Source organism: Arthrobacter ginsengisoli (assembly GCF_031456935.1).
Lineage (GTDB): Bacteria > Actinomycetota > Actinomycetes > Actinomycetales > Micrococcaceae > Arthrobacter > Arthrobacter ginsengisoli.
In genome coordinates, this window is record NZ_JAVDVQ010000004.1 from 226,663 (window position 1) to 282,359 (window position 55,697).

Annotated in this window: 57 protein-coding genes (2 of these 57 only partly in view); 35 read left to right on the forward strand and 22 right to left on the reverse strand. The window is 67.6% G+C overall.

What is annotated here, in order from left to right:
- The 6 genes from J2X01_RS06910 to J2X01_RS06935 all read left to right on the forward strand — a co-directional run.
- Positions 1-349, forward strand: the 3' portion of a protein-coding gene (locus J2X01_RS06910) for an MFS transporter (protein ID WP_310052210.1). Its footprint begins 968 nt before the window's first position; only the last 349 of its 1,317 coding nucleotides appear in the window; its start codon lies off the left edge, out of view; the stop codon is at positions 347-349.
- A gap of 192 nt (positions 350-541) precedes the next feature.
- Complete coding sequence (locus J2X01_RS06915) at positions 542-1,150, forward strand: TetR/AcrR family transcriptional regulator (RefSeq protein WP_374724943.1); 609 nt, start codon at positions 542-544, stop codon at positions 1,148-1,150.
- Positions 1,151-1,451: 301 nt separating this feature from the next.
- Positions 1,452-2,663, forward strand: coding sequence for an NAD(P)-dependent malic enzyme (locus J2X01_RS06920; RefSeq protein ID WP_310052215.1), 1,212 nt, complete (start codon positions 1,452-1,454; stop codon positions 2,661-2,663).
- Positions 2,664-2,815: 152 nt separating this feature from the next.
- A complete protein-coding gene (locus tag J2X01_RS06925; RefSeq protein WP_310052217.1) occupies positions 2,816-3,316 on the forward strand; it encodes a DUF456 domain-containing protein in 501 nt (166 codons plus the stop codon).
- A gap of 38 nt (positions 3,317-3,354) precedes the next feature.
- Entirely contained in the window at positions 3,355-4,344 is a 990-nt protein-coding gene (locus tag J2X01_RS06930) for a hypothetical protein (protein ID WP_310052219.1), read from the forward strand.
- A 72-nt stretch (positions 4,345-4,416) separates the two neighbouring features.
- The gene (locus tag J2X01_RS06935) at positions 4,417-4,773 is read left to right on the forward strand and encodes a nuclear transport factor 2 family protein (RefSeq protein ID WP_310052221.1); all 357 of its coding nucleotides are present in this window, start codon (positions 4,417-4,419) and stop codon (positions 4,771-4,773) included.
- Positions 4,774-4,813: 40 nt separating this feature from the next.
- Here the strand turns inward: J2X01_RS06935 and J2X01_RS06940 are convergent, their stop codons facing one another.
- Positions 4,814-5,464, reverse strand: coding sequence for a LysE family translocator (locus J2X01_RS06940; protein ID WP_310052223.1), 651 nt, complete (start codon positions 5,462-5,464; stop codon positions 4,814-4,816).
- Positions 5,465-5,567: 103 nt separating this feature from the next.
- Here J2X01_RS06940 and J2X01_RS06945 point away from each other — a divergent pair, with 103 nt between their 5' ends.
- Complete coding sequence (locus J2X01_RS06945) at positions 5,568-6,023, forward strand: Lrp/AsnC family transcriptional regulator (RefSeq protein ID WP_310052225.1); 456 nt, start codon at positions 5,568-5,570, stop codon at positions 6,021-6,023.
- Between the two features lie 19 nt (positions 6,024-6,042).
- On the opposite strand, the gene J2X01_RS06950 is transcribed toward J2X01_RS06945, so the two are convergent.
- Positions 6,043-6,501, reverse strand: coding sequence for an Lrp/AsnC family transcriptional regulator (locus tag J2X01_RS06950; protein ID WP_310052361.1), 459 nt, complete (start codon positions 6,499-6,501; stop codon positions 6,043-6,045).
- 377 nt (positions 6,502-6,878) lie between these two features.
- Here J2X01_RS06950 and gluQRS point away from each other — a divergent pair, with 377 nt between their 5' ends.
- Genes gluQRS through J2X01_RS06965 form a run of 3 tightly spaced genes read left to right on the forward strand, consistent with a single transcriptional unit; the run spans position 6,879 to position 9,471 of the window.
- A complete protein-coding gene (gene gluQRS, locus J2X01_RS06955) occupies positions 6,879-7,760 on the forward strand; it encodes a tRNA glutamyl-Q(34) synthetase GluQRS (protein ID WP_310052227.1) in 882 nt (293 codons plus the stop codon).
- Positions 7,761-7,795: 35 nt separating this feature from the next.
- Complete coding sequence (locus J2X01_RS06960; protein WP_310052229.1) at positions 7,796-8,464, forward strand: HD domain-containing protein; 669 nt, start codon at positions 7,796-7,798, stop codon at positions 8,462-8,464.
- A 59-nt stretch (positions 8,465-8,523) separates the two neighbouring features.
- Positions 8,524-9,471, forward strand: a complete 948-nt coding sequence (locus tag J2X01_RS06965; protein ID WP_310052231.1) for an NADP-dependent oxidoreductase — start codon at positions 8,524-8,526, stop codon at positions 9,469-9,471.
- On the opposite strand, the gene J2X01_RS06970 is transcribed toward J2X01_RS06965, so the two are convergent.
- Positions 9,458-10,075, reverse strand: coding sequence for a transmembrane-type terpene cyclase (locus tag J2X01_RS06970; protein WP_310052233.1), 618 nt, complete (start codon positions 10,073-10,075; stop codon positions 9,458-9,460). The two genes, J2X01_RS06965 and J2X01_RS06970, sit on opposite strands and share 14 nt — an antisense overlap.
- Before the next feature lie 15 nt (positions 10,076-10,090).
- Positions 10,091-11,407, reverse strand: a complete 1,317-nt coding sequence (locus tag J2X01_RS06975; protein ID WP_310052235.1) for an ATP-binding protein — start codon at positions 11,405-11,407, stop codon at positions 10,091-10,093.
- Between the two features lie 191 nt (positions 11,408-11,598).
- Here J2X01_RS06975 and J2X01_RS06980 point away from each other — a divergent pair, with 191 nt between their 5' ends.
- Positions 11,599-11,934: an ArsR/SmtB family transcription factor gene (locus tag J2X01_RS06980; protein WP_310052237.1), complete on the forward strand. Its 336-nt coding sequence runs from the start codon at positions 11,599-11,601 to the stop codon at positions 11,932-11,934.
- Complete coding sequence (locus tag J2X01_RS06985; protein ID WP_310052239.1) at positions 11,931-13,028, forward strand: cation diffusion facilitator family transporter; 1,098 nt, start codon at positions 11,931-11,933, stop codon at positions 13,026-13,028. Before J2X01_RS06980 ends, J2X01_RS06985 begins: the two co-directional genes overlap by 4 nt.
- Here J2X01_RS06985 and J2X01_RS06990 read toward each other — a convergent pair.
- A complete protein-coding gene (locus J2X01_RS06990) occupies positions 13,025-13,981 on the reverse strand; it encodes an L-lactate dehydrogenase (protein ID WP_310052241.1) in 957 nt (318 codons plus the stop codon). The two genes, J2X01_RS06985 and J2X01_RS06990, sit on opposite strands and share 4 nt — an antisense overlap.
- A gap of 30 nt (positions 13,982-14,011) precedes the next feature.
- Positions 14,012-14,629, reverse strand: coding sequence for a uracil-DNA glycosylase family protein (locus tag J2X01_RS06995; protein ID WP_310052243.1), 618 nt, complete (start codon positions 14,627-14,629; stop codon positions 14,012-14,014).
- Positions 14,630-15,112: 483 nt separating this feature from the next.
- Here J2X01_RS06995 and J2X01_RS07000 point away from each other — a divergent pair, with 483 nt between their 5' ends.
- Positions 15,113-17,245, forward strand: a complete 2,133-nt coding sequence (locus J2X01_RS07000) for a glycoside hydrolase family 3 C-terminal domain-containing protein (RefSeq protein WP_310052245.1) — start codon at positions 15,113-15,115, stop codon at positions 17,243-17,245.
- A 24-nt stretch (positions 17,246-17,269) separates the two neighbouring features.
- On the opposite strand, the gene J2X01_RS07005 is transcribed toward J2X01_RS07000, so the two are convergent.
- A complete protein-coding gene (locus J2X01_RS07005) occupies positions 17,270-18,688 on the reverse strand; it encodes an HNH endonuclease (RefSeq protein WP_374724947.1) in 1,419 nt (472 codons plus the stop codon).
- A gap of 340 nt (positions 18,689-19,028) precedes the next feature.
- Between J2X01_RS07005 and J2X01_RS07010 the strand changes: the two genes are divergently transcribed.
- On the forward strand, positions 19,029-19,538 hold the full coding sequence (locus tag J2X01_RS07010; protein ID WP_310052249.1) for a hypothetical protein: 510 nt from the start codon (positions 19,029-19,031) through the stop codon (positions 19,536-19,538).
- A 10-nt stretch (positions 19,539-19,548) separates the two neighbouring features.
- On the opposite strand, the gene J2X01_RS07015 is transcribed toward J2X01_RS07010, so the two are convergent.
- Positions 19,549-21,039 (reverse strand): amidohydrolase, encoded by a 1,491-nt coding sequence (locus J2X01_RS07015; RefSeq protein ID WP_310052251.1) that lies wholly within the window; start codon positions 21,037-21,039, stop codon positions 19,549-19,551.
- A 358-nt stretch (positions 21,040-21,397) separates the two neighbouring features.
- Between J2X01_RS07015 and J2X01_RS07020 the strand changes: the two genes are divergently transcribed.
- The 9 genes from J2X01_RS07020 to J2X01_RS07060 all read left to right on the forward strand — a co-directional run bounded on the left by J2X01_RS07020 (position 21,398) and on the right by J2X01_RS07060 (position 29,209).
- Entirely contained in the window at positions 21,398-21,769 is a 372-nt protein-coding gene (locus J2X01_RS07020) for a hypothetical protein (protein ID WP_310052253.1), read from the forward strand.
- The gene (locus J2X01_RS07025; protein ID WP_310052256.1) at positions 21,766-22,821 is read left to right on the forward strand and encodes a zinc-dependent alcohol dehydrogenase family protein; all 1,056 of its coding nucleotides are present in this window, start codon (positions 21,766-21,768) and stop codon (positions 22,819-22,821) included. The genes J2X01_RS07020 and J2X01_RS07025 overlap by 4 nt, the downstream gene beginning before the upstream one ends.
- Positions 22,818-23,264, forward strand: coding sequence for a flavodoxin family protein (locus tag J2X01_RS07030; RefSeq protein WP_310052258.1), 447 nt, complete (start codon positions 22,818-22,820; stop codon positions 23,262-23,264). The genes J2X01_RS07025 and J2X01_RS07030 overlap by 4 nt, the downstream gene beginning before the upstream one ends.
- Before the next feature lie 35 nt (positions 23,265-23,299).
- On the forward strand, positions 23,300-25,051 hold the full coding sequence (locus tag J2X01_RS07035; RefSeq protein ID WP_310052260.1) for a DUF4389 domain-containing protein: 1,752 nt from the start codon (positions 23,300-23,302) through the stop codon (positions 25,049-25,051).
- Between the two features lie 263 nt (positions 25,052-25,314).
- A complete protein-coding gene (locus J2X01_RS07040) occupies positions 25,315-26,151 on the forward strand; it encodes a DUF4397 domain-containing protein (protein WP_310052263.1) in 837 nt (278 codons plus the stop codon).
- A gap of 79 nt (positions 26,152-26,230) precedes the next feature.
- A complete protein-coding gene (locus J2X01_RS07045) occupies positions 26,231-26,923 on the forward strand; it encodes a class F sortase (RefSeq protein ID WP_310052265.1) in 693 nt (230 codons plus the stop codon).
- Positions 26,920-27,549: an RNA polymerase sigma factor gene (locus tag J2X01_RS07050; RefSeq protein ID WP_310052268.1), complete on the forward strand. Its 630-nt coding sequence runs from the start codon at positions 26,920-26,922 to the stop codon at positions 27,547-27,549. Before J2X01_RS07045 ends, J2X01_RS07050 begins: the two co-directional genes overlap by 4 nt.
- Positions 27,536-28,348, forward strand: a complete 813-nt coding sequence (locus tag J2X01_RS07055) for an anti-sigma factor domain-containing protein (RefSeq protein WP_310052270.1) — start codon at positions 27,536-27,538, stop codon at positions 28,346-28,348. The genes J2X01_RS07050 and J2X01_RS07055 overlap by 14 nt, the downstream gene beginning before the upstream one ends.
- Positions 28,349-28,429: 81 nt before the next feature.
- Positions 28,430-29,209, forward strand: a complete 780-nt coding sequence (locus tag J2X01_RS07060) for an SDR family NAD(P)-dependent oxidoreductase (protein WP_310052273.1) — start codon at positions 28,430-28,432, stop codon at positions 29,207-29,209.
- A gap of 31 nt (positions 29,210-29,240) precedes the next feature.
- On the opposite strand, the gene J2X01_RS07065 is transcribed toward J2X01_RS07060, so the two are convergent.
- The 7 genes from J2X01_RS07065 to J2X01_RS07095 all read right to left on the reverse strand — a co-directional run bounded on the left by J2X01_RS07065 (position 29,241) and on the right by J2X01_RS07095 (position 35,481).
- A complete protein-coding gene (locus J2X01_RS07065; RefSeq protein WP_310052363.1) occupies positions 29,241-30,359 on the reverse strand; it encodes a sulfite oxidase in 1,119 nt (372 codons plus the stop codon).
- A 170-nt stretch (positions 30,360-30,529) separates the two neighbouring features.
- Complete coding sequence (locus J2X01_RS07070; protein ID WP_310052275.1) at positions 30,530-31,222, reverse strand: hypothetical protein; 693 nt, start codon at positions 31,220-31,222, stop codon at positions 30,530-30,532.
- A 70-nt stretch (positions 31,223-31,292) separates the two neighbouring features.
- Complete coding sequence (locus J2X01_RS07075) at positions 31,293-31,874, reverse strand: TetR/AcrR family transcriptional regulator (protein ID WP_310052277.1); 582 nt, start codon at positions 31,872-31,874, stop codon at positions 31,293-31,295.
- Positions 31,867-32,649, reverse strand: a complete 783-nt coding sequence (locus J2X01_RS07080) for an alpha/beta fold hydrolase (protein WP_310052278.1) — start codon at positions 32,647-32,649, stop codon at positions 31,867-31,869. The genes J2X01_RS07075 and J2X01_RS07080 overlap by 8 nt, the downstream gene beginning before the upstream one ends.
- Positions 32,650-32,883: 234 nt before the next feature.
- A complete protein-coding gene (locus J2X01_RS07085; RefSeq protein WP_310052280.1) occupies positions 32,884-33,738 on the reverse strand; it encodes an SDR family oxidoreductase in 855 nt (284 codons plus the stop codon).
- A gap of 4 nt (positions 33,739-33,742) precedes the next feature.
- On the reverse strand, positions 33,743-34,747 hold the full coding sequence (locus J2X01_RS07090; protein WP_310052282.1) for an aldo/keto reductase family protein: 1,005 nt from the start codon (positions 34,745-34,747) through the stop codon (positions 33,743-33,745).
- Between the two features lie 41 nt (positions 34,748-34,788).
- On the reverse strand, positions 34,789-35,481 hold the full coding sequence (locus tag J2X01_RS07095) for a hypothetical protein (RefSeq protein ID WP_310052286.1): 693 nt from the start codon (positions 35,479-35,481) through the stop codon (positions 34,789-34,791).
- A 221-nt stretch (positions 35,482-35,702) separates the two neighbouring features.
- Between J2X01_RS07095 and J2X01_RS07100 the strand changes: the two genes are divergently transcribed.
- Complete coding sequence (locus J2X01_RS07100; protein ID WP_310052288.1) at positions 35,703-36,143, forward strand: YchJ family protein; 441 nt, start codon at positions 35,703-35,705, stop codon at positions 36,141-36,143.
- A 27-nt stretch (positions 36,144-36,170) separates the two neighbouring features.
- Here the strand turns inward: J2X01_RS07100 and J2X01_RS07105 are convergent, their stop codons facing one another.
- The 3 genes from J2X01_RS07105 to J2X01_RS07115 form a co-directional block, all read right to left on the reverse strand.
- Positions 36,171-38,183, reverse strand: coding sequence for an acyl-CoA dehydrogenase family protein (locus J2X01_RS07105; RefSeq protein ID WP_310052290.1), 2,013 nt, complete (start codon positions 38,181-38,183; stop codon positions 36,171-36,173).
- Between the two features lie 64 nt (positions 38,184-38,247).
- Positions 38,248-38,586 carry a hypothetical protein gene (locus J2X01_RS07110; RefSeq protein WP_310052293.1) on the reverse strand — a complete coding sequence of 113 codons (339 nt, stop codon included), beginning with the start codon at positions 38,584-38,586 and terminating at the stop codon, positions 38,248-38,250.
- Positions 38,587-38,805: 219 nt separating this feature from the next.
- Entirely contained in the window at positions 38,806-39,216 is a 411-nt protein-coding gene (locus tag J2X01_RS07115; protein WP_310052297.1) for a PepSY domain-containing protein, read from the reverse strand.
- Positions 39,217-39,369: 153 nt separating this feature from the next.
- On the opposite strand from J2X01_RS07115, the gene J2X01_RS07120 reads away from it, so the two are divergent.
- From J2X01_RS07120 to J2X01_RS07160, 9 genes are all read left to right on the forward strand, one after another.
- Positions 39,370-40,818 (forward strand): DUF3375 family protein, encoded by a 1,449-nt coding sequence (locus J2X01_RS07120; RefSeq protein ID WP_310052299.1) that lies wholly within the window; start codon positions 39,370-39,372, stop codon positions 40,816-40,818.
- A 2-nt stretch (positions 40,819-40,820) separates the two neighbouring features.
- Complete coding sequence (locus tag J2X01_RS07125; RefSeq protein WP_310052301.1) at positions 40,821-41,621, forward strand: DUF4194 domain-containing protein; 801 nt, start codon at positions 40,821-40,823, stop codon at positions 41,619-41,621.
- Complete coding sequence (locus J2X01_RS07130; RefSeq protein ID WP_310052303.1) at positions 41,618-45,100, forward strand: ATP-binding protein; 3,483 nt, start codon at positions 41,618-41,620, stop codon at positions 45,098-45,100. The genes J2X01_RS07125 and J2X01_RS07130 overlap by 4 nt, the downstream gene beginning before the upstream one ends.
- Before the next feature lie 194 nt (positions 45,101-45,294).
- On the forward strand, positions 45,295-46,383 hold the full coding sequence (locus J2X01_RS07135; protein ID WP_310052305.1) for an iron-siderophore ABC transporter substrate-binding protein: 1,089 nt from the start codon (positions 45,295-45,297) through the stop codon (positions 46,381-46,383).
- 64 nt (positions 46,384-46,447) lie between these two features.
- Positions 46,448-47,458, forward strand: a complete 1,011-nt coding sequence (locus tag J2X01_RS07140) for a FecCD family ABC transporter permease (protein WP_310052365.1) — start codon at positions 46,448-46,450, stop codon at positions 47,456-47,458.
- A gap of 35 nt (positions 47,459-47,493) precedes the next feature.
- Complete coding sequence (locus J2X01_RS07145; RefSeq protein ID WP_310052367.1) at positions 47,494-48,576, forward strand: FecCD family ABC transporter permease; 1,083 nt, start codon at positions 47,494-47,496, stop codon at positions 48,574-48,576.
- 1 nt (position 48,577) lies between these two features.
- Positions 48,578-49,414 carry an ABC transporter ATP-binding protein gene (locus J2X01_RS07150; protein ID WP_310052307.1) on the forward strand — a complete coding sequence of 279 codons (837 nt, stop codon included), beginning with the start codon at positions 48,578-48,580 and terminating at the stop codon, positions 49,412-49,414.
- A 5-nt stretch (positions 49,415-49,419) separates the two neighbouring features.
- Entirely contained in the window at positions 49,420-50,487 is a 1,068-nt protein-coding gene (locus tag J2X01_RS07155; RefSeq protein WP_310052369.1) for a siderophore-interacting protein, read from the forward strand.
- Between the two features lie 187 nt (positions 50,488-50,674).
- The gene (locus J2X01_RS07160) at positions 50,675-51,511 is read left to right on the forward strand and encodes an SGNH/GDSL hydrolase family protein (protein WP_310052309.1); all 837 of its coding nucleotides are present in this window, start codon (positions 50,675-50,677) and stop codon (positions 51,509-51,511) included.
- A gap of 31 nt (positions 51,512-51,542) precedes the next feature.
- Here J2X01_RS07160 and J2X01_RS07165 read toward each other — a convergent pair whose 3' ends face one another.
- The gene (locus J2X01_RS07165) at positions 51,543-51,830 is read right to left on the reverse strand and encodes a YciI family protein (RefSeq protein ID WP_310052312.1); all 288 of its coding nucleotides are present in this window, start codon (positions 51,828-51,830) and stop codon (positions 51,543-51,545) included.
- 101 nt (positions 51,831-51,931) lie between these two features.
- Between J2X01_RS07165 and J2X01_RS07170 the strand changes: the two genes are divergently transcribed.
- On the forward strand, positions 51,932-52,420 hold the full coding sequence (locus tag J2X01_RS07170; protein WP_310052315.1) for a MarR family winged helix-turn-helix transcriptional regulator: 489 nt from the start codon (positions 51,932-51,934) through the stop codon (positions 52,418-52,420).
- A 51-nt stretch (positions 52,421-52,471) separates the two neighbouring features.
- Positions 52,472-53,233, forward strand: coding sequence for an SGNH/GDSL hydrolase family protein (locus J2X01_RS07175; protein ID WP_310052320.1), 762 nt, complete (start codon positions 52,472-52,474; stop codon positions 53,231-53,233).
- On the opposite strand, the gene J2X01_RS07180 is transcribed toward J2X01_RS07175, so the two are convergent.
- From J2X01_RS07180 to J2X01_RS07190, 3 genes are all read right to left on the reverse strand, one after another.
- Positions 53,230-53,991, reverse strand: coding sequence for an FAD:protein FMN transferase (locus J2X01_RS07180; protein WP_310052324.1), 762 nt, complete (start codon positions 53,989-53,991; stop codon positions 53,230-53,232). The two genes, J2X01_RS07175 and J2X01_RS07180, sit on opposite strands and share 4 nt — an antisense overlap.
- 64 nt (positions 53,992-54,055) lie before the next feature.
- Positions 54,056-54,580 (reverse strand): FMN-binding protein, encoded by a 525-nt coding sequence (locus tag J2X01_RS07185; RefSeq protein WP_310052329.1) that lies wholly within the window; start codon positions 54,578-54,580, stop codon positions 54,056-54,058.
- Positions 54,577-55,697: the 3' portion of a ferredoxin reductase family protein gene (locus J2X01_RS07190; protein ID WP_310052334.1), read on the reverse strand. 316 nt of this gene lie beyond the right edge of the window; 1,121 of the gene's 1,437 nt are visible here — the last part of the coding sequence; its start codon lies off the right edge, out of view — the gene reads right to left on this strand; the stop codon is at positions 54,577-54,579. Before J2X01_RS07190 ends, J2X01_RS07185 begins: the two co-directional genes overlap by 4 nt.

Sequence of the window (55,697 nt, forward strand, 5' to 3'; positions counted from 1 at the left end):
GCCGCTCGTGATCATCTCCTCGGTCATCATCGCGGTGGCCTCGTTGATCCTGGCCTTCGCGCCGAACTGGCCCGGGGCACTTCTTGGGGCATCGGTGCTGGGGATCGGCTTTGGCTGCTACCTTGCGGTGGACTTCGCCCTGCTCACCCAGGTGCTCCCGACGGCACTGAGCCGCGGAAAGGACCTGGGCGTCCTCAACATCGCCAATTCCCTCCCCCAGGTGCTCGCGCCGCTCATCGCGTTCCCCTTCGTGACGATGTGGGGAGGCTACGTTTCGCTGTACGTGGCGGCCGCCGTGATTGGGCTGCTGGGTGCTGTATTCGTGGTCAAGATCAAGAGCGTCGATTAGCCCCGGACCCGCCGCGGCAGGTCCGCGTGCCGGGCATCTCCAGCACGGCCCCCGACGAGCCTGCGGCCCGGGAGCGTGGCGTATAGTGGACGGGAATTGCCGCGGCGGCGCTGTGGGGGATCCCTCCGGGCTGCCGAGAAAACCGACCCCGGAACGCTGCTGATGCCTGAATTTCACTCAGAACTTCCACCGATGGCCCCTCCCCCCACCCTGCCCCGGCAACGGCTCCGCTACACCCGGATCCTCGACGTCGCCGCCGGGTTCGCCCGCAAGGGCCTTGACTCCGTGGTCCTCTCCGAAGTCGCCGCCCGGGCTGACGTTCCGCTGGGCACCCTGTACCGTTACTTTCCATCCCCCACCCAGCTGATGCTTGCCCTCTACCGCAAGCAGCTCGCGGAGCTGCATGCAGCCACCTCCCCGGCCGCGCCCAAGGTCGGTGCGGGGCGCTCCGGGCGGGCCGCTGCGGCAAACGCCAGGGGTGACGTCACTGCCAACGCCCTCGTCGGAGTCGTGATGGAAATCTTTCACATGCGCCTCATGCAGCCTGCCGTGGAGCAGTGCCTGAACAGGGCTGTCTACACCAAGGACACGGACACCACCAGGCTGCTCCGCGACATCGATTCCACGGCCGAAAAGGCCGTCACCGCCGTGAGCGCCGACGCCGCCACTTCCCGCGTGCTGCTGCTGACAGTCACTGGACTGGTCCAGTCCGTCCGCTGCCGCCGACTTTCCCTCTTCGAGGCCGAGGAAGACCTCAAAAAAGCCTGCTTCCTGCTGACATCCGGCCGTCAGACGGCGTAACTGGTCTAGACCAATCTCATTTTTTACTGGCCGGTAACGGGCCTTTTTCGTGACTCGGCTCACCAAAACAGCTGGATAAACGTTTCACCTTCGCATTGAATGTGTCGTTCGCCACATCGCGGCCAGCCAGCTTTGTTTACTATTGCAGAACCGGGGCGGCCCCAGCCGCCCGCTACACCCGGAGCTTCACTGCAGCCCACCAACCTCGGGTCGCTGCCGACGTTCCCCAGACCATCTTGAGCATCCCTGTGCTTGAGCTTCCATGTGCCGTACGCCCACGGTGAGCCCCAGGAGACACGAAGTGTCCATTGAAACGATCAACCCCAACGACGCGACGTCCCCCGCAGAGCCCGTAGCCGTGCTCAGCGACGAGGAAATTTTCGCAGCCCACCAGGGCGGCAAGCTGTCTATTTCCAGCACCGTGCCGCTCGCCAGCAAGCGCGACCTTTCCATCGCCTACACGCCCGGCGTTGCCCAGGTCAGCCGCGCCATCGCCGCTGACCCGGAACTCGCCAAGACTCTCACTTGGGCGCAGCGACTCGTCGTCGTGGTCAGCGACGGCACCGCCGTCCTCGGCCTCGGCGACATCGGCGCCAGCGCCTCGCTGCCCGTGATGGAAGGCAAGTCAGCCCTGTTCAAGGCTTTCGGCGAGCTCGACTCCATCCCGTTGGTGCTCAACACCACCGACGTCGACGAGATCGTGGAGACGCTCGTCCGCCTGCGGCCGAGCTTCGGCGCCGTCAACCTCGAGGACGTCTCGGCGCCGCGCTGCTTCGAACTCGAGGACAAGCTCATCGAGGCCCTCGACTGCCCCGTGATGCACGATGATCAGCACGGCACCGCAGTTGTCGTCCTGGCAGCCCTGACCGGCGCGGCCAAGGTGACCGGACGCGAACTCGAGAAGCTCCGCGTCGTCGTCTCCGGCGCCGGCGCCGCCGGGATCGCCGTCGCGCAGATGCTGCTCGCCGCCGGTATCACCGACGTTGTGCTGCTGGACTCCCGCGGTGTCATCCACAGCGAACGTGCGGACATCGCCGCCGATCCTGCCAGCAAGAAGGCCCAGCTGGCCCGGAGCGGAAACCTGCGCGGCGTCTCCGGCGGACCCGCCGAAGCCCTGCTGGACGCCGACGTGTTCATTGGCGTTTCCTCCTCCAAGCTTGCCGAGGATCACCTCAAGCTGATGAGCCAGGACTCGATCGTATTCGCACTGTCCAACCCGGACCCCGAGGTCCTGCCGGAGGTCGCACGCCAGTACGCGGCCGTCGTGGCCACCGGCCGCAGCGACTTCCCGAACCAGATCAACAACGTCCTCGCGTTCCCCGGCATTTTCCGCGGTGCCCTCGACGCAGGCGCCCGCCGGATCACTCCGGCCATGAAGCTGGCTGCGGCACGTGCCATCGCGGCACTGGCCGAAGATGACCTCTCCGCCGATTACATCGTCCCGAGCCCGCTGGACCCGCGCGTGGCACCGGCAGTTGCTGCCGCTGTTGCCGCGGCGGTTGAAGCCGAGTAACCACAACAGAACAGACGACGACGGCGGTGCCTCCCTGGGGAGGCGCCGCCGTCGTCGTTTTCCCGTGGGCCGGTGCTCCTGCGGCCGGTGCCCCCGGTGGAGCGCCCGGAACCAGCGGCCGGGGCGCCATAGCGGCGCCATAGACTGGGGCTATGAACGCCGAGACAGTTGTGACGATCCTGTGCGGCCTCGCCATCCTGGTGGGTGTGGCCGGTACCGTCATCCCGGTGGTTCCCGGCAGCATCCTGATCGGCCTGGGCCTGCTGGCGTGGGCGATTTGGGGTGGGGCCGGAACAACCGGCTGGGTGGTGTTCGGGGTCGGCCTGGCCTTTGTCCTGGCGGGGATGGCCGCCAGCGCGGTCCTGACCGGCCGTAAACTCAAACAGCACAGCATTCCGGGCCGCTCGGTGATGGCCGGACTGGTCTTCGGTGTCGTGGGAATGTTCATCATCCCGGTGGTGGGCCTCTTCATTGGCTTCGCCGCCGGCCTGCTGCTGAGCGAACTGCACCGCACCCGCGTCTTCGGTAGCGCCGTGGCGTCGAGTTGGGCCGCGCTGAAGGCCACCGGGCTGGGAATGATCGTGGAGTTCGGACTCGCGTGCCTCGCCGGCAGCACCTGGGTGATCGGCCTGTGGATTTCGGCAGCGGCCTAGTCTGCCCCAGGCCTCCTGCGGCCAACTAGCATGGAGGCATGAGCGCCGGACCAGCAGACTCCACACCCCGCCCGGTGGTGTATCGGGACCACCGCGATCTCACGCCGTTCCGTGCGCCCGTCATCCGGACGCCGGTCCGAGGCCTCGCTGACGGCGTGAGCGGTGCGGTGGCCGGAGTCCTGGCGGGGCGGACCCGCGGCACCCTGCCGGTGGAGGGCGGCCCTCCCCGGCTCGGCAAGGTGGGCGGCAGGATGCCCGGCAAGGCCGCGAAGGCAGTGCACGCCGCCATCTTCGGCAGCTCCGACCCGGACCGGCTGATCGCCCTGGCGCACGCCTACCCCGGCTGGTCCGGGCTGTGTTACCTGGTGGCCGGGTTGCTGAGCTACGCCCACGGAGGCCACCTGCGCGCTTCTGAACTGCTCCAGCGCGGGATGCAGATCAGGAACGACGACGACGCGAACCTGTATGCCTCCGCGTACCTCACGCGCGTCGTCACCCGGGTGTCCGTGGCCGAACGGGTCGAGGTTCCGGTCCTCTTCAGCGAGGAGGGCGTGTTCCTGGCGCTGTCCCACTCGCTGCGCGAGACCGGCCAGGGGGAAGCTGCGCTCGCGGCGCTGACCGGACTACCGCCGTCGTTGCCGATGGCGCTGGCGCGCTGCTCGTTGGCCTCCACGCTGGGGCGGCACGAGGACGTCGTCGCTGACACGGAAGGGCTGCTCAACGCGGACGACCTCTCGGCTGCGCTCCTTCTGGTACGGGCACGATCGCTGCGCAAGCTCGGCGACACTGCGGCTGCCCGGGCCGCCCTGCAGGAGGTCCTGCGCCGACGCAAGACCGACTTCACGCTCCGCAGCGATGCCCTGACGGACCGGGCCCTGCTGCTGCTGGACAACGGGCGGAAGGCGCTAAACCGGCGGGACTGGCAGCACCGCCAGCGCGCCGAACTCGAGACGGTCAGGGCCATCCGCAAGGACGCCGAGCTGCATGAGATCTGGGACCGCGAATACGGCCGCGCCGACGGCGACTGAACCACCTCAAAGTCTTTTGTCCAGGTTCCGTGACCCTTGCGGGCTCACGGAAGCAGGGAGTACAAACGAGGCATGAGGGATGCCGCAGCTCGCTGGATGCAGCACTACATCACAGCCTGGACGTCGAACGAACCGGAAGATATCAGGGCGCTGTTCACAGAAGACGCCGTGTACGCCACCCGCCCGGACGATCCCGAGCCGTGGACCGGGCGCGAGGAGATTGTCGAGCGCTGGATCGCCGGGCGTGATAAGCCGGGGGACTGGACTTTCGAATGGACACTTCTGGGGGTCGACGGCGGGAGGGCCTTCGTGCAGGGCCGCACCGACTACCGCGGCGACAGCCGCAGCTACGACAACCTCTGGATTATCCAGCTGACGGGCGACGGCCGTGCCACAGCGTTCACCGAGTGGTACATGCCGCGCAAGTGACCGGGAGCCCCGGCCAGGCAGCGACACCGCCGCTCAAACCTCAGCCTCGCGACAGGGCCTGGCTCAGGACAGGCATAAGCTGCTCTGACAGCAGCACGGCGCCCAGCGCCACCATGATGATGCCGCTGGTGAGCGTGACCCTGCGCGCCGCGCCGGGCCGGGAGGAGAGCAGCCTGCGTGCCAGCAAGGCAACGCAGCTGTAGACCACCGCGACCAGCAGAACAAACGTCAGGCCCAAAAGGCCGGACTGTACCGGCACCGGCAGCGACGCCTCCGGGCTGACAAACTGCGGCACGAGGGCCACGTAGAACAGCAGGCCCTTCGGGTTGATGCCGCTGGTTCCCATGCCCTGCATGAACGTCCGGAACTGGTTCGTTGGCGCCCGCCCTTGCGTGCTGGCGAAACTCGCGCCGCGCCAGGAACGGATTGTGGATAGCCCGAGCCAGAGCAGGTAAGCCGCGCCGGCCACCGTCAGCCAGCCCAGCACGCCCGGAATCCCGGTAAGCAGGGCCGCCAGGCCCGCGACCAGGAGCAGGGTGTGCAGCACGTAGCCGCCGCAGAGCCCTGCGACGGCGGGGACGAAGCTGCGTTGTTTCAAGCCCGCGGTGATGGAATATGCCCAGTCCACCCCCGGAGTGCAGGCAAGGGCGCCGGCGACCACCAGAAAGGCGAGAAATAGCTGGGGGTTCATCGTGGTCTCCTAAGGCGTGCGTATAGGAAAAGTCTAGGAAAATTGCTGCCAGAAGTGTTCCCTCTTTTCGCGGAGAAATGGCCGTGGAAGGTAAGATTATTGCGTGATTGACCACTTGGACAGAAGTATTTTGCGCTACCTTAAAGAGGATGGCCGGATGACGGCCACGGCGCTCGCCGCCAAGGTGGGGCTGACCGTGGCGCCCTGCCACCGGCGGCTCCGTGACCTCGAGGCATCCGGTGTCATCCGCGGCTATCGGGCGGACATCGATCCGGCTGCCGTGGGGCTTGGCTTTGAGGCGATTGTCTTTGTGACGCTGCGGCAGATAGACCGGGCGACGATGGAGATCTTCGAGAACCGCGTCGCTGACAACCCGAACATCGTGGAGGCCCAGCGGCTGTTCGGGTCCCCCGACTACCTGCTGAAGGTCATTGCCGAGGACCTCCCCGCGTACCAGCGCTTCTACGATGCTGAACTGACCTCGCTGCCGGGCGTTGAACGGCTTAAGTCAACCCTGGTGATGAAGAACCTGAAAACCAACACCGGACCGCCCGTTTAGGTCCAGATCCTGATAGGCCTCAGGCGCCCAGCAGCCCCGTCGTCCGGTAAGGGATGACCTCTCGGAGGAACATGCTCGTGGAGGTCCGCACAATTCCCGGGCAGAGCCGGATTTCCTCGGAGACGCGGTACAGGTCATCCGGGCTCTTCGCCACCACCCGGATGAGCAGGTCGGTCTCGCCGGCCGGGGCGTGGCATTCGAGCACCTCGGGAATGTTCCGCAGCGCGGCAATCGCCTCATTCAGATGGCTTTGATCCAGTTCCGCACTGACCGACGCCGCCACGCCCCGGCCCAGCGCCGAGGGGAGCACCCTGCTGCTGTTGGGGCGCAGCGCGCCAGACGCCGTCATCCGCTCCAGGCGCGACTGCACGGTGCCGCGCGCCAGGGCCAATTTCTGGGCCAGCACCATGATCGGCAGGCGGGGATCCTCATCGAGGGCGAGTAGGATTCGCCGGTCCGTGGCGTCGAGTTCCTGCAAAGTGACCACTTCCTGTAGGTAGCTGCGCTCGGGCTTGATCAGTTTGACCAGTTCAGGCCGGGGTTGTTGCACCAACTGTAGGACTTCTGTTGAAATAGTGACAACAAAGGGATGCAGGCCACCGCCGGAATCCCCGAGGCTACAAGCACCCCGGCACACCACCCGGACCTTGGATGAGGTTTCCCGCAAGGCGCCCGCCCGCTGATTGACTCTTGTTCACACCATCGTCATTCCGCACAACGCCGCAGTTCGCAGTGCCACGGCCCGGAGCAACGCCCGGGTCCGGCACGGCAAGAGCCCCTGAGCCACCGACGTCGGATTTTCCGAAGTCATCGGTAGCTGAGGGGCTCTTGTGTTTGTCCGCATAGGCTGGTGCCATGACGTCTGCCGGCCGCTTCGCCCCCAGCCCCTCCGGTGAGCTGCATGTGGGCAACCTCCGGACGGCCATCCTCGCCTGGCTCTTCGCCCGCTCTACCGGCCGGCGGTTCCTCATGCGGGTGGAGGACCTGGACCGGGCCCGGGCCGGCGCCGAGGCGCAGCAGCTGCGGGATCTGGCGGCGATCGGCGTGAGCTGGGACGGCGGCGTCGTGCGCCAGACGGACCGCGGGCCGCTCTACGCGGAGACGATCGCCCGGCTGGAAGCCGCCGGCCGGACCTACCCTTGCTTCTGCACCCGCCGCGAAATCCAGGAAGCCCCGTCAGCCCCGCACGCCCCGCAGGGTGCCTACCCGGGAACCTGCCGAAACCTCTCCGCGGCCGAGCGCAACGCCAAAGGTGCCGACCGGCCTGCCGCCATCCGGCTCCGTGCCGACGTCACGGAAGCGACCGTGCACGATGTGTTGCACGGCAGCTACGCCGGGGTGGTGGATGACTTTGTGCTCCGGCGCAATGATGGGGTGACTGCCTACAACCTGGCGGTGGTGGTCGATGACGCGGCCCAGGGGATAGACCAGGTGGTCCGAGGTGATGATCTGCTGCCCTCCACACCGCGCCAAGCCTATCTGTCCGGACTGCTAAATATGCCTGTTCCGGAATATGCGCACGTTCCGCTCGTTGTGAATGCCGACGGCGCCCGACTGGCCAAGCGGGACGGTGCCGTCACCCTGACGGACCTCGCCCAGGCCGGTAGGCCGGCCGAGGAAGTGCGGGACACTTTGCTGGCCTCCCTCGGGCTGCCGTCCGGGCCGCTGGGGCACGCCCTCGCGGCATTCCGGCCGGCGATGCTGCCGCGGGAGCCCTGGGTGTGGCCGGGCGCTTAGCCGCAGGGGATGTGCCGGACGCGTAGGCTGGAACCATGTCAGAACCAGCACTTCCCCGATTCACCGTCGAGACCGCCAGGGTCCTTGCCGAAGTGGCCCACAACCGCCAGAAGGACAAGCTCAAGAAGCCCTACCGCGAGCACGTGCTCGCCGTCGGGGACGCCCTGGCGGACTTCGACGATGACATCCGGATTGCCGGGTACCTGCACGACATCGCGGAGGATACTCCGATGACCCGGCAGGCGCTGCTGGACATGGGAGTCTCGGAGCGGGCAGCGGACATCATCGAGCGGGTCACGAAACGCCTGCACGAGAACCCGGACGACTACCAGGCCGGCATCCGCTACATCGCCGAGGACCACGACGCCACCCTGGTGAAGATCGCCGACAACGCGCACAATTCCCTGCCGGAGCGAGTCAAGGCGCTGGCCGAAAAGTGGCCGGACAAGCCGCCGGTCACCCGCTACGACGAGGCGCGCCCGGTGCTCTACGCCGCCGTGCCGGTCGAGGAAACCCGGAAAATCCTGGCCCGGATCAACCCGTGGCTGCTTGAGGAACTCGATGATCTGTTGGACGAGGCGGACGATACCGACTACGAGAACCTCTCCTACGAGGACGCACCGGCGGCCCCGCCGGCAAACGCGGAACCGCTGGTCGAGCCCGACGGGATCCCCGCGGCCGGGACCGACGCCCGCGGGGACTGACCGTGCGGGCCTTCGTGCTCACCCGTTACGGCGGGGCCGATGCCATGGAGCTCCGGAATATGCCCGACCCCCAGCCCAGGCACGGCGACGTCCGGATCAGGGTTGGCTCGGCAGGCCTGAACCCGGTGGACTGCAGGATCCGCGACGGTGACCTGCGGCCCATCAGCCGGCTCCGGCTGCCGATCGTCGCCGGCTGCGAACTCGCCGGAACAGTCGACGCGGTCGGGCCCGGGCCGAGCCGCTTCGCCGTGGGGGACCGGGTCTACACGCGGGTGGACAAGCGCAGGCTGGGCGCCTTCGCCGAACTGGCATGCGTGCAGCAGGAGCTGGTGGCCCATATGCCGGCATCGCTCGATTTCGCAGCAGCCGCAGGACTGCCGCTGGCCGGGCTGACCGCGCTGCAGGCCCTGCGCGATGAACTCGCCGTCGGACCGGGCACCCGGCTGTTCATCTCCGGCGGTGCGGGAGGCGTGGGAACGCTGGCGGTCCAGCTGGCCAAAGATTTTGGCGCCGAGGTCACCACAACCGCATCGCCCCGCGGTGCGGCCTTGGTGCAACGGCTCGGCGCCGATTGCGTGATCGACTACACGCAGGAGGACTTCTCGGTGGTCTTGCGGAACTTCGACGCTGTCCTGGATCTGGTCGGGGGCGCGATGCTGAAGGATTCCTTCAGCATCCTCAGGCCCGGAGGTCGCGTGGTCTCCATCGCAGGTGTTCCGGAACCGCGTACTGCGCAGGAGGACCTGGGTGCGCCGCCGTGGATCACGGCCGCGTTCGGCCTGATGAGCTTCGCCATCCGCCGGCGCGCCCGCAAGGCTCAAGCCAGCTACCGGTACCTGTTCATGCACCCCAGCGGCGATGACCTGCGGGTCCTGGCTGCCCTCGTCGACGGCGGCCGGTTGCAGCCGGTCGTGGACAGCACCTACTCGTTTGCGATGATTGCCGAGGCCTTCGCCGCACTGGAGCAGGGCCACGCTAAAGGCAAAATCGTGGTCACGTTCCCCTAGCAACCGGGGACCGTGCCCGCCACAGCAGACCGATGTAGGCGAGGTCGAAGGCACTGCAGAGGATTCCGACGCCCAGGACAAGCGGCGAGCCACCGTACCAGCCGAACACGATGGTGGGAGCCAGGGTCCCGATCCACTTCGCCACGGCGATCAGCAGGCTCTGGCCGCGGGATCCCCGGCGGGCAACAAACATGGCGATGAACAGCCCGGACATCAGCAGGTTCTGCAGGAAAGCCGCGTAGCGCGGGGCATCCTCCCAGCCGAACTCGAGGATGAACAGCAGCTGAAGCGCGAAGGACGTGACGCCCAGCAGGATTGCCCAGCCGATGAAGAGCTTCTGCGTCGCCCAGGACGGCAGTTCGGAGCGGCCATACTTGAGGAAGGTGTACACAATCACGACGTCGGCGAGTCCCCACACAATGTTGAAGATCCCTTGGGTGGACATTCCGGTCGCGACGGAGCGCGCGGCGTAGACGGTCTCCCAGGCGAAGTTCAGCCCGAGCGCGGCGGCGGGGACCGCGTAGCTTCTGTCCCTGAATCCGATCCGGATGGCATCAGCGTAGACCACGGTCCAGGCAACGCCGCTCACGATCGTCAGGAACAAGACGGTGCCCTGCGCCTAGACGCGGCCAAGGGCGTCGATGTCCTCGAGGAACTGCTGGTGGACCTCCTCGCTGACCGTGGTCCGGGTGTCCGCGATCGCGTCGAGGTAGTCCTGCGTCGCGGGGCCTTTTCGGACCGCGTCGCGGAGGGAGGCGCTGCCGCTGGAAGCCAGCCCGCCGTCGTCGTACACTGCCTTCTCCAGCGCCCGCTGGGAGGCGCTCCGGGCAGCGTATTCGATGTCGGCGGGGGAGAAGCCCTCAGTCCGTTCCACCAGCAGCTCCACGTCCACGTCGTCCACTACCGTGGCGGGAATGAAGCGCTGCCACATGGCCTCGCGGGCCTGTCGGTCGGGCAGGCCGATCGGGATGACGTAGTCGAAGCGTCCGTGGCGCAGGAACGCGGTGTCCAGGGCGCGGATGAAGTTGGTGGCGCACACCAGCAGCCGGCCGGGCTGCTCGCGGAAGGCCGGGATGATCTTGAGGAGCTCGTTGGTGACGCCCTGCAGGGGCGACGGCGGCTCACCGGACCGCTGGGAGGCGATCTCCTCCACCTCGTCGATGAAGACAACAGCGTGCTCCAGCTCGGCGATCTCCAGGAACGTCTCGCGCAGCGCACCGGCAAGGCCCTTGGGGTCGGAGGCGAGACGGGAAGGAAAGACCTCCACGAAAGGCCACTCGAGGCGGGAGGCGATGGCCTTCGCGAACGTGGTCTTGCCGGTGCCGGGAGGGCCGAAGAGAACGACGGCGCGCGGCGGCACCACCCCGTACTCGTCGGCGAGGTCGGCCTCGGCCAGCGGAAGGACGAGACGGCGTTCCAGCAGCTCCTTCTCGTTCCGCATGCCCGCGACGTTTTCCCAGAGGTCCCGGGCCAGGATCCGGCCGCCGAGCTGGCTGAGGGGTTCGAGTTCCTGGCGCTGCACCGGGATCTTCCGCTCGAAATAGCGCAGGTTCTTTTTCAGCACAAAACCGCGGCCCAGGAACGCCTCCACCCGGGTCTCGGATTCCGGCATGAGCGCGGAGAGCTTGTTCAGCCCGTGCGGGGCCATCCGGTTCTCGACGGCGGCCAGCAGCGACGTGCCGATCCCGCGGCCGCGGAACTCGGGGAGGGTGGCCAGGAAAACGATCCAGCCCTGGTCGTGGGCGGCGCGGCCGACCGCGGCGCCCACGACCTGATCGCCCTGCACCGCGACGACGGCGTGGTCCTTTTCGCAGGAGGCCAGCACCTCGGAGAGCGCGTAGACCGGCTCGACGTTGGTGGCCTTGAGGGACTCCCAGAGGTGCAGGATGCCGTCGAGATCGGCGGAATGGAAATCCCTGATTCGCCAGTTGGTCATGAGGTGTCTCCCGGGTGGTTCGTCGCTGAGCCAGTGTGATTCTGTCCGTTGAGCATATGCGAACCGCCTCCGGGAGAGGTTGCGGGGACGTTGCGTTACGGCGTCGCCACTGCCGGTCAGGACCGCTTCGAGGTGAGAGTTCGGTAGCGAGGCTATTGGCCGGTGCGGGACAACTATGGCAGTATCTGCGTATGAATGCAGATATGCAGGTTGAGGTCGACAGTCCTCATGTTGAACTCGCCGTCGAGGTGTTTTCCATGCTGGCCGACTCCACGCGTGTCCGGTTGATCCTTGCCTTGGGGGAGGGGGAGTTGCCGGTCAACGCCCTGGCTGAGCGCGTGGGGAAACCGGCTTCAACCGTCTCGCAGCATCTGGCCAAGATGCGGCTGGGTGGCATGGTCGCCACGCGGCAGGAAGGCACCAAAGTCTTCTACCGGCTGCAGAATGACCACGCCCGCCAACTGGTAATGGATGCCATCCACCAGGCCGAGCACGCGCTCGGCACTGCCCCGCGGCACGGCGCATGAACCGCCCGTCGGATGCCGTGGACGAACACAGCCACGGCGAACGCCAGGAGCACAACCACGACGACGGCCGGGTCCATGCGGATGACCATGACCATGGCCATGGCCATGGCCCGGACGGCCACCCTCACCCCCACACGCACGCCACCGGCCTGAAGGGCTGGCTTCAGTCGGTCTTCGTCCCGCACTCACACGACGCCGCGGACTCGACCGATGAGGCGCTCGAATCCAGCTTCCAGGGCATCCGTGCGGTCAAGGTCTCCCTGCTCGGCCTCGGCGTCACCTCACTCTTCCAGTTGGTGATCGTGCTGATCAGCGGCTCCGTGGCGCTGCTGGCCGACACCGTGCACAACTTCTCCGACGCGCTGACCGCGGTCCCGCTCTGGATCGCGTTCCTGCTGGGCCGCCGCAGGGCCACCCGGACGTACACCTACGGTTTCGGCCGGGCCGAGGATCTCGCCGGGCTGTTCATCGTGGCGATGATCGCCCTCTCCGCCGTGGTGGCCGCGGTCGAATCGATCCGCCGCTTCTTCGAGCCCCAGCCCGTACACAACCTCGGCTGGGTGCTCGCCGCCGGGCTGGTGGGCTTCGCCGGCAACGAACTCGTCGCGATCTACCGGATCCGGGTCGGCCGGCGGATCGGTTCCGCGGCCCTGGTGGCCGACGGTGTCCATGCCCGGACGGACGGCTTCACCTCGCTGGCGGTCGTCGCCGGCGTCATCGGCATCTGGCTCGGTTTCCCGCTCGCGGACCCGATTGTAGGCCTGCTGATTTCCGCCGCCATCATTGTCCTCCTGTGGGGCACCGTGCGCGACGTCGGACGTCGGCTGATGGACGGTGTCGACCCTGGGCTGACCCAACGGGTCGAGGCCGTCGTCGCGGAACACTCCCGTTCCGGCGGCACCGCCCGGCTGCGCTGGTCCGGCCACCGGCTGCACGTCGAGATCACGGTGCCGATCCCGACGGACGCGCACCTGGTTGAGCTCGCCTCGGTGACGGCCAATCTGGAACGCGGGGTCCGGCGGGTCCTCCCGCACGTCGGGTCGGTGACGACTGTGCCCGACTTCGGCGCGGCAGAGTCGCCGCAGACCGCCTAAATCCCCAGCGTCGCGAGACTCTGCTGCAGCGCTTCCGCCGAATGATGCAGCGAGGCGAGTTCGCCGTCGTCCATGGGCGTATCCAGGACCGCGCGGACCCCGCCGTGCCCCACGACGCTGGGCAGCGACAGCGCCACCCCGGTGATTCCGTACTGGCCGTCCAACACGGTGGAGACGGGAAGGACGGCGTTTTCCGCGCGGAGCAGGGCCTCCACGATGCGTGCACCCGAAAGCCCGATCGCGTAGTTCGTCGCGCCTTTCCCGGCGATCACCTTGTAGGCGGCCTGTGTCACTTCCCGCGCGGTTTCGGCGAGGTAGTCGGAGGTGAAGACCCGGTCGCCGTCGACCGTCCAGTTGCGGATCGGGACCGGGCCGATCGTGGCGCCGGACCAGACGGGGAACTCGGTGTCGCCGTGCTCGCCCACCATGCTGGCGTGCACGCTGGTGAGGGAGACGCCGGCCTTCCGCGCCAGCAGCCAGCGCAACCGGGACGTATCGAGCACCGTGCCGGAGGAGAAGATGCGCGAGGACGGCAGGCCGGAGATTTTCTGCGCCGCGACGGTCAGCACGTCGCAGGGGTTGGTCACCAGGACGTAGACGGCGTCCGGGGAGTGCGTGAGGAGCTGCGGCATGAGCTGGTCGAGGATGCGGACGTTGGTGCCAGCCAGGTCAAGCCGGGTCTGGCCCGGCGCCTGTTTGGCGCCGGCGGTGATGACGACGACGTCGGACCCTTCCGTCGCGGCGATGTCCCCGCCGCCGGTGACGGTCGCTGCAGCTGCGGCGAACTGGGTGCCGTGGGCCAGGTCCAGCACTTCGGCTTCTGCCTTCGTTGCATTGACGTCGAAGAGGGCGACGTTGCTGGCCGAGCCGCGGATCAGGGCGGCGTAGGCCAGGGAGGTGCCCACGCTGCCGGCGCCGACAACTGCGAGTTTTGAACCGGGACTCGTCGACATGGCCTTCATCTTCCCGCGCAGGCTGCTTTCTTAGAGGTGCTGGATACCAGCCCGTTGCATGGCGTCGCGGTAGACCTCGACGTTCTTGTTCAGGAGTTCCTCCTGCTTGACAGCCGAGACGGCGAAGGCGCGGCCGCCCAACGCCGTGGCCTTGTAGATCTTGACTCCGCGGTTCTTCAGCGATGAGTGGTAGGTCTTCTCGAAGAGTGTCAGGAAGGCGTGGGCGTCGGCGCCGTGGGCGATGACGGCGGAAACGCGCCTGTTGATCTTGAGGAACTGGCGGAAGGGCCGCAGGCCGTCCGTCTTCTCCTGGACGTTCAGCGCCGAAGGCAGTTCGGGATCGCGGACCCAAGGGTAGGCGTTCCACGGCATGACATAGCGGGGGTCGAGCTCGACGGCCTCGTAGATGGAGGTGGCGCGGCGGGCGGCCTCGTCATCGTTGAAGTGGGAGACGAAGCCCGATTCGGTGCCCTTTCCCGGGGCGATATGGAGGCTGACGATCCGGCACTCGTCCTCGTCATGGACGGGATCGATGTAGGGGACGACCGACCCCGGTTTCTTTTCCATCAGTTCGTCGCAAAGCTGCGTTACGGCGGCGATGTTCGGTTCCTGCAGCAGGGTCTTCTTTTCGTCCCAGTCAATCGTCACGATTTCTCCCTCAGCGCTCGGCGTCCAGAAACAGGCGTCTTGTTCCACTCTACGCTTTTGAGCGCTGGGGCGTTTTTTGTGGGTCGGGGTGAGTTCCGTGCCGGCTCGGGACGCCAGGCAATACGACCCCTAGTCACGGGCTGACAGCCGGGCGTACGCTTAAAACGCCTGCAGGTGACCATCTGGTTTGGCCGGGTCGTTCAGGACATGAAAATGTCCGAGCCATCTCATAGCGAGATCGCGAAGGTACCTGCAGGCTTTGCATGCCTGTCGAGGCCCGCCGTGCTTGAGCGGCTGCCGTATTCCGATGAATTCGCTGAGTGCCGGGCTATGACCCGCTGCAACCCCTCTTGGACGAGCCGCTGCGTTGTCCTATGTGCTGGTCCATACATCCGAGGGCATGATGGGGAGAATCCGCAGGTCCCAATCCGTTGCGGCATGCCCAACGCCCCGCCGGGGGCCGATCCCGAAAGCAGGCAGAGCGTGAATTCACAAGCGATGGAATGGGCCCGTGAAGTGGAAGCGCAGCTGACGGATGAGGAGCGCTTTTCGCTGCTGATCAGTGTCATGGGCACCAATGAGGTCGTCACGGACAAGGATCCACGCATCCCGGACGGCGTCCCGATGGGCGCCGGCTACACCCCCGGGATCCCGCGGCTGGGGATCCCGGCGTTGCTGATGAGCGATGCAAGCCTGGGCGTCACCAACCCGGGCTACCGGGAAGGCGACACGGCCACGGCGCTCCCGGCATCGATCGCCCTTGGGGCCAGCTTCAACCCCGAACTCGCCCGTAGATCCGGGCAGCTGGTGGGCAGGGAAGCCCGGAGCAAGGGGTTCAACGTTCAGCTCGCCGGCGGAGTCAACCTGCACCGGGACCCGCGCAACGGCCGGAACTTTGAGTACCTCTCCGAGGACCCCTGGCTCACCGGGGTCCTCGGCGCGGAGTCGGTCAAGGGAATCCAGGGCGAGCAGGTGATCTCGACGGTCAAGCACTTTTCGCTGAATTGCAATGAAACGAACCGGCACTGGCTGGACGCCGTCATCGACCCCGCCGCGCACCGGGAAGCCGACCTGCTCGCGTTCGAGATCGCCATCGAACGGGCCGGGCCCGGCGCCGTCATGACCGGCTACAACAAGGTCAACGGCACCTACGCGGGCGGCAACGAGGCGCTGCTTCAGGGCATCCTGAAAGGCGCCTGGGGCTTCCCCGGCTGGGTGATGTCCGACTGGGGCGCCACGCCGAGCTGGGACTTCGCGCTGCGCGGCCAGGACCAGGAATCCGGGGTGCAGATCGATGTGCTGATGTGGGGACACGAGGCCTTCACCGCCCCGCTGCGCGAGGCCTACGCGGCGGGGGATTTCCCCAAGAATCGGTTGTCCGACATGGTGCAGCGCATCCTCTACGCCATGTTCGACGTCGGCGTCGACAGCTGGGAGGGAACGCCCGACGTCGACCTGGCCGCCCATGCGGACATCGCGCTGGAAACGGCGCGGCAGGGAATTGTCCTGCTCAAGAACGACGGCGTGCTGCCGCTGGAGGCGACGTCTCCCGCGGACGTGGTCCTCAAGATCGCGGTCATCGGGGGACATGCCCAACTCGGAGTCCCGATCGGCGCCGGATCGAGCGCCGTTGTTCCGGCCGGCGGCTACGCAGAGGTCCATTCCATCGGCGGACCGGGCATCATGGGCGCCGGGCGGAACCTCTTCCTCCTGCCCTCCTCGCCGCTGGCGGAACTGAAGAAGCTGCTGCCTGACACCGCGATCGAGTACGACCCCGGGATGAGTCCGGCCGAGGCGGCGCTGCTGGCACGCCGTTCGGACGTCGCCGTGGTTTTCGGCATCCGGGTTGAGGGCGAGGGTTTTGACAACCCGGACCTGTCCCTTCCGTGGGGTCAGGATGCCGTGATTGAGGCCGTCGCGGACGCCAACCCGAACACAATCGTCGTCCTTGAGACGGGCAATCCCGTGGCGATGCCGTGGCTTCGGAAGGTCAGGGCCGTTGTTGCGGCCTGGTACCCCGGCCAGTGCGGCGGCCGGGCAATCGCCGAAATCCTCGCTGGCGTCACGAACCCCTCTGGGAAACTCCCGCTGACCTTCCCGACCGGCCTGGACCAGACGCCGCGGCCGGAGCTTTCCGGCCTCGGCACGCCGTGGGGAACGCCGACGACCGTCAACTACAACGAAGGGTCCGAGGTCGGCTACCGCTGGTTCGCGAAGACCGGACAGGAACCCCTGTTCCCGTTCGGACACGGGCTGAGCTACACCAGCTTCGATTATGCGGATCTGGCGGTGCACGATCGGGGCGGGCTGCGGGTCGAGTTCACCGTCACTAATGCGGGACCGCGCCGCGGTGCCGACGTGCCCCAGCTCTACCTCCTCGAGGATCCCGCGGGCACGCGGACGCGCCTGCTCGGCTTCGAGCGCGTGAACCTGGAACCGGGCGGATCCCGGACCGTCTCGCTGGACGTTGATCCGCGGCTGCTGGCGTCCTATGACACCGGTCGCGGGCAATGGCATACCCCGGGCGGCAGCTACCGGCTGGCGCTGGGGCACTCGGCCGGCAACTACACCTTGGAGGCTGACGTGTCCCTCGCCGAGGCGTGGTTCGGGCGGTAGCCGCTCGGCAAACTCGGCAGTGTTTCAGGCAGCGGCGGCCGCTGCGTCCGCGGCTCCCCTGGATCTGGTGCGCCTTAATACCTTGGCGACGTGCCGGAGTTCGCGTCGCTGCCGGGAGGGGATCTTGGCGTGTCGCTCAGGTGGCACTTCGGCAGGCTTCGTGCCCGGTAGTGGGGGAGCTTTTGATTGGTAGGTGTGGCCGGTGGGGGTGGTGATGTGGAGTGTGTGTCGGGGGCCGGGGCGGGGTTGGGCGTTCCAGCCGGGGGTTTCTTTGGTGTGGTTGCAGGCTTCGCAGAGGCCGGCGCCGTTGTTTTGGTCCGTGGTGCCGCCGTGGTGCCAGGGGATGATGTGGTCCAGGTGCCGGATCGGGGCGTCGCAGTAGGGGGTGCGGCAGGTGTCGTCGCGGAGGTGCACGAATCGCCGGAGGCCGGGCGGGAAGAGCCGGGCGCGGGAGTCCATCGCGGTGAGCTCTCCGCTGCCGGGGGCGGTGTAGAGCCGGCGGAGCCAGACGTTCAGGGCCTGGTCCTGGCCCTCGTCCGGGTCTGCCTGGTTCGGGTTCTGGTCGGGGACGAGGAGTGCGCGGGCGTGGCCGGCGGGGATGATGCCGTAGCCGGGGAGGCGGGCGGGTTCGCTGTCGCCCTGGAAGAGGGTGCGGTCGGTCATGATGAGCTGGATTTCGATCCCGGTGATCCCGCCGGGGGTGCCGGTGGTGCGTTCGACCAGGGTGTCGGCCATGAGCTGGCCGCGGGTGCGGGGGTCCCCGGTGGCCCGGAGGGCGTCGGCGTGCCGGGTCAGGGCGGTGTGCACGGCGACGCCGGCGGCGACGGGCAGCAGGGCGGTGAGGTAGCACATGGTGTCCGGGGCCGGGCGGAGGCTGACGTGCCGTTCGGTGGCGGCGTGCCCGGCGCGTTGGGTGACGGAGCGGGGGTCGCGGCGGTAGGCGGCGGCCCGGGCCGCGGCAATGATCTTCCGGTCCCCGGTTCCGTCGAAGGTTCCGGTGTCGGGGGCGAGGTCGGCGTCCACGGCACAGCGGTCCGCCGCGGACAGGCACGCGGTTTCGCGCACGAGCAGGGTGGCGCGCCATTCGTTGAGCTGGCCGGTGTCCAGGGCGGCGAGGGTGTGCGGCATTTCGGTGACGAGGGCTTTGGCCAGGCCCAGGAGCCGTCCGCCGCGGGCGGGGGATTCCCGCCTTGCGAGGGCGAGCTGCGCGGCGACGCCGGCGCCCAGCTCCGCGGCCGGCATCCCGGTCTCGGCTTGTTCGCGGCGCTGGAGCAGGTCGAAGTCGACCGCGAGCCGGGCCTGGCGGGCCGACAGGGCAGACTTCCGGTCTTCCAGGGCCCGGATTTCAGCAATCAGAGACGCACCCTCGGCGCAGGGCCGGACCGCGGCCCGGGAGCGGGCCACGCCGGGGACCGCCCCCCTGCCAGCTGCTGCCGGAGCCATCCCGGGCCCCTGATTGCCGTCCACAGACCCATTGAACCTCGGGGCCCCGACATTTAGGGCGCCCGTGGGTCCAGTGGCGGCGGCGGCCTTCAGCTCCTCGACTTCGGCGGGCTGGCCGGTCAGCCCGGCACCCTCGGCGCAGGGCCGGACCGCGGCCCGGGGGCGGGCCACGCCGGGGACCGCCACCCTGCCTGCTGCTGCCGGAGCCATCCCGGGCCCCTGATTGCCGTCCATGGAAACAGGCTATCGGGCACCTGCGACAATAAAACTCCGCTGATCCGGCGCAGCCATCCGCGCGAATTTGCCCGACCGGGTGCCCCGCCAACGAACCAAGGAACCCATGCCGATCAACAGACAGTCACTGAAACAGGACGGATTCACCGGTTTTCGGCCGCTCGGGGACCTGGACATCAACCGGATCCCGCAGAAAGCCGGGGTCTTCGCGGTGCTGCGGCCGGAGGGTTTCCGGCCGCAGTTCCTCGCCAGAAGCACGGCCGGCATCTTCAAGAAAAAGGACCCCAGCCTGAAGGCGGAAGCCCTCGACGCCGAATGGGTGGACGGCGCGGACGTGCTCTACCTGGGCAAGGCCGGCCCCGGCAGTAAAGGCAACCGCGGTCTGCGCCGTCAGATCCAGGAATTCGTCGACTTCGGCCACGGCAAGCCGCCCGGCCACTGGGACGGCCGGCTCATCTGGCAGCTCGCCGCGGCGGGGTCGCTGATCATCGCGTGGAAAGAGCTGCCCGTCGAACAGCTCACCGGGGCGGAGGCGGGGTATCACGCCGCGTTCGTGGAGGAGTATGGCCGGCTGCCCTACGCCAACCTGGTCCAGACGCGGGTCAAGGGAAGTTAGCTACCGCCGGTCAGATGCCGCCTCGGAAAGTAAACCGCCCTGCCACGAGCGTCGCGGCCACCGGCATCGCCGCAAAGACGCCGTCGGAGACCGCCAACGGGTCGCCGTCGAGCACCGCGAGATCCGCCGGATCCCCCACCCGGATCCTGTGCCGCCCGCGCGTTGACGCGGTCAGGGCCTCCTGCCGGGTGAGTGCCTGCTCCGGGTGCCAGGGCTCCCTCCCGTCCTGCCGGGCACGGGTGGTTGCGGCCGACATGGCGGTCCAGGGTTCCAGCGGCGCCACCGGCGCATCGGAGCCAAACGCCAGCGTCGCCCCGGCAGCCAGCAAGGACCGCAGCGGGAACGCCCGGTCCGTGCGTCCGGACCAGTTGGTGTCGGCGGCATCGCGGTCATCCAGGACGTGGGCGGGCTGCACGCTCGCCGTCAGGCCCAGCTCGCCGAAGCGGGCGAAGTCCTGGCCGCGGACCAACTGGGCATGCTCAATCCGCCCGGCAATCCCGGCCGCCGCGAAGGCATTCAGGGCCACCTCGTTGGCGCCGTCGCCGATCGCGTGCACCGCCGGAACGAATCCGGATTCCCGGGCCCGGACCAGCAACTCCAGCAGTTCCGCCTCACTCACGGTCAGCAGGCCGCGGCCGCCGTGCGGATACGGATCCACGCAGTACGCCGTGCGGGTGTTCAGGGAACCGTCAATCAGCACCTTGAGTGGTCCGACCCGCAGCAGCCCCGCGCCGCCGTCGAGCTGCTGCCCCGTCCGCATCCCCTCTGCAGTGGCCCGCGCCAGGTCCTGCGGATAGACACTGGCGTCCACCCGGAAGGAATCGAACCCGCCCGCCACGCGGCGCAGCCACACGCCCGGGTTGCAGGTCATTTCGAAGTCGACAATCCCCACAATCCCGCGTGCCGCTGCCGCCTGGCCGGACTCCCGCACCCAAGCATCGACCACGGCCTCCGGCAGCTTGCCCAACTCACGGGTCAGTTCAAAGGCCGGCTCCTCGCGTAGCAGCCCGGAGGCGTCCACCGCCACCGCGTAACGTCGCGCTGCCGCGCTGTTGAGCCAGACGCAGTGCAGGTCATGGCTGAGCAGGGCCGTCGGCATGCCCCGCGTGGCGCCGTCGAGCAGCTCCAGGCTGGGAATATCCGCCCAGGCGGCGTCCCGGAATCCGACACCCACCGTCGTCAGCACGCCGTCGTTGTGGCCGGACAGTGAGGCGCCTACGACGTCGGCCGCCTCACGCGCTGAGGCGGCGCCGGAGAGATCGATGCGGTTGGCGGCGAGGGCCCACTGGGTCATGTGGACATGCTCATCCCACAACCCCGGGATGACGCAGCGGCCGTCCAGGTCAACGACCCGGGAACCGGTGTTGCCGGGAGTCCCGGCGGGCGTGATCCGCGAAACGACGCCATTGGTCACGTGGAGGTCATACAGCGCCGTTCCGCCGGGGGTCCGCGCTGAGGCGAGCACCAGGTGGTTCGCGGCATCGGCAGGAGTCGCAGGCATAGGTGACAGGCTATGCGGCGGAGCGGGATGCGCCAATCCGGAACGGCACCGAACGCCAGCACTGAGCTGCCTTAGCCGCCCGATTCCGGCCGCCCGCCGGACAAGGGACTTTCGCCCCTTGCCCCCGGAAACCCGCCGCTCCCATGCTGGATCTGGGGCGGTTCCTGCACGGCCATTGGGGGATGAACCGCTTGCTTGTCAGTTGTACGGTCTCGCTCAAACCTTGGGGAAGGAAAAGGCATTCTGCAGGTTCCCGCGTCGGCGGGAACCGGCAGGAGACCGCAGCCAAAATGACTGTCATTCGCGATTTTTTCACTTCTGAGGCCGCACGCGGGCAGCACATGAGTTCTGGTGCCCCGTGACCCACAGGCATTATGGAAACCGATCCAGCTCCTACTACGCTCACCCCTCCCATGGGGATCCCCGCATCAATGTGATCATCCGGATCGACGCCATTGAGGAGTCGGCCAGAGTTGTGGTGCGGGGCGTCGTTACGCCCGCAAACATCCGTGCCCTCTACGTGGTCTGCCGCCGCGTGGCGGCCAAACTTCCCGACTATGAACTCGTTGTGGACCTCGCCCACGCCCGCGTGACCGCCGATGCCATCGAAGAACTCCACGAGCATGCCCGCCGCTCGGTCCTGTCATCCGGCATCGACGCCTCCGTCACCCCGTGCCGGCTGCGCATCGTGGATCCGCCCGCCATCCTCAGAATCAAGGAGCACGCATGAAAGCCCTCGTCTACGGCGGTCCCGGAGAAAAGTCCTGGACGGACGTCCCTGATCCCAAGATCCAGAATCCCAGCGACGTGATCGTCAAAGTGGATACCACCACAATCTGCGGCACGGACCTCCATATCCTCAAGGGGGATGTACCCGCCGTGACCAAGGGCCGGATTCTGGGCCATGAAGGCGTCGGGACCATCACCGAAACCGGCGCCTCCGTCACCAGCCTGAAAGTGGGGGACCGGGTCATCATCTCCTGCATCAAGTCCTGCGGCCACTGTGCCAACTGCAAGACTGGGCTCTACTCGCACTGTATGGGCGAGGAGGGGGCATCCGGGATCGGTTGGGTGTTCGGGCACCTGATCGACGGCACCCAGGCCGAGTACGTCCGCGTCCCCTACGCCGAAAATTCCCTCCACCTGCTCCCTGAGGGCGTCACCGACGAGCAAGCCGTTATGCTCTCCGACATTCTCCCCACCGGCTTCGAAATCGGTGTGCAGTACGGCCGGGTCAAGCCTGGCGACACGGTCGCCGTCATCGGCGCCGGTCCCGTCGGCCTCGCCGCGATTGCCACCGCTGGACTCTACGGAGCCGCAACCATCATCGCCGTCGATCTTGACGCGAACCGGCTGGACAAGTCCCGGGAGTTCGGCGCCACCGACGTCGTCCTCTCCGGCGATGCCGACTGGAAGGAACAGGTGCTGGCACTGACCGACGGGCAGGGCGTGGACGTGGCAATCGAGGCGGTTGGCATTCCGGCGACCTTCAGCATGTGCACGGACATCGTGCGTCCCGGCGGCAACGTTGCCAACGTCGGCGTGCACGGGAAGTCCGTGGAGCTGCACGTGGAGAACCTCTGGATCCAGAACATCAACATCAGCATGGGCCTGGTCAATGCCAACACCACTCCGATGCTGCTCAAACTCGTGGCCCAGAAGAAGGTGCCGGCGGAGAAGTTCGCCACCCACCACTTCGGCTTCGATCAGTTCCTGGAGGCTTACGACACCTTCGCCCGGGCCGCGGAAACGAAGGCGCTCAAGGTCGTGATCTCCGCATGAGGGCCCTGGTTGTCTACGATTCGGCGTACGGCAACACCAGATCGGTAGCAGAGGCGATCTCTGCCTCGCTCGACGGGCTGCAGGCAAGTTCCGTCCCGGTCGGGGACTTCAAGCCCGAGGCGCTCGCCGCGGGGGACCTGCTTGTCGTCGGTAGTCCGATCAACGGATGGCGCCCGACGCCGAAGATCACCGCGCTGCTTTCGGCGTTGGGAAATGGACACCTCAACGGTGTGAAGGCCGCGGCGTTCGACACCCGCGTTCGGATGTTCATCCACGGCGACGCTGCCAAAAAGATCACCCATGCCCTGAAGGCCGGCGGGGCAGACATCATCGCCGAACCCATGCCCTTCTACGTGAAGGGCAACGAGGGGCCCCTCCGGGACGGAGAAATCGAGAAGGCGGAGGTCTGGGCGCAAACCCTACTCACCTCACTTTCGAGCTGAGTCAGCTGATCTGAGTCATTGAAAGGATGGCGGCCATGCGAGCAGGCCGGATTGTCATGCTGGTGCTGGGTACGCTCAGCGCACTCCTCGGACTGGGGCTGCTGGCGGGCGCCGGGGCCGCGGGCTTCGCCAACTATCTGCAACGAGACAACGGGTACTTCACCACCCCATCCGAACGTTACTTCACGAACTCCTACGCCCTGACGACACCCCGCCTCGACATCATGACCGAGGGCGGCGTGCCGGACACCGCTCCGGTCGGCGTGGTCGGAAGTGTCATGCTGGGCGGTTCGGCGGTTGCCGGCAAGGAAATCTTCATCGGGGTGGGACCGCGGAACGACGTGGCGGCCTACCTGGAGGGTGTCAGCCATTCGGAGATCACCGAAGTCCGCTTCAACCCGTTCAGGGTGGAGTACCGGGATGTGGCTGGAGTCAACGTCCCCGCGAGGCCTGCAGACCAGGGCTTCTGGGCCGCCTCGGCCACCGGCCCCGGCGAGCAGCAGCTCGAATGGGACCTGCGGTCCGGCAGCTGGGCTGTGGTGATCATGAACGCCGATGCCAGTGCTCCGGTGGCCGTGGATATGAAGGCCGGAGCCCGCTCCAACCTGTTGTGGCCCGTCTTCATTGGGCTGCTGGTCGGCGGAATCGTCCTCCTGCTCATTGGTATTCCCCTGATTGTGCTTGGAGCCGTAGGGCTGGGGCGCGGCAAGAACGGGCATCCACAGCCCGGACAGTCCGTTTCCGGGCAGCCGCAGCCCGGGCAGCTGCACGGTGTGGCCACGGGATCCGCGCCGCAGCTTTATGCGGCGGGCGCCGTGGCGGGCGCCCCGGGCGTCCCGGGAGCAGTGCCTGGCGCCCCGCCGCCGGGTTCCGTCGCCGTCTATCCGGCCCGCCTCAGCGGCTACCTTGACCCGAACCTGTCCCGCTGGAAGTGGCTGGTCAAGTGGTTTCTGGCGATCCCGCACTTCATCGTCCTTTTCTTCCTCTGGTTTGCCTTCGGCGTGGTCACCATCGTTGCGTGGTTCGCGATCCTGTTCACCGGGCGGTACCCGCGCTCGCTGTTCAACTTCAACGTCGGAGTGATCCGCTGGAGCTGGCGGGTTGCTTTTTACTCCTATGCGGCCCTCGGCACGGACATCTATCCGCCCTTCACTTTGGAACGCACTGACTACCCGGCCGATTTCGATGTCGATTATCCCGAGAAGCTGTCCCGTGGTTTGGTGCTCGTCAAGGCCTGGCTGCTGGCGATTCCGCACCTGCTGATCATCGCGCTGCTGACCGGGACCGCCCAGACGTGGGTGTACCGCGACGGCGAGTGGGTGCAGGTCGGCATGGGGCTCTCGCTGTTCGGGTTGCTGGTCTTCATCGCCGGGGTCATCCTGCTGTTCACCGGCGTTTTCTCCCGGGGTCTCTTCGACTTCCTGATGGGCCTGGACCGCTGGATCTACCGTGTCACGGCCTACGTGGCCCTGATGCGCGACGAATACCCACCATTCCATCTGGACATGGGGCCGCGGGATCCGGGCGACACGGCCGCTGTTCCATCTGCGGTCCCTCCGGCCGGCCCGGAATATGCGTCAGTTCCCGGCGGGGCCGGTCCCGCCAATACCCAGTCGGGCTTCTACGGTATCGGCGGCCCGGCAGCCCACGGCACGGACAACCCCGCAGGGCCTGCCGGAGCCGCAACTCCGGGCGGCGCTGACACTCCAGCAGCTCCCGACAGAGCCGCAGCCCCCCGCCCGGACAACCCGGCAACTCCCGACGCGGACAACCCGCACCGCACCTAATCCGCTCCGGGGACACCCCCAGCCGCGGCCGGGCAGTTCACCAGAGCCGCCCGGCCGCTTTGCTGTGCCGATTGCGCCGGGGCTGCGGCTGCTGCACCGGGCCTGCTGCGCAGGGCGCCCGCGCTTGGCCGCAACGCCTTGTCCGCGCCAGCAGCTCCTTCAAAGAAATAGCTTCATGCATCTGCATCCAAAGGGCTCCGTACGCCGGTAGTAGGGGTGTAAGCAAAAATCGCCCGCCTGGCGGGCCGTTGAAGGAGATGTAAATGCGTACCAGCCTTTTCACAGCAGGCGCCGTGGCCATCGCGGCAGCTCTCGCCCTTGCCGGCCCCGCCCAGGCGGCCGAGTCCGACGCCCAGCTTTCCGTTCTCCACGGCGTGCCGGGACTGACCGTTGACGTCTGGGTCAACGGCGAACGCACGCTTGACGATTTCGCCCCCGGCACCCTTGCCGGTCCGCTGGCCCTGCCGGCCGGGGACTATGACCTTGCCATCACCGCCGCCGACGCCGCGGACCCTTCCGCCCCCGTGATTGGGCCCGTGAAGGTAACCCTCGCCGCTAGCGGCAACTACACCGCCGTAGCCAACCTCGACGCCGCGGGCCAACCGACGGCCAACTTCTTCACGAACGACGTTTCGCAGATCGACCCCGGCAAGGGCAAGCTCACCGTTCGCCACACGGCAGCAGCACCGGCCGTGGACATACTCGCCGGCGGCTCCCCCGTCATCTCCGGGCTGGCCAACCCCAATGAGGAGACCCTGACCCTGGATCCCGGCACCCTGTCCGTTGCCGTGGCCGCCGCGGGCACCACGGACCCTGTGATCGGCCCGGCCGATGTGACGGTCGCGGAAGGCACCCACACGGTGGTGTACGCGTGGGGCAGCCTCGCGGACAACAACCTGGCGGTGGCCGTGCAGAACATTGAGGGACTGAACTCCGCCCCTGCCGGCGTTCCCGCTGGACGCGCCGGCGCCGCTGACGCGGGCGCCGCATCAGCCGGTCAGTCAGCCGCCACGGTAGGCATAGGCGCCGCGGCCCTTCTGCTGCTTGCCGGCGGGGTCGCTGTATCCCGCAAGCAGACGGCGCTCCGCCGCATCCTTTAGGCCGCAACCGCCAGCCCCGGCCGCCCGGCTCCCCGTCGGGCGGCCGGGCCACGAGCTCCAACAGGGCAGGAGGACGGACATGAAGCGCTCGACGACGGCGCATACCGCCCGGCGCGGCCCGGCTCCTGGTCCGCGGACATCCGGACAAAGTTTCGCCGCGCGCATCGCGGCCGCCACGGTCACTGTGGCGTTGCTGATCACGGGGTGCACCGCACCACAGGAAACCGCGGCTCCGCAGCCCGTGGCCACGGCTCAGGCCACTACCGTCCCCGTCCCGGGGACATCCATCCCGGTCCGGCCGGCAACCCCAACGGCCGAGGCACCCAAGGACCCGGCCCCGCGCTTCCTCGCCGTGGACGGGACCACTATCAGCATGCCGATCGTGGAGGTGGGAGTCAGCCCAGACGGGGCGATGGAGATCCCAGAGCCTTTCAACGAGGCCGGGTGGTACCGTTTCGGACCGGCCCCCGGAGCCGCCGCCGGCACCGCGGTGATCGCGGCGCACGTCGACACCACCTCCGATTCAGCGCCCTTTTCCCAACTCAAATCACTCCCGCCGGGTACCCTCGTGACGGTGCAGCGCGAAGGGGCCGCGCCCGTGACCTTCCGGGTGACCGGGGTGGAACTCATGGCCAAGGACGCGTTCGATGGCCCGTCCATCTTCCGGCGCGACGGCCCGCCCGAACTGAAGCTGGTGACCTGCGGCGGCCGATGGCTGGACGAAGAACAGGACTACGGCGACAATGTGATTGTCACCGCGGTGCCGGCATGATTCAGGATGCCGCGCTCATCGCCTCCACCAGCAGGGGGAAGGAGCCGGGCTTGGCACCTTTCGAGGCCTCTTCCGGCTGGGACGCCCGACTCAACGAGGCTTTCGCCGCAGGTGACGAAACCGCGCTGGCAGAGGCCTACCGGCAGTTCGCGCCCCTGGTGCACACGCTGGCGCTGCGCTCGCTGCGCGACAACGCCGCGGCCGATGACGTCACCCAGGAGGTGTTCATCCGGGTGTGGCGCTCGCGGTCTGCGTTCGACCCGGCGAAAGCACGGCTGCCGGCATGGATCGTGGGCATCACCCGGAACGTGATCACGGACGCGCAGGCGGCCTCGGTGCGCGAGACCAGGAAGGTGCTCGCCGCCGTCGAACTCTCTCCGGACCCGGAACAGGCGGCCGGGCACACTGCGGCGGAGGTCCTGGCCGACCGGCTGCTGCTGGACGGAGAACTGGAAAGGCTCGGGGAGCCGCAGGGATCCATCCTCAAGCTCGCCTTTTACGATGACCTGACGCATTCGCAGATTTCACAAAAACTGAACCTGCCACTTGGTACGGTCAAAAGCCACATCCGCCGCAGCCTGTCCCAGCTCAGAACCCGATTGGAGGTAGACCGTGCAACATCTTGATCCGGAGTCCCTCGGCCTGCTGGCCCTCGGCGAAGATCTCGGAGACGACGCCGCGGACCACCTCCGTTCCTGCGCGAGCTGCGCCGCGGACTATGCCGGGCTCCGCCGCGCGGTCCTGGCGGCGAAGCCCGGACCGCCGGACGCCACCGCGCTGGAGCCGCCGGGGCCGCAGGTGTGGGCAGGAATTCACCGCAGCCTGGGGCTTTCCACGGCCGTCGCCGCCGACCCGATTGGATCCCCGGCGTCGTGGCGTTCCCGCCCGCCGGCACCGGCACCGTTGCCACCACAGACACCGGCCGGCCCCCCGACGCCGCTCCCGTCCCGGGAAGAACAGCCCGGCCGGAAGCGGGAACCCGGCGGGGGATCCGGATGGATCCGCCGCCCCGGAGTGTGGCTGGCGGCCGCGGCGGCCACCGCCCTGCTGGCGGCGGGGGTCTTCTGGTCCGTGCAGCAGAACCAGCCGGCGGTGACCCCGCTCGCCCAGACCGAACTTGCGCCCGTGGCCCAGCATTCCGCCACCGGCTCGGCCCGGGTCGTCGAAACCAAGGACGGGCAGCGCACGCTGGAAGTCAAGGTCGACAAGAACGAGGCCCGCGGGTACCAGGAGGTCTGGCTGATTGCGCCGGATCTGTCCCGGCTGGTGAGCCTGGGCGTCATGACCTCCGAGTCCGGTACTTTTGCCGTGCCGGCGGGCCTGGATCTGGGCGAATACCCGATCGTGGACGTGTCCGACGAGCCGGTCGACGGCAATCCCGCGCACTCCAGCGTGAGCATTGTCCGCGGAACCCTTGACTCGTGAACCGGTCCGCCTCTTGCCAGCGGACCACGGCGAGAACATAGTTGAGGGAATTTACCACTCCATGGCGGGAGGCAGACGACCATGCTGAACAACGGGGTGCCCGGAAACGGACTGTTGCACGGCAAGACCGCGTTGATTTACGGTGCGGGAGGTTCCATCGGCGGTGCCGTTGCCCGGGCTTTCGCGGCGGAGGGCGCCTTCGTCTACCTCGCCGGACGCACAGAGTCGCGGCTGGAAAAAGTGGCCCGGGATATCCAGGAGTCGGGCGGCAGGGCGGAGACCGCCGTCGTCGATGCCCTGGACGAGGAACAGGTCGACGCGTTCGTTGACCGGGTGGCCAGGAAGAACAAACGGATCGATATCTCCTTCAACCTCATTTCCTTTGGCGACATCCAGCAGCCGCTGATGGACATCGACGTCAACGACTTCACCCAGCCCATCACCCTGGCCACGCGCACGCACTTCATCACCACGCGGGCCGCGGCGACCCAGATGATCAAACAACGCTCCGGCGTGGTACTGATGTTCGGTGGTTCCGGGCCTCAGACCCTACCCGGGCTCGGCGGGTTCAAGGTGGCCCTCGATGCGATGGAAGGGCTGCGCCGGCAGTGGGCTTTGGAACTGGGCAAACACGGCATCAGGGTGGTCACCATGGTGTCCGGCGGCATCGTCGAGACCATCCCGTGGCAGACGGAGGGGCGCGAGGAGATCATCGTGGAGATCGCCAAAGCCGCCCATCTGAACCGCACCGCAACCCTGTCCGACGTCGGAAACGTCGCCTGTTTTGTCGCCTCGGACAAGGCGGGGGCGATTACCGACGCCACAGTGAACATCTCCGCCGGCGCGATTGTGGACTATTAGGGGGTTGCCCTCGAAAACGGCAACGTATCCGCTACTCGACCGTCACTTTGATCCGCTGCACCACGTTGTTGCCCATGCCCTGGTAGTTCCAGACCTGCTCCAGCGGCTGGACGGCACCGGTGGCGTCCGTGGCGCGGCAGGCCAACTCATGGTCCCCGGCGTCGGCCACCCATGGCATGGACCAGGCACGCCAGGCGAAGGGCGCGGCCGGATGTTCCAGCTGCGCCGGTGCCCACTTGCCGTCGATACCGACCTCGACGCGCTGCACGGCGCCCTCCCCGGACCACGCCCGGCCGGTCAGCATCACCGGTCCGGCCCGCACGATCCGCCTTCTCGTGAAGAAGTCCGGCACGCCCGGCGGGACCATCAGCGAGCGGACCTTGATCCACGTGACGGGCGTGCCGACGTCGTTTGCGTCCTGCTGGTAGCGGTACGCCACCGCCTGCTGAAAGCCGTCGAACGGCTTGGTCAGCACCCTGATCGAGGTCAGCCACTTCACGCTCGCCATGCCGTACCAGCCTGGGACCACCAGTCGCAGCGGGTAGCCATGCTGCGGCGGCAGCTCATTGCCGTTCATCAGGTAGGCCAGCACGATGTCGGGCCGCAGCGCCTCGGCGATCGGAAGGCTCCGGGCGAACTGCTGCCGGACCCCACCCTGGATTCCACTGTCGGCGCCGGTGAACGCCACCTCCACGGCATCGTCCTCCACCCCGGCCTGGGCCAGCAGGTAGGCGAGCGGCACCCCGGTCCACACGGCGGTGCCGACGGCCTCCAACTGCCAGGGCTGGCTCAGCGGCCGAGGGCGCAGCAGGGAGCGGCCGTTGCCGGCGCATTCCAGGGTCACCGGGATGCTGATCTTCGGCGCCCGGCGGAGCGCTTTGAGGTTCAGCTCCACAGCGCGCTCCACGGCGCCGCCGATCCGCAAGTGCCAGTGCTCGATATCAATGAATGGGATGTCGAAGTGGTTCAGCAGGTAGTGCAATCCGGGCGGGGTGATGTCGTTCCGGAGGGCCTCCAGCGGCATCGAGTGGTTCCGCACGGCGAGCTGGAGTTCCTCCGCCGTCAGCGGGCCGTGGCTCGGTTCGCCCGGGTGCGGCGTGAGCCTGCGTCCGTTCCGCGGTGTCTTCAAAATGGATGAGTGTCGGGACATCTGCTTGGGCATGGCGTTGCGATTCTGCTCCGGACCGGCCCGGTTCTGGCCGGTGTCACCTGTCTTCAGGTCTACGCCGCGGCTCCGAAGCCGTCAATACTGGCCAGCCCGGCGCGGGAGTTCTCCAATATTCATGGGAATCAGGCTGTGCAGGACAGGTAGGGCGACGATCAGGCGGTGGGCCGTGACTGCAGGATCTCCGGTGCACTTGGAGTCCGGCGGGGCCGCATGGTCCAGGCGATTACCGATGCCCACACCAGAAGCAACACCAGCGACCCCGCCAGGACCGTGTCCAGCACCTGGTTGGACACGAGAAAGGCAGCAGCTCCGGCGACCAGCATCGGGGAGAGCAACGCCGCACTGCCGGTAAGCCAACGTGGGGTGAAGCCCCGGCTGCGGAGCAGGGCCGTAACGGTAGCCACAAAGATTGCGAGCAGCAGCAGCTTCAGGCTGTCGAAGCGGTCAATGGCGTGCACAAGCCCAAGGGTGCCTTCGGCTGTCAGCCGCTCGGCGCCCAGGGCCGCCACAGCGGCGAGGGCAGACTGCGCCAACGACAAGATCGCAGCTCCAAGTCCGGCCACAGTGGCCGCGACAATCAGCCGTTGGGACGTCGCCGTGCGGGGGAGTCCCAGCGCCATGCCGGCCAGGGCAACGCCGGCGGCGCCGTGGACGAGCAGCGCCTGGACCAGAGCGGCTCCCCCCGACTCCAGGTAGAAGGCGTGGAGCTGGCTCGCCGTGAGGGTCCCCGCCAGGTGGGAAGGCCCTGCGGCGAGGCCGGACAACCATGCCAAGACGTAGATGACAGCCCAGCCACTGAGCCGGCGACTCCCTCGGACAGCGGACATTTTGATCTCGAGGGTCAACTGGATTGGTCCTTTCAGGCAGATACAACGCGAATCAGGTCCGGGCAGGCCGGTGTTGCCAGGTGTCTGTCTACTGTGGTGCCGGCTCGTCGGCGTACTGCGTCAGGGAGACATGGAGGTGGTCGATGAGCCGTTGGTAGCTGACATCGACATCGTGGGGCATGCCGAACGCCCCTCTCTTCTCCAGATCGGCCCAACCATGCATCGATGCCCGCAATTCACGGACCGCATGGATAACCGGGTCACCGGCCAGCCCGTATCCGTGGAGCACGGATACAACGACCTGCAGGACAGCCGCTGCGGCTTCATTATGGTCATCATCCGCGGGAGCCGGGGCTGTCACCGTCGCGGCGTACCGGCCTGGAAAGCGCAATGCGTAGGCGCGGTAGGCATCAGCGGTTGCGCGGAGGGCGTCTTTGCCGGCCTTGCCGACAGCGGCAGCCCCGAGTTGCCCGGCCAGTTCGCGCAGCGCAAGCATTGACAGTTCCCGGCGCAGGCCCTCGAGCCCTTCGACGTGGTTGTACAGGCTTGGAAGGCGGACTCCGAGGTGCTTGGCCACTGAGGCCAGGGTGATCCGTTCCAGTCCGATGTCGTCGGCGAGGACAGCGGCCTGGGCCACGACCCGGCCGCGGTTCAGCCCGGCTCTAGCCATGGTTGCCGCCCTCAAGGAACCGGACGATTGCCGGGGATACGATCTCGGGATATTCAGCCTGCGGATAGTGTCCGGCCTCCGGGACAAGCAGGACTTCGCAACCCAGTTTCCCGCCAAGCAGTGAGGCTTCTGCTGCCGGATTAGGGAAGTCTGGATCCTTCGCGCCCATGACGACCAGTGCCCGCGCTGTGACCTCACCGAGCCTTGCTTCGGCGGGCGCATGGGATGTCCGGGTCGTGCGGACGAACGCCTTCCAGTAGTCCGGCCGGGACAGGCTGGCGTCGATGTCCAGCAGATGCTGCCTGAAGCCATCGGGCTTGCGTCCCGGGTACAGCGTCCGGAAGTAGCTGCGCCAGGCGTACCTGCCCCACGGTCTGCGCAGTGCCGCCCGGAATATCAGCTTCAGAGCCGCCGGGACCGGGATGTCACGGACAAAGGGCCCGATCAGGACCAGGGAAGAATACAGCTCGGGTTTCTCAGCGGCGGCCCACACCGCGGCGCCGGCTCCCATGGAGTTTCCGATGACCGTTGCGGGGCCGCCAAGGTGTTTGATGAGAGCGAGAATGTCCTCCCCGGTTGCCACGTCGTCGTATCGGCCGAACGATGCGTCGCTGCCGCCGTGCCCCCTCAGGTCTATCGTAGCCACGCGGAAGTTGGCCTCCAGCAGAGGCGGGACCAGAAAACGGTAAACACCGCGCAGGTCGCCCATGCCGGGCACGCACACCACCAGCGGACCCTCCCCGGAGATCTCGAACGCGATGCGGCCTTCCGGCACCGCCAGAAACTGAACCTTTGGCCCAGAGTCCTGAACTGGCAACTGATCCACTCGACCCCCTGACAAAAACTAATCTAAGTAGTTTATAAACTAGTGCTATTAGTTTTGCAAGGGTGGCAGAAAGATGCGAGGTACCGCTGGCCCTCTGGGCCTTGGAATTGCTGCAGATCGTGTCGCGAATGGACGAAGACCACTCTGGCCGGTGACCTCTGTCTTCAGGTCTACGCGGCGTGGCTACAGCGTGTGCGACTCGGCCAGGAACTCCGCCAGACCCAGCGGTTCACGGCCGGTCAGCTCGTGGACGGCCGACGTCGGCCCGGCCAGTTCGCCGGCGGCGATCGCCGTGTAGGTGCTCACCCAGGCGTCCACCTGCCACGGCGGTGCGCCATACGACGCCCGGGAGGCGTAGGCCTCCTCGAGGGTCTCATTGTGGAACGTGATCGTCCGGCCTGTCCCGGCAGTGAGGAGTTCCGCGGCGGTGGCCAGCGAGATGTCGTCGGGTCCGGTGAGGTTATAGCTTCTGCCGATGTGCAGGGCCGGGTCCCGGAGCACGGCAACGGCCGAGCGCGCGACATCCGCCCGGGCGACCGCAGCCATCACGCCGTCCCCGGCTGGTCCGCGGATAACGCCGTCTTCGCCCGCCAGCAGCGGCAGGAAGTCCAGGTAAAAGTTGTCCCGCAGGAAAGTGAAATCCATCCCGGACGCCCTAATGTGTTCCTCGGTGGCGAAGTGGTCACGCCCGAGCGTGAAAGTGGAATCCGCTGCCGCGCCGAAGAACGAGGTATAGACGATGTGCCGCACCCCCGCCGCAGCCGCCGCGTCCACAAAGGCGTAGTGCTGCTGCAGCCGGTCCTCAGCCTCGGCGGCGGAGACCATAAAGAGTGTCTGCACGCCCGCCAGGGCTGCTTTCGCGAGCACCGGATCGGCGTAGGTGACGACCGCGGGAACAGCCAGATCCAGTTCCGGCGCCCGGCTGAGGTCGCGAACCAGCAGCCGCTGCGGGCTGCCGGCGTCGGCCAGCTGCCGGGCCACCATCCCGCCCAGATGGCCGGTGGAACCGGTGATGGCGAGCGTCGGCGCAAGTGTCATGGGACTACGCCTCCCGGGAGGCGGGCGACTGGGTCTGTGCCGGGTCGCGTTCGGCCAGCAAGCCGATCGCGGCGTCGATCTTCTCCATGATTCCGGCGTCCAGTTTCACACCCGCGGCCGCGACGTTCCTCTCGATCTGCTCCGGCCGGGAGGCGCCCATGATGGCGGAGGCAACGTTCTTGTTCTGTAGCACCCAGGCGATGCTCAGCTGGGCCATGGTCAGCCCGGCCTCCTCGGCGATCGGCTTGAGCTGCTGCACACCGGTGAGGACTTCGTTGGACATCCAGCGCTCGATCATTTTCGAGCCGCCCTTGGCATCCGTGGCGCGGCTGCCCTCCGGAGCAGGCTTGCCAGGGTGGTATTTTCCGCTGAGCACGCCCTGTGCGATCGGCGACCAGACAATCTGGGAGAGGCCAAGTTCCTCGGAGGTCGGAATCACCTCGGCCTCGATGACCCGCCACAGCATGGAGTACTGGGGCTGGTTGGAGATCAGCTGGAAGCCGAGTTCCCGGGCGAGAGCGTGGCCTTCGCGGATCTGGCCGGCCGTCCATTCACTGACGCCGATGTAAAGGGCTTTGCCCTGCCGCACGATGTCCGCGAAGGCCTGCATCGTCTCTTCCAGCGGGGTGTCATAGTCGTAGCGGTGGGCCTGGTAGAGGTCCACGTAGTCCGTCTGCAGCCGTGTCAGGGAGCCGTTGATGGCCTCCATGATGTGCTTGCGGGACAAGCCAAGATCGTTGTGGCCCTTCGGGCCGGTGGGACCGAAGACCTTGGTGAAGATTTCCAGTGACTCGCGCCGCTCATCCTGCAAGGCCTTGCCCAGTACGGTTTCCGCGGCCGTGTTGGCGTAGACGTCAGCGGTGTCGAAGGTGCTGATACCGGCGTCGAGGGCGGCCCGGACGCACTGCGTGGCGACCTCGTTCTCCACCTGCGACCCATGCGTGAGCCAGTTGCCGAACGTGATTTCCGAAATCTTGAAGCCGCTGTTCCCGAGGTATCTGAATTCCATGGGTTTCACCGTAGCCGACTTGCCTGCCAGGGGGTATGGCTTCAGCCCGCTTTGCGCTCGTGCGCCTGAGGTTTGCCCAAGGGCTTCCTTGGCAGCGGCAGGCGGCCGGGAAGAGACACCAGCGAGCCCGTGTCCAGCAGCGACTTCGCGGCGGGCATCGGGGCCTTCTTGAAGGCCGGCGGGACCGTTCCGTGCTGGCCGTTTCGGTCCGTGGCTGACTCTACGAGCGGTGCCACCGCCGCCACGTCCCGTGCCGGAGCCGTGGGGCTGGGCAGTTCCCGGACCGAGACCTTGACGTCCGGGGCCGCCGCCGCCTTGGCTCGGGCGTCGGCTCGGGCATCGGCCTGCGCGACGGCGGCAGCCCAGTCCTGGGACAGGGCGGGTTCCTTCTTGGCCGGCTTGGCGGGGCTGGCGGGTTTGGCAGCTTTGGTGGGCCTGGCCGCTTTGGTAGGCCTGGCCGGTTTGGCAGCCTTCGGGGGCTGGACCCGCTGAGTCGATCCGGCCGTCCGGACCGGGCGGCCCCGCGGGGCCGGGGCGGCGGATGGTTCGGTTTTGCGAGCGGTCCCGAACAGCCCGCGACCCACGGCCATGATGGTCACGGCGGTCAGCCGGCCGAGGCCTGCAATCACCAGCGTGGCGACAAAGACGAGGAAGAGACCGAAGAACATGACGAGCGCCACTCCCAGGGTCCCGAAGAAGGTCAGGTTGAGGGCAATGGTTGTCGGATCTTCCATTTCACCTCTCCTAGCTGGCCTTGCCGCGACGCTTCCCGCCCAGCACGGCGGGTAACAGCACCCCTTAACCATACGGACTTTTTTCCTGGGATGCGCAGGCATCGGGCTTCATCGCGGAGACGTGTCAAAGCTGTTATGCCGGCGGTCGGTGCCGCGCAAACCCCACGGCTATAGTCGGTAAGTAGCCGCCGGCGTGGTCCGGCCTCCCGGAAAGGACCATTGTGACGCCTCCAGCACCCGCAAGTCCGCCAGGCCAGGCCCGGCCGGACCCGGCCCCGTTCCGGGGCAACTGCCCGTGCCTGTCCGGGGAGCAGTACAGCGACTGCTGCGGCCGCTTCCACCGCGGCGAGACGGAGGCTCCGACGGCGGAGCAACTGATGCGCGCCCGCTACAGCGCCTTCGTTATGCTGGATGCCGCCTACCTCCTGCGGACCTGGCATCCGGACACCAGGCCGGTCGGACTGGAGCTGGAACCGGACCTGCAGTGGCGGCGGCTGGACATCGTCTCCACGACGCGCGGCGGCCCGTTGGACACCGAAGGAACCGTCGAATTCAAGGCCCATTTCCGGCACAACGGGGAACGCGGAGTGCAGCACGAGACGAGCCGGTTCCTGCGGGTCAACCGCCGCTGGTACTACGAAGCCGCCGTCGGGTCCGGCTGAACGGTCAGGGTGCGGACGATCTTGTCGTCAGCGGTAGTTCCGGTGCAGATTCACCTTCACCGAGGCTCGCGGGCTGGCGTCGGCAATCCAGGGGCCGGTGCCCTCGGACTGGTCCAGCACACCGGCCTCAACCCACTCGTAGTCACCGGCCAGGACATTGCGGGCAAGCACATGGTCGGCGTCGTCGGTGTTCCGCCAGAGCTGGTCAAAGTACTCGTCCACCCGCACCCGGGCCTGTTCGCAGTACGCCTCGGCGAGTTCGTAGGCGGAAGCGCCCTTCTCCGGCGCGGTCCGCAACAGCATTTCGGCCCGGGAGCAGCAGGCGGCCATGGCGAAGAGTTCGGCCCCGATGTCCACGATCCTGCCGAGGAAGGCCTGTTTGTGCTCGAGCCGGGCCTGCCAGCGCCCCATCCCGTAGAAGGTCTGCCGGGCCAGCCGCCGGGAGGACCGCTCGATGAAGCGCAACTGCTTCGCGAGGCGGCCGAAGTCGCTGTAGGAACGCGGGTCCATGCCGGCCCCGGCGACAAGCTTGGGCAGCCATTTCGCGTAGAAGCCGGAAGCGCCGACGGCGGCCCTGGCCTTGTCCGACAGGCTGGCATCCTCGGAAGCGAGGTCGCCGGCTGCGGCGAGGTGCGCGTCCACGGCCTCACGGGCGATCAGCAGCTTCATGATCTCCGAAGACCCCTCGAAAATCCGGTTGATCCGCAGGTCGCGGAGCTGCTGCTCCGCCGGCACGGCGCGCTCGCCGCGGGCCTCGAGTGAGTCAGCGGTTTCGAAGCCGCGGCCGCCGCGGATTTGTACCAGTTCGTCGGCGATCCGGCAACTGATCTCCGTCGACCACAGCTTGGCCAGGGCCGCCTCGATCCGGACGTCCTTCTGCCCGGCGTCGGCCATTTCGGCCGTCAGCTCAAAGACCGCATCCAGGGCGAAGGCGCTGGCCGCGATGAAGGCGATCTTCTTGCCCACAGCTTCATGCCTTCCCACCGGACGGCCCCACTGGGTGCGGGCGTTGGACCATTCGCGGGCGATCTTCAGGCTCCACCGCCCGGAGCCGACGCAGAGCCCGGGAAGCGAGAGCCTGCCGGTATTGAGCGTGGTGAGGGCGATCTTCAGGCCCTGGCCTTCACGGCCCAGCCGGTTGGCCGCGGGCACGCGGACCTGGTGGAAACGGGTGACGCCGTTCTCGATGCCGCGCAGGCCCATAAAGGCGTTGCGGTTCTCCACTGTGATGCCGGGGGAGTCCATCTCGACGACGAAGGCGCTGATTCCGCCCTTGTGGACTGCACCGTCAGGGTCCGTGCGGGAGGGGACCACTGCCATGACCACCACGAGCTCGGCGATCACGCCGTTGGTGGTCCACAGCTTGACACCGTCAATGACATAGGACTCCCCGTCGTCGGACGGGACAGCGGTGGCGCCCAACCGCGCGGGATCGCTGCCGACGTCGGGCTCGGTCAGCAGGAACGCGGTGATGGCGCCCGCCGCGCAGCGCGGCAGGTACTCCTGTTTCTGCGCCGGGGTGCCGAAGACTTTGACCGGCTCGGGGACTCCGATGGACTGATGTGCGGAGAGCAGTGCGCCGAGGCTGGGGTGGACCGACCCCAGCAAGGCCAGCGACCGCCCGTAGTAGACCATCGAAAGGCCGAGTCCGCCGTAATCGCGCGGGATCTTCATGCCGAAGACGCCCAGTTCCGCCATCCCCTTCACGTATTCATCGGGGATCCGGGCGTCACGCTCGATGGTCCGCCCGGACATGGTGCGGCAGTACTCCGTCAGCCGGGCCATGAACGCTTCCCCGCGTGCGACATCGTCCGCGGGGGCCTCCGGCCAGGGATGGATCAGGCTGAGGTCAAAGCTGCCGAGGTACAGGCCCTTGGCGAAACTGGGCCGGTCCCAGGCTGTTTCGCGGGCGGCCTCGGTGATGGCCCGCGCGTCGGCCGCGGTGGCGTCCGGACCCAGCTGCTCAGGTGGGACAGGGACCTCGGCGGCAGGGCTGTCGGCCGGACCGTCAGTGGCTGGATTCTCAACGGCGGAGCTCATTGGGCATCTCCTCGCACCGGGGGTACCGGCTCGAGCCCTGGATCCGCCTGGGGTGGAGGACCCTTCAGCTGTCCCGCAATACTACCCGCGGGTAGCTGCCCGTACTAGGGGCCGGTTGGCCCATAATTTCTGCCGCGATATCCGCGACGAAGTCACTGGCACGGTCACCCGGAAGCTCCACCGTCGCGGCGTGGCGCACCAGTCGGTCCCAGCCGTGGTTGATGCCGTGGACAAGCCACAGCACGATATTGGCGGCGATGATCCAGGCGAGCCGGCCGACGCCGACCAGCACCAGGGCCACGAAGGACGCCGTCATCATGAAAAGCGTGATCACCAGGGCAAAAACCAGCGTTCCCAGGAACACCAGCGTTGCCGTTTCCACTGCGCTTAAGTCGAACTGCATTCTTCCCCCTGCACCATTGCTTCGGTTGAATCAGTAGCCCGAGCGTAGGGTGCGGGAGTTGCGCTAGCCAGAGTCCACGGCGCATGGCGGAATTCTTGATATGAGATCGAAATACTACCGGGGCGTAGGTCACGGGGCGGTCGCGGCCAGGTTACCCCGGCCGCCACGCCCCGCTCAAGACCTCCGCTCAAGATCTCCGGTGTCAATCCTGGGCGCGGCTCAGTCGTCGTCGCGCTCGGGGGCGCCCTGGCTGAGGACCTGGAAGTCGGCACCGAGCTGGACCTCAACCTGGGTGCCGTCGTTCAGGAGCACCTCCACCTCGTAGGCGGAACTGCCCTCGTTCTCCCGTTCGACTTCGCGCACTGTGCCCTGGCCAACGCTGGCAAGGGCCGCGCTGCCCGCTTTGTTCTGCTCATCGGCGTTCAGTGCGGGCTGGCTGGAGTCGTCGTCGTGGTCGGGTGCTTCGGCGGTGGCCGCTCGGAGTGAACGGTCGAGGTCGACGGCGGCAACGCGGGCATCTGGAAGCCTGAATGCGGCCGTCTGGGCGCTTGCCGCGACTGCGACCGTGGCGCCGCCGAGAATGACCGCCGCGGCTGCCGCTCCCGTGATCACTAGTGCTTTTTTACCCATGGCAAACTCCAATCAGGTGATGTTCATAGTCTGCTCCTGCCGTGGATGGCACACAACGAAGAATGCAAACCGGGGCCTGCGTTAACCTTGTAGCTGGCAGTTTTTCCTTATTCGCTGCCCGATCCAGATCCCACGGCAGCTAAAGGAGAGTGCGTGTCCCGCTCCGCCCTGTCCTCGGCCGACGCCATCAGTGCCCGGCTGCGGGACCTCGAACTTCTCACCAAAGGTCCCGCCTGGGCGTTGACCCGCTCGGCGCCGTGGGTGATCGCCGTGCTGCAGGCGTCCTTTACCCGCACGCGCCCGCAGCTTCCGCTGGAACAGTTCCACGCCGACGTCGACGCCTTCCTGGAGCAGCTCCGCCGGCAGGACCCCGGGCTGGGCGGCTCCGCCAGCGGGAAGTCATTTGGCGATGAGTGGACCCGCAAGAGCTTCCTGACCCGCCGGAACCAGTCCGGGCAGATCGTATACGAGGTCACCGAGGCCGCCGCCCGCGTCCTCGCCTTCCTGGACAGCCTTTCCAGCGAACGGTCCACCCTCAACGGCTCACGGCTCGGCACGCTGCTCGGCGACGTCGAGAAGCTTGCCAATGAGACGAACCCGGACCAGAGCGCCCGGCTGGAGTCGCTCGAGGAGGAAATCGGCGAACGGCGCCAGCTCATCGAGGACATCAGCTCCGGTGATTTTGACGGGCTGCTCGACGACGAGGAGGCCGTCGAGGCCGCCGGGAACATCCTGGACCTCGCGGCGAGCCTGCCCGCGGACTACAAGAAGATGCGTGACCGGATCGAGGAGCTGGTGGGGGAGCTCCGGAACCAGATCATCGAGGAGTCCCTGAGCAAGGGCGCCACGATGGCCCAGGTGCTGGACGCGGACAAGCGGCTCCGGCAGAGCCCGGAGGGGCGGACCTTCCGTTCCTTCACCGCGTTCCTGGACGACCCGCAGCAGCAGTTGCGGTTCCGATCGGCGATCGGCGAGGTGCTCAGCCGACAGTTCGCCGATGACCTCAGCCATGAGGAACGTGAGACGCTGAAGAACCTGGTGGCGGAATTGCGGACCCAGCACAGCCAGATCCAGCGGATTTACGGCAAGCTCAGCGAAAGCCTGAACACCTACGTCCAGAGCGAGGACTTCCGGCAGTCCATCCGGCTCCGCAAGGTCCTCCGGGAAGCTGAGCAGGCCCTCCGGTCCCTGCCGTACGAACGCGAACGCCCCGGACTGGTCCGCGGCCCGGTGCTGTTCAATGCTGGCTTCGAGTCCCTGGCCATGGTCAAGCTGTTCGACCCGGACGAGTTCGCCGCCCCGCCCAGGCTGGCCGACCCGATCGCCTTCAGCGACTCGGACCGGGTGCGCTCGCCGCGGACCGGCAAAGCCCGCCCGGAGGCCGTCCGCGCCGCGTTCGCCGGAGCTGCCACGCTGGCCGAGGCCTGGCAGCAGCTCCCGGCCGGGGAACGCCACATCAACTCGATCCGCGCCCTGCTCTCCCACGCACTGCACGAAGGTGCCGGCTTTGACCGTGAGGCCTGGGACACTCTCGACTTCGAACAGATCGACGGCTCCACGCGCACCGCGTACCTGCCGGTCGTCACATTCAAGAAGGATTGAAGATGACTGAAATTTCCCGTGAAGCAGCGGAGGCCCAGGAAGCACCGGAGGCGGCGCCCGCCCAGCACGTCCACGCCGATCCCTTCACGGTCACACCCCGGGATACCTTTCTCGACGGCGCTGCGCTGTTCCCGGGCGACACCGGCGTGCTCCCGATGAAGGTCCGGCAGGCCCTAGTGAAACTCCTCAAGGGCCCGTACATCGACGGCGGTCGGGACGAAAAACTCTGGACCACACTGCTGGACAACCAGCTGATCCTCCGCAGCCGCCTGTCCGAACTTTTCCTGACCCTGCAGCTGGACCACGAACGCAAGGTGGCCGTGCTGCGCCCGGTGGATCCCGAGGCCATCGGCGGCAGCACCCGCTCCAGCATCCTGCGCCAGCAGCGGGCGCTGAGCCGGGTGGAAACCATTGTGCTGCTGCGCCTGCGGCTGCTCCTGGACCGCCACGTCACAGCCCAGACAGACCCCACGATCACCCGCGAGGAAATCGCCGAGCTGGTGGCGCACTACCAGCCGGCCGGCCAGCAGGATGCCCTGCGCGATTCCGACGTCGTCAACCGCGCCGTCACCAAGCTCCTCGCCCGCCAGCTCCTCCTCAGCACCGGCCTGGACGAGGTCTACACCATCTCCAACGCCCTCCCCCTCGCCCTCCCCTTCGAAAACATCGGCGACATCCCGGCCCAAATCGACGCCCTGGTAGCCGCCGCCACCGACCAGTCGGGAACAGAACCCCTGCTGGAGTTCGACGGCGACAGCTCCGCGGACGGCGAGCACACCGACGATGCGGAGGGGGCCAAGTGAGCATCGCCACGATGCTCCCGATGGGCGAGCTCACGAACCCCGGCCAGATGCGTCTCGCCCTGGTCCAGGTGGTCAACTGGGGCACGTTCCACGGCGCCCACACGATGCACGTCGACCGGAACGGCACCCTGCTGACCGGCAATTCCGGCGTCGGCAAGTCCACGCTGTTCGACGCGATGCTCCGGGTTTTCGATGCAAGGCCGCGCTCCAACGAGGCAGCCGCCCAGCGCGCGGGCGGCGCGGTGGAGGACAAGCGCACCACGTTCACGTACATGCGCGGCAAGGTGGGCGACAAGGCCGTGGGCGAGGGGTCGGCCAGTGCGTTCCAGCGCCCCGGCGCCACCTGGTCCGCCGTCGCCCTGACCTTCGACAATGCCGCGGGCTCGCGGGTGACCGTTTCGGCGCTGTTCGACCTGCCCCAGAACGGCACCGAGTCCAGCGTCGGCCGGTACTACCTGATTGACAACGAGCCGCTGGACCTTGCCGCCCTTGAGGGCATTGCGGAGAAGCGCTTCACCAAAGCTTCGCTGGACGCGATTTTCCCGGACGCCCAGGTCTTCGATGTGCACAAGGCCTTCGCGGAACGCTTCCGGCGGCTGCTCGGGATCAATTCCGACCAGGCACTGCCGCTGCTGCGCGTCATCCAGGCGGGCAAGGGCCTCGGCGGCAGCGTGAACAACTTCTTCCGCGACCAGGTCCTGGACGCGCCCGCCACGCTGGCCGCGGCCGATGGCGTCGTGGAGGAATTCAGCAACCTGATGTCCATCCGGCAGCGCCTTGAGGACGTCCGGCAGCAGCGCGACCAACTGGCCCCGGTCCCCGGGCTGAACAAGGAGTATGCCCAGTCCCTGCTCGAAGCCAACAGGCTGCGGGAGCTGGCCGGCGAGGAATTCGAGGCCTACAAGCAGCAGCTGGCAGTCACGGTCCACGAGAAAACGCTCGCCCGGTTCAAGGACCTGGCCCAGGCCAAGGCGCAGGAACTCGGAGCCGAGCGCGGCATCCGCGACGTCCTGGCCAAGGAGCTCCGCGAGCTTGAGACGGACTACAACAACCAGGGCGGCAACGCGATCTCCGCGATCGAGCAGTCGCTCGAAAACGCCCGCGTGGGGCTCAAACTCCGGCAGCAGGTCGAGGAATCAGCCCGCAAGGCACTCTCCGACGCCGGCCTGGAACTTCAGTGGTCCGCGACCGGCTGGGAGCAGGCCCACGAGCACGCAGCCGCCCGCTCGGCCGAGCTGAACGACGACTCGGAGGCCCTCAAGGAGCTGCGGTTCGAGGCCTTCGACGGCCACGCGACCAAGAAGCGTGAGCTCGCCGCCGCCCGGCAGGAACTGGTCTCGCTCAGGACTCGCAAGTCGCTGCTGCCGCCGTCGAGCATCGAGAACCGAAGCGCCATCGCCGCGGCCACGGGAGTCACCGAGGAGCTGATGCCGTTCGGCGGCGAACTGATCGATCTCGCCGAGAGCCAGGAACAGTGGCGCCCGGCCGCGGAGCGCGCGCTGCGCAGCCTCGCCACCACCTTGCTGGTCCCCGGCGAGCACTTCACCGCCGTCACCCGCTACCTCAACGACCATCCCGTCCGCGGTGCGCTGCGCGCTGTGGACGTCTCCAAGCCCCTGGCCGGCGGAGCGCTGGCCGTGCAGGACGCGGCCGACGGCGATCTGCTCACCAAACTGGACATCCTCACGATGGGACCCGGCGCCGGGGCCGCCGAGTGGATCCGCGAACGGATCGCCCTCGATTTTGCCTACCCGTGCGTGGAGGACCCGGCGGAACTGGCGCGGCTGGACAAGGGCCTTAGCCTGGGCGGGGTGGTCAAGCGAAACCGCCACACCGTGGAAAAGGATGACCGCTTCACGTCCCGCCAGGATTATGTCCTCGGCTTCGACAACGCCGCCAAGCTGGAGCTCGTGGCCGCCCAGGTGGAGGACCTGCAGCAGGAACTGGCCAAGGCCGCCGATCTGGCGCAGAGCCGGGAGGAGTCGCACCAGGGGATGACCCGGCAGCTCGAGGCCCTGCGCCGGGTGGCCGAGGACCACCGCCCTTGGGAACAGGTCTCGGCCGGCGTGGCGGCGGACGAACTCGCCCGGATCGAACAGCGCCTCACGGACGCCCTCGCCGCGCAGGCGGACCTCGAACCGCTGCGCGCGAACATCGAGGCGGCCCGGCACAAGCACCAGTCCAGCACCGAGGCGGCGGCTGTGCTGCAGAGCGAATACAAGGCCCTCGACCGGCAGCTATCCGCGGCCGATTCGCTGCTGGACGCCGCGCGGGAACGCCTGGCCCAGTCGCCGCCGTCGGACGACACTGTCACCGCGCTGGAACCGTACTTCACCGACGGCGGCAACGTCCTGGAAATGCACGAACTGGACAACCTTGCCAACCAGGTCCGGACCCGGCTCCTCGCCGAGCTGCACGCTGCCGAATCGCGCGGGCAGGCCACGTCGGAGCGGCTCACCCGCAGCTTCGAGGGTTTCGTGCGTGAGTGGGGCACGGCGATTTCCGCGGACCACGGCACGTCGATCGGCGCCGCAGGGGAGTTCGAAGCCCGGTACCACGCCATTGTCAGCGACGGGCTTCCCGCCCAGGAGGCCGAATTCCGGCAGTTCTTCAACCAGCGCACGCACGAGTCCTTCAGCACTCTGCTGCATTTGCTGGACGAGGAACGGCGCTCGATCACCAGCCGCATCCTGCCGCTGAACGGGATCCTGTCCGAGGTGAACTTCCATGAGGGCAGCTTCCTGGAACTCGACATCAAGCAGACCCTGCCCGCCACCGCGAAGCAGTTCAAGGACGCGATCCAGAACGCGCTCAGGGTCCGTCACACCCGGCCGGGACGGTCCACCGGCCCGGCCGCCGGGGCCGGCAGCCCTGAAGCGGACGACGACGCCGAGCTCACCAACCGCTACAAATCACTTGAAACACTGGTGAAACGGCTCGGCTCGCAGACCCCGGAGGACCGGCGCTGGCGTGCCGAGGTGCTGGACGTCCGCGGCCACCTCTTCATCCAGTGCAAGGAGCACCGCGACGTGCTGGCCGCCGGTTCCGAGCGGGCCGGGACGGGCGCGGCGAAGACCGAGGTCTTTATGCATGCGGATACGGGCTCGATGTCCGGCGGCGAGCGGCAGCGTTTCACCGCGTTCATCATGGCCGCGGCGCTGAGTTACCAGCTGGGCATCGCCGAGCAGGGCTTCACCACCTACGGCACGGTGATGATGGACGAGGCCTTTGTGCTGGCCTCGGAGGAATTCGCCGGCGCCGGCATCAAGGCCCTGCATGAGTTCGGCTTCCAGCTGCTCCTGGCCGCACCGGAAAACGTGATCGACCTGTCCCGGCACCTCGGCTCCGTCACCGAAATCCTGCGGGACAAACGCACCAACCGCTCCGGCGTGCTTACCGCTCCCGTGATCGGACCGCGCCCCGGATCCGAGGGGACCTGGCGTTCCGAGGCGAACCCGGTCGACATCGTCCTGCGCTGACCCTCCGCACCAAACCAACGCGGGTCACTTACCGCCCATAATCGCCACCGGGATGGGCCGGTGAGTGACCCCTCGTTGGTGTTTAGACGGGACAAGAGCTGAGATCCCTTCAAATACGTTACGAAAGGTTTGCGTAATTAGTCAAAGGGTAGGCTAGCCTTACTTAGGTTCGCATCATTGACCTAAGGAATCCCATGACCCTCCCTGCCCCGAGCCGCGCCCTGCCCAGGCGCCGCTTCCTCCGCACGGCCGGCCAGGCAACTGCTGCCCTGGCCGCCGTCGCACTCTCCCTGACCGCCTGCTCCACCGGCCCGGCCAGCTCGACGGCGGCGGACGCCACCAGCCAGTCGGCCAGCACCGCCTTCCCGGTGACAATCAAGCACACGTTTGGCGAAACCACCATCCAGGAACAGCCCAAGCGCGTCGTCACCGTGTCCTGGGTCAACGACGACGTGGCAATTGCCCTCGGCGTGGTTCCGGTTGGTGTGCCCAAGAACGAGTGGGGCGGCAACGATGAGGGCTCCACCCCGTGGAAGGACGCCGCCCTCAAGAACCTCGACGCCGGCTTCGGTTCCGAGAAGGCCCCGGCCCAGTTCTCCGAGGCCGACGGCGTCAACTTCACCGAAATCGCGAAGCTCAACCCGGACGTCATCCTCGGCGCCTATTCCGGCCTGACGGAAGAGGACTACAAGAAGCTCAGCGAGATCGCCCCCGTGGTGGCCCACCCCGAGGTGGCGTACGGTACGTCCTGGCAGGATTCCACAGCCATCATCGGCAAGGCTCTCGGCAAGGAAACCGAAGCAGCCAAGCTGGTCGCCGACACCGAGGCCACGATCCAGGGCAAGGTCTCGGAGTACCCGCAGCTGGCCGGCAAGACCTTCATCTACGGCAATCTCGAGCCGGCCAAGGGCGACGGCGTCAACGTCTACACGGCAAATGACAACCGTCCGCGCTTCCTCAGCGAGATCGGCATGAAGCTGGCCCCCGTCGTGGAAGACAACTCCAAGGGCTCCGCGGAGTTCTTCATCCCGTGGTCCGCCGAGAAGGCCAACGAACTCGCCTCTGACGTCTTCGTGACCTGGGTCCCGGACGCGACAACTGCCGATGCAATCAAGACCGACCCCCTGCTCAGCCAGATTCCGGCCATCAAGAGCGGCGCCCTCGTCGCCGACTCCGACAACACGCTCACCCTGTCCATCTCCGCGTCCTCGCCGCTTAGCCTGCCCTGGGCCCTCGACACCTTCCTGCCGCAGCTGGCCGGCGCAGCGGACCAAGTCAAGTAGCCAGCGCACCGTGAGCCCACTTACGACGACGGCGGTCCGCACGGCCGCCCCGCCCGCCCCGGAAATCCCGCCCGGCCCCGCCCGGGGACCGCGGGCGCTCTGGCTGCTGGCCGCCGTCGTCGTACTGGCGCTCGTGACGCTGGCGTCGTTCGCCATCGGCGCCCGCGGCCTGGCCCTGGACACCGTGTGGCAGGCACTGACCCGGTTCGATCCGGGCAACGGCGACCACGCCGTGGTCCACGCCCGCATTCCACGCACCGTCCTGGGCCTGCTCGCCGGGGCCGCGCTCGGGCTCGCGGGCGCCGCGATGCAGGGTGTGGCCCGCAACCCCCTCGCGGACCCGGGCATCATCGGAATCAACGCCGGCGCCGCGCTGGCAGTCGTCGCGGGAATCTACGTCTTCGGCGTCTCCTCGCTGTCCGGGTACATCTGGTTCGCGTTCCTCGGCGCCGCGGCCGCCGCCGTCGTGGTCTACCTGATCGCATCCCTCGGCCGGGACGGCGCGACGCCCGTGAAGCTCGCCCTCGCCGGCGCCGCCCTGAGCGCGGGACTTGTCTCGCTGATGAACGTCATCCTCGTGTCCAGCAGGGACACTCTGGACCGCTTCCGGTTCTGGCAGGTCGGCGGGATCGCCGGCCGCGACTGGTCGGTGATCCTTCCCGCACTGCCGTCCCTGCTGCTCGGGGCCGCGATTGTGCTTGCCACGGGCCGGATGCTCAACAACCTCGCCCTCGGCGATGACATCGCCCGCGGCCTGGGCCAGCGTGTCGGGCTGGCCCGCGGCATCACCGCGCTCGGGATCGTCCTGCTCTGCGGCACGGCCACGGCGCTGGCGGGCCCGGTTGGCTTCGTGGGCCTCATCATTCCGCACGCCGTCCGCTTCCTGACCGGTCCCGACTACCGCTGGATCCTTCCCTTCTCCCTGGTCCTGGCCCCGGCACTGTTGCTGGCCGCGGACGTGATCGGCCGCGTGATCCTGCTCCCTGGTGAAGTGCCCGCCGGTATCATGACCGCGCTCGTCGGTGCCCCGGTGTTCGTCTGGCTGGTCCGGCGCGGCAAGGGAGCAGGACTGTGAGAACCGCGTCCCTGACCCGGGAGACCTCCACCGAGATGGCACTTGGCGGCAGTGATCCGCGCAAACATCGCCGTTATCTGCCATCTCGCGGACTCTTCCGGAGCCGCACCGCCCTCCTGGCCCTTGCCGTCGCAGCACTCTTCGCCGCGAGCGTGCTCCTGGGCAGCTACACCGTCACCATCCCCGACTTCTGCAGGATCCTGGCCGCCCACCTCACCGGCGGGGAGAAAATCCCCGGAGCAAGCTTCATCGTGATGGAGCACAAACTGCCGCGCGCTGTGGTGGGCACGCTGATCGGCGCCGCGTTCGGGCTCTCCGGTGCACTGTTCCAGACCATGCTCCGCAATCCACTCGCCAGCCCCGACGTGATCGGCATCAGCTACGGGGCCAGCGCCGCGGCTGTGACGGCGATTGTTGTCTTCGGCGCCTCCGGCGCCGCCGTCTCGGGTGCCGCGTTCGCCGGTGCGCTGGGCGTTGCCGGCCTCATCTACGCCATCTCCCGGGGCGGATCCCTCGGTTCCGGCGGACGCAGGGGCGACGCCGCCGGCAGCCGGCTGATCCTGGCCGGCGTGGGCATCGCCGCGGCACTCCACTCCGTGGTCAGCTTCCTGATGACGCGGGCGGATATCCGCACCGCCGCCGACGTCCTGGTCTGGCTCAACGGCTCGCTCAACTCCGCGAGCTGGGACCGGGCCGGAGTCCTCGGCCTCGCGCTGCTCGGCCTGGTTCCCGCTGTCGCGCTCCTCGCCGGGCCGCTGCGCATCCTCGAACTTGGTGACGACACGGCCGCAGGCCTCGGCGTCAGGGTCGGCGCCGCCCGGCTGGCCATTGTGATCACCGCCGTCGGACTGGCTGCCGCGGCGACGGCGGCCGCCGGGCCCGTGGCGTTCGTCGCGTTCCTCGCCGGACCGATCGCGCGCCGCTTCGCCGGCAAGGCAAGCCTGCCGGCGTCGGCCCTGGCCGGCGTGCTGATCGTGCTGGGTGCAGACTACTTCGCCGCCAACATCGCTCCGCTGCTGCTGGACGGAACAGTCCTGCCCGTCGGAGTGGTCACCGGTGCCCTGGGTGCCCCGTTCCTGCTCTGGCTGCTCGTCAGCTCCAATCGAAAGGATGCCTGAGATGGCAACTCTTCAGGCCTCCGGCCTGCGGCTGAAATACGATCAGCGGACCGTGATCGAGGGGCTCTCGGCCGTGATCCCGGAGGGCAAGGTGACCATGATTGTCGGCGCCAACGCCTGCGGAAAATCCACCCTGCTCCGGGGCCTGGCCCGGCTGCTGAAGCCTGCGGCCGGCACGGTCACCTTGGACGGCCGGGACATCCACCGCCGACCCGCCCGCGAAGTGGCCCGCACCCTCGGGCTGCTTCCGCAGCACCCGACGGCGCCGGACGGCATCACCGTCCGGGACCTCGTGGGCCGGGGCCGCTACCCGCACCAGGGGTTCTTCCGGTCCGGGCGGCCCGGCGACGCTGCGGGCGACGAGCGTGCCGTGCAGCAGGCGATGGCCGCCACCGAAACGCTGGAGCTGGCCGGGCGGAACGTGGACGAACTATCCGGCGGGCAGCGCCAGCGGGTGTGGATCGCGATGGCCCTGGCGCAGGAAACCGAAGTGCTGCTGCTGGATGAGCCCACCACTTACCTGGACCTTGCCCACCAGGTGGAGGTCCTGGACCTCATCACGGACCTCAACCGCCAGCGCGGCACCACAGTGGCGATCGTGCTGCACGACCTCAACCTCGCGGCCCGGTACGCGGACCACATCATCGCGATGAAGAACGGGCGGATCGTGGCCGAAGGCTCCGCCCGTGCCGTGGTCACCGAGGACCTGGTCCGCAAAATCTTCGGCTTGGAGTCCCGGGTGCTTCCGGACCCCGTGTCCGGTGCACCCCTGATCATCCCGCTGGGACGGCACCATGCCGACGTCCCACAAAACACAACCCTGGAGCTGGTCCCATGACTGCAATGAACCCCACCCCGGCCCGCACCCGGGCGGGCCTGAAAACCCTGCCGACCGAGCCCATGACCCTCGCCTTCGACGTTCAGGTCACGGCGGTCCAGCAGCTCGGGCCCAACTTCCGGCGGGTCACGTTGGGCGGCCATTCGTTGCAGAACTTCGGTGTCCACGGCAGCACCCTGGATCTGCGCATCAAGCTCATGATCCCCTCGCTGGCCGCGGACGGCACCGCCCTGCCGCTGCCGGAGCTTCGGACGGAGCGGACCGGCTGGTACCGCGAGTGGCTGGCAATGGATGCGGCGACCCGCGGGTCCATGAGGACCTACACCGTGCGGCAGGAACGCCTGGACGCCGTCTACCCTGAACTCGACGTCGACTTCGTGCTGCACTTCGACGGCGCGGGCCATGGCGGGCCGGCCGCCAACTGGGCCCTCAACGCCAAGCCGGGGGACACCCTGACCCTGATTGGACCGAACAACCGGGCCGCGCACTGCGTCACTGCGGAAACATACTCCGGGATCGAATGGCGTCCGGGTCTGGCCCAGCGGGTCCTGCTCGCCGGAGACGAGACGGCCGTCCCGGCCATCAGCGCCATTCTCGAGAGCCTGCCGTCCTACGTGAGCGGGCACGCTGTTCTGGAGGTTCCGGAAGCCGGAGACTTCCAGAGCCTCACAACAGCCGCCGACGTCGAGATCACCTGGCTTGCACGCGGAGCGGCGATCGGCCGCGCGCGGCCGCACGGTGAACTGCTGCAGGCTGCGGTCCGCGCGGCAGTCACCCTCCCCGGCTGGGTCGGGCTCCGGCCATCCCTTGAGCCCGCGGCCGGTCCCGAGCCCGAGGACGTCAACGTGGACCGCGACATCCTATGGGAGACTCCTGCCCGGATGAATACAGCGGCGATCAGCGCCAGCCGGAATCCGGACAAGCCCGCGGGGGCAATGCCGTTCTATGCCTGGATCGCCGGTGAGGCGGGGGTCGTCAAGGAAATGCGCCGGTACTTGGTGCGCGACGTCGGGATTGACCGGAAGCAGGTGGCGTTTATGGGGTACTGGCGGCAGGGGAAGGCCGAACTCTAAAGGGCCGGCGCCCGCCACCGCTGCTTTGCCGTCGCTTAGACACCTCCATCGGCCGCGGACGGCCTTAGTCGGCGATGCGCTCCTTCGCAAAGCACCGGCAGCGGCCGTGTAGCTTGGCTCGCCATTGTGCCCCAGCCGTTTACCGCGTCTTTCTCTGCTGGACTGTCGGGCTGGCTAGCGTGGGTCCATGGCAGAAAACCTTCTATCCCCGGGCGCTGACGGACGGCGGGTTTATGTTGCCTTGGGGGATTCCTTCACCGAGGGCGTGGGGGATTACAGCACCCGGCTTCCCAACGGCGTGCGCGGCTGGGCGGACCGGGTGGCCGAACAGCTGGCGAAGGCAGACCCGGGGTGGGAGTACGCCAATCTTGCCATCCGCAGCAAGAGGCTGCGGCACATCATCGCGGAACAGCTGGAACCGGCGCTCGCCATGGAACCAACCCTGATCACCCTGTACGCGGGCGGCAACGACGTCCTGGACATCGGAACCGACATCCACGCCTTGATGAAGGACTACGAGTTCCTCGTCGCCCGGCTTGCCGCCAGCGGGGCCACGGTCGTGCTGTTTACCGGGTTCGACGTCAGGGTCTCGGCGCTGCTGGAACCGCTCAAGAAGCGGAACGCGGTCTACAACCAGCGGGTCCGCGAGGTGGCCGCGCGGTACGAGGCGGTGCTGGTGGACTACTGGTGCTTCGACGCGTTCTACGATCCGCGGATGTGGGATTCGGACCGCCTCCACATGTCCAAAGCCGGCCACAAGTACCTCGCCGGCCAGGTCCTGGACCAGCTTGGGGTGCAGCACCAAGTGAAAACCAAAGACTGGGCGCCGCCGGCAAAAGTCGGCCTCCGGGATTGGGAACGCCGGCAGCGCCGCTGGGTCCGGGACTGGGTCCTGCCGCTCTTCGCCCGCAAACTCCGCGGCGTCACCCTCGGCGACGAGCTCAGCCCACGCTGGCCGGAGCCGGTCCGGGTCCCGCCCAAGGCCGGACTGAAGAAACTGACCGCCCGGATCCCCACAACCTGAACAGCATCAACTAAACAGCTGCGAGCCTGCGTCAGCTGTCCAGCAGGTTCTCGTAGCCCGGTGCCACACGGCTTGCATGGAACTCCTCGACGTCGAATTCGGCCACGCCGTTAATGTAGAACGGATCCTTCGCCAGCGCGGCATCCAGGTCGCCGCGGTCCGCGTTGGAGAGCAGCAGGGCGCCTGTGCGCGGGATCTTCCGCCCTGCGACCATAAAGATGCCCTGGTCGAAGGCATCCTGCAGCCACGTGACGTGCGCCGGAAGATGGAAGTCAACGATCTCTTCAGGGACCCTGTAGGTCAGGGAGACTACATACATGGGGTCAGCCTACCGCCTGATGCCCGCGCCGGGACCGACACATCCGTCACGGAATCCGGCAAAGTTGAACCGTCAATCTTCAATGCTCATAGACTGTAGTCATGACTGAACCGCGCTGGCTGAACGCCGAGGAACGCCGGGCCTGGCTGGCCCAAGTGAGCATCAACACGCTGCTGCCGGCAGCCTTGGACACGCAGCTGCACCACGCGCGCAAGCTCTCGCTTTTCGACTACAACGTCCTGGCGATGCTTTCCGAAGCCGACGGCCGCTTTCTGCCCATGAGCGAACTGGCCGCCCGCACCAGCGCCTCGCTGTCCAGGCTCTCCCATGTGGTCACTAAATTGCAGACCCGCGGCTGGGTGGAGCGCCGTCCGCATCCCGGCGATGCCCGGGTAACGACGGCGCACCTCACGGACGACGGAATGGAAACCATCAGGGAGCTCGCCCCCGGCCACGTCGAGGCTGTCCGTACTCTCTTCCTTGACGCCCTCAGCGAGGAGGACGTCGCTGACCTGGCCCGGATCGGCGAGAAAATCGTTGGCCGACTGGATAAGGACCACTGGATCCTGCGGGAGCGCCACCAGGCCTGAGCGCCGTTGCGGTGCTTTGTTGCTTGGGGCAACTGCTGGCAGACTGGATCCATGGATTTCACGTTCCGCTACGCAGCCCTCGGCGACTCCTTCACGGAAGGCGTCGGCGACGATGATCCGACCCGCCCCAACGGCGTCCGGGGCTGGGCGGACCGGGTGGCCGAGCAGCTCGGCGCCGCCGATCCGGGCTTCGGCTACGCGAACCTCGCCATCCGCGGCCGGAAGCTCCGTCAGATCATGGCCGAACAGGTCGACGCGGCCGTCGCCCTCAAACCCACGCTCGTGAGCATCTACGCCGGGGCCAACGACATCCTCCGGCCCAAAGTCGATATCGATGACCTGCTGGTGGACTACGACGCGGGCATCCGCAAACTCAAGGCCACCGGCGCAACCGTGGTGATGTTCACCGGCTTCGATTCCCGCGGCTCAAAGATCTTCGGGACAACCCGCGGCCGCACGGCAATCTACAACGAACTGGTCCGCGGCATCGCAGGGGACCACGGTGCCCTCCTGGTGGACTACTGGCGCTTCAGCGAGTACTACGACTGGGGAATGTGGGCGACGGACCGGATGCACATGTCCGCCGCGGGCCACGCAAACATGGCCAAGCGCGTCCTCACGGTCCTGGAGCACGACCACTCGATCGATGTCCCGCCCATGACTCCGGTCCCGGAGCTGAACCGGGCTGAGGCGGTCCGGGCCAACGCCCGCTGGGTGCGCGAATTCGCCGGACCATGGGTGGTCCGCCGCGTCACCGGGAAGTCGTCCGGCGACGGCCTGGCGCCGCGCTACCCGCAGCTCACGCACCTCTAGGCGCGGAACCCGGGCGTCGCGAGCAGTTCCCCGTTGCCAAGGACGGCAAGCACCTCGACGTCCCAGCTGTTCGTGGCCCAGTCCAGCATCCGCCTCCCGCCGGCGACGACCGCCGTGGCCAGGACGTCCGCGGTGACAATGTCCGTGGCGGCCACCGACACCTGCCGGAATTCGGTGCGGCGGAATTCAGTCCGGCCCACTCCGGCGCGCCAAATGTGGTCGCCGCGCTCAGCAGTACCGGACGTTGCCAGTGCGACGAAGCTGCCATTGCCGCCCAACGGGAAGCCCGAGAGCAGCGTCCCGCGATCCTGCGGATCCACGATCCCGGCCATCCACGGCGTCGCTGTTCCCGGGGCGGGCGAGCCGCTCACCAGAACGTCGCCCCCGGCGTTCAGGCACCAGTCCTCGACGCCGGCGCACTCCAGGGCGGAAGCGGCCTGGTCGATCGCGTAACCCTTGATGATTCCGGAGAGGTCGAGCACACCGTCGGGCCTCTCGGGGGTGAAAAATCCCTCCGTCAGCAGCCGCCAGCCCGTGGCATCCTCAAAGCGGGCGCGGAAGGCCGCCGACGCGTCCCGCAGTGTGACCTCACCGCGGGCCAACCGGCTGGCTTCGGAATCCGGGCGGTAGAGGCTGAACATCTCGTCCAGACCGGTAAATACATGTTCGACGGCGGCCGCGGCGCCTTCCAGCACCAGCCCGCCGTCCGGCGTGCTGTTGGCTCCGGCGGGAAGGGCGAGGCTGATGACGGTTCCCATGCACTGGAAGGTCCTGCTCTTCAGGACCGGGCCGCTTGGCGCCGGACTCTCGGCCGGCGAAGGCTTAGAGGTTCGCTGCATCGAGGGCCGCCTGGAGTGAACTCAAGTACGCATCGCTGGTCACGGTGGCTCCGCCGATGGTCTGCACCTGCGCGGACTGGGCCTTGATGACCTCGGCCCGCAACAGCGGAGCGGCCCGGTTGCTGATCTGCACGGACTTGCGGTCGTCGTCGGTCAGTTGGAGGGCGGTCACATCCGTGACCGCGCCGGCCTTAACCGTGATCTGCACCTGGACCGAGCCGAAACGGGTCTGGACCACACTGCCGGCGAAGGTTCCGGCGGCCTGCGCCGCGGCCCCGGCCGAACCTGACGACCCCGTGGATCCGCTGGATCCGCCTGCGGAACTGGACCCGGAGGATTCGGATGAATTCCCCCCGGCAGCCCCAGGCCCGGACGAGGTGCCGGAGGTCGTGCCCGAGGTCGTGGCCGCCGCGATCCCCGTCTCTGCGACATGCGCGCCCGACTGCCAACCCGCCAGAAGGATCCCGGCGGAGGCCAGTGCTGCTGAAACCGCTGCTCGTATTCTCACCAGTCGAACCTTTCGTAGTGGAGTTGTTCTTCGCGGACACCGGCCGCGCGGGCTTCCGTGATCACACTGCGCGCCCAGGCGGACGGACCGCAGATATAGACGTCGGCATCGGCGATGTCCGGGGCGTAACTGGCCAGCCGGTGTCCCGAACGGACGGCCGACTCCGGCAGCCAGCTCTGCCCGCCGGTGCTCCGGGCACCGGTGAGATGGAACAACGTGGCGTCGCGGCGGCGGCAAAGTTCCAGGATTTCGCCGCCCAGATAGAGTTCCGCCCCGCTATGACCGCGGAGAACCACAGTGGCGCCGCCCGGTTCAAAGGGCGTACGTTCCAGCAGAGCCCGGATCGGGGTGATGCCGATGCCCGCTCCGATCATCACGACGCGGTTCCGGCTGCGGGCCGCTGTGGTGAAGAGCCCGTATGGTCCCTCGATGGCGACCCTTGTCCCGGATTTGAGCCGTGCCAGCTGCGCCGAACCCCGGCCGAGGTTACGCACGGTGATGCGCAGCCTGCCCCGGCCCGACGCGTCGAACAGCACGGGTTCCGCGGAAAGGCTGAAGGGGTGCGGATGCCACCACATGCCCGGGGTGAGGAACCGCCAGATGAAAAACCTGCCGCCGGTGCCGGCCAGTTCGTCGAGATGCCGGCTCGTCAGTTCAATGCTGACGACGCCAGGCGCCTCAACAATGACACGGCTCACCGTCAACTGGTGCCGGACCGTGGCCACGAGTGGCTCGAGGACCCGGTAGTGTGCCAGCACCGCCCCGGTGCCGATGCAGATGGCCAGCCAGTACCAGCGTTGCCACGTGCCCTCGGCAAAGAGCCCGCCGACGCTGAACTGGTGCGGGATAGCAGTGAGTACCGCGGCGTAGGTCAGCAGGTGGACGGCGTACCAGAACTCGTAAGGGAACCGCCGTCGGGCCGCCACCAGCGAGGTGGCCACAACGGCGATAAAGAGTCCCATGGACACGATTGCAAGCCACATGTCCGGAACCAGAACCCAGAGGGCCACCAGTTCACTGGCCGGGTCGAGGCCTTCGGCCATCCCGTATCCGACGGCGATCAGGAGTCCATGCGCGAGCAGCAGGTACAGCGACGGTTTGCCGAGCCTGCGGTGAA

What these genes read in the sequence shown, in the direction of transcription:
- J2X01_RS06915 (WP_374724943.1), top strand. Translation starts at nt 542, where the DNA reads ATGGCCCCTCCCCCCACCCTGCCCCGGCAACGGCTCCGCTACACCCGG.
- J2X01_RS07085 (WP_310052280.1), bottom strand. Translation starts at nt 33,738, where the DNA reads ATGACACTTGCGCCGACGCTCGCCATCACCGGTTCCACCGGCCATCTG.
- J2X01_RS07155 (WP_310052369.1), top strand. Translation starts at nt 49,420, where the DNA reads ATGAACCCCACCCCGGCCCGCACCCGGGCGGGCCTGAAAACCCTGCCG.
- J2X01_RS07045 (WP_310052265.1), top strand. Translation starts at nt 26,231, where the DNA reads ATGAAGCGCTCGACGACGGCGCATACCGCCCGGCGCGGCCCGGCTCCT.
- J2X01_RS07135 (WP_310052305.1), top strand. Translation starts at nt 45,295, where the DNA reads ATGACCCTCCCTGCCCCGAGCCGCGCCCTGCCCAGGCGCCGCTTCCTC.
- gluQRS (WP_310052227.1), top strand. Translation starts at nt 6,879, where the DNA reads ATGACGTCTGCCGGCCGCTTCGCCCCCAGCCCCTCCGGTGAGCTGCAT.
- J2X01_RS07115 (WP_310052297.1), bottom strand. Translation starts at nt 39,216, where the DNA reads ATGGGTAAAAAAGCACTAGTGATCACGGGAGCGGCAGCCGCGGCGGTC.
- J2X01_RS06975 (WP_310052235.1), bottom strand. Translation starts at nt 11,407, where the DNA reads ATGACCAACTGGCGAATCAGGGATTTCCATTCCGCCGATCTCGACGGC.
- J2X01_RS07005 (WP_374724947.1), bottom strand. Translation starts at nt 18,688, where the DNA reads ATGGCTCCGGCAGCAGCTGGCAGGGGGGCGGTCCCCGGCGTGGCCCGC.
- J2X01_RS07015 (WP_310052251.1), bottom strand. Translation starts at nt 21,039, where the DNA reads ATGCCTGCGACTCCTGCCGATGCCGCGAACCACCTGGTGCTCGCCTCA.
- J2X01_RS06940 (WP_310052223.1), bottom strand. Translation starts at nt 5,464, where the DNA reads ATGAACCCCCAGCTATTTCTCGCCTTTCTGGTGGTCGCCGGCGCCCTT.
- J2X01_RS07090 (WP_310052282.1), bottom strand. Translation starts at nt 34,747, where the DNA reads ATGGAATTCAGATACCTCGGGAACAGCGGCTTCAAGATTTCGGAAATC.
- J2X01_RS07030 (WP_310052258.1), top strand. Translation starts at nt 22,818, where the DNA reads ATGAGGGCCCTGGTTGTCTACGATTCGGCGTACGGCAACACCAGATCG.
- J2X01_RS06980 (WP_310052237.1), top strand. Translation starts at nt 11,599, where the DNA reads ATGAATGCAGATATGCAGGTTGAGGTCGACAGTCCTCATGTTGAACTC.
- J2X01_RS06925 (WP_310052217.1), top strand. Translation starts at nt 2,816, where the DNA reads ATGAACGCCGAGACAGTTGTGACGATCCTGTGCGGCCTCGCCATCCTG.
- J2X01_RS07010 (WP_310052249.1), top strand. Translation starts at nt 19,029, where the DNA reads ATGCCGATCAACAGACAGTCACTGAAACAGGACGGATTCACCGGTTTT.
- J2X01_RS07075 (WP_310052277.1), bottom strand. Translation starts at nt 31,874, where the DNA reads ATGGCTAGAGCCGGGCTGAACCGCGGCCGGGTCGTGGCCCAGGCCGCT.
- J2X01_RS07105 (WP_310052290.1), bottom strand. Translation starts at nt 38,183, where the DNA reads ATGAGCTCCGCCGTTGAGAATCCAGCCACTGACGGTCCGGCCGACAGC.
- J2X01_RS07040 (WP_310052263.1), top strand. Translation starts at nt 25,315, where the DNA reads ATGCGTACCAGCCTTTTCACAGCAGGCGCCGTGGCCATCGCGGCAGCT.
- J2X01_RS07110 (WP_310052293.1), bottom strand. Translation starts at nt 38,586, where the DNA reads ATGCAGTTCGACTTAAGCGCAGTGGAAACGGCAACGCTGGTGTTCCTG.
- J2X01_RS07165 (WP_310052312.1), bottom strand. Translation starts at nt 51,830, where the DNA reads ATGTATGTAGTCTCCCTGACCTACAGGGTCCCTGAAGAGATCGTTGAC.
- J2X01_RS07035 (WP_310052260.1), top strand. Translation starts at nt 23,300, where the DNA reads ATGCGAGCAGGCCGGATTGTCATGCTGGTGCTGGGTACGCTCAGCGCA.
- J2X01_RS07125 (WP_310052301.1), top strand. Translation starts at nt 40,821, where the DNA reads ATGACTGAAATTTCCCGTGAAGCAGCGGAGGCCCAGGAAGCACCGGAG.
- J2X01_RS07150 (WP_310052307.1), top strand. Translation starts at nt 48,578, where the DNA reads ATGGCAACTCTTCAGGCCTCCGGCCTGCGGCTGAAATACGATCAGCGG.
- J2X01_RS06965 (WP_310052231.1), top strand. Translation starts at nt 8,524, where the DNA reads ATGCCCGACCCCCAGCCCAGGCACGGCGACGTCCGGATCAGGGTTGGC.
- J2X01_RS07065 (WP_310052363.1), bottom strand. Translation starts at nt 30,359, where the DNA reads ATGTCCCGACACTCATCCATTTTGAAGACACCGCGGAACGGACGCAGG.
- J2X01_RS07095 (WP_310052286.1), bottom strand. Translation starts at nt 35,481, where the DNA reads ATGGAAGATCCGACAACCATTGCCCTCAACCTGACCTTCTTCGGGACC.
- J2X01_RS06990 (WP_310052241.1), bottom strand. Translation starts at nt 13,981, where the DNA reads ATGTCGACGAGTCCCGGTTCAAAACTCGCAGTTGTCGGCGCCGGCAGC.
- J2X01_RS07160 (WP_310052309.1), top strand. Translation starts at nt 50,675, where the DNA reads ATGGCAGAAAACCTTCTATCCCCGGGCGCTGACGGACGGCGGGTTTAT.
- J2X01_RS06985 (WP_310052239.1), top strand. Translation starts at nt 11,931, where the DNA reads ATGAACCGCCCGTCGGATGCCGTGGACGAACACAGCCACGGCGAACGC.
- J2X01_RS06930 (WP_310052219.1), top strand. Translation starts at nt 3,355, where the DNA reads ATGAGCGCCGGACCAGCAGACTCCACACCCCGCCCGGTGGTGTATCGG.
- J2X01_RS06960 (WP_310052229.1), top strand. Translation starts at nt 7,796, where the DNA reads ATGTCAGAACCAGCACTTCCCCGATTCACCGTCGAGACCGCCAGGGTC.
- J2X01_RS07180 (WP_310052324.1), bottom strand. Translation starts at nt 53,991, where the DNA reads ATGGGAACCGTCATCAGCCTCGCCCTTCCCGCCGGAGCCAACAGCACG.
- J2X01_RS07050 (WP_310052268.1), top strand. Translation starts at nt 26,920, where the DNA reads ATGATTCAGGATGCCGCGCTCATCGCCTCCACCAGCAGGGGGAAGGAG.
- J2X01_RS07175 (WP_310052320.1), top strand. Translation starts at nt 52,472, where the DNA reads ATGGATTTCACGTTCCGCTACGCAGCCCTCGGCGACTCCTTCACGGAA.
- J2X01_RS07060 (WP_310052273.1), top strand. Translation starts at nt 28,430, where the DNA reads ATGCTGAACAACGGGGTGCCCGGAAACGGACTGTTGCACGGCAAGACC.
- J2X01_RS07145 (WP_310052367.1), top strand. Translation starts at nt 47,494, where the DNA reads ATGGCACTTGGCGGCAGTGATCCGCGCAAACATCGCCGTTATCTGCCA.
- J2X01_RS06935 (WP_310052221.1), top strand. Translation starts at nt 4,417, where the DNA reads ATGAGGGATGCCGCAGCTCGCTGGATGCAGCACTACATCACAGCCTGG.
- J2X01_RS07170 (WP_310052315.1), top strand. Translation starts at nt 51,932, where the DNA reads ATGACTGAACCGCGCTGGCTGAACGCCGAGGAACGCCGGGCCTGGCTG.
- J2X01_RS07025 (WP_310052256.1), top strand. Translation starts at nt 21,766, where the DNA reads ATGAAAGCCCTCGTCTACGGCGGTCCCGGAGAAAAGTCCTGGACGGAC.